Genomic DNA, 57,671 nt, shown 5'->3' with positions numbered 1-57,671 from the left:
AAATTGAAATAATGATCGATATTCAAAGATAATTCCCTTATGGTTTCCTGTGACTGTTCTATCGTCTGGTCCAATATCATGTTCGCAGCAACGGAATAAAGCAATATGGCAATCACCAATAAAAACGTGATTGTTATTCCCACAAAACAATATAGAAATTTGCTTCTAATATTCAAATTGACAAACCATTTTTTCATTAACACTCTCTCACTTTCCCATCTTCGAATCCAATATGATATAAAATGAGCAGATAATCATCCTGTGATATATCTGCTCCCCTTCTTATGGCAAATCTATGGCTGTTTTCCTAATCGTTATACTCCGAAAACTGCCTCCGCAGTTTTCATATTCTCTATTACCGGAACCGAAAACGGACATTTCCCTTCGCAGCTCCCGCATTCGATACAATCGGAAGCGTGTGAGGACAGCTCTCTGTAATGCTGCCCGATTCCTTTATCTGCCGCACTCTTATCCATGACGGCAATATCCAGATATTTGGTGACCGCCGCAATATCTATTCCTGCTAGGCAGGGCTGACAGTGATTGCAATAAACGCAGCTTCCCTTGAAATCGCTGTTCATTCCCCGAATCACCTCGGTGTAATCCAACCCGGCCGGATCTGCATCCAAATAAGAAACCGCCTCTTCTATTTGTTTTCTGCTCTGACAGCCCACCATAACGCTGGCCACCGCAGGTCTTGTAAGCGCATAATGAATGCACTGGTTTACTGTAAGGGGTTTAGAAAAAGGGGTCTGCTCCCTGGAAAGCAGCTTTCCGCCGCCCAGTGTCTTCATTACCGTGATAGGAATATCCAGCTTTTCACATGTCTTATAAAGCTCCAGCCGCTTTTTATCGATTTCCAGCATCCTGCTTGTGTCAAAACCCTCGCTCAGAGTATTCAGTGCGTCCACATCTGCCGGAATCATATCGAACGCAGGATTAATGCTGAACATCAGCAAATCAACAATTCCCGTTTCCACCACTTTTTTAGCAATAACAGGATTATGGGAACTGGCGCCTATTCCTCTTATTATTCCCTTTTGTTTCAAGCCTTTCGCATAACGTACGATATCAGAATGAAATACTTCGTCGAAATGCTGTTCACTATCGATAAAAAAGAGCATTCCAAAATCAATATAGTCGGTACCCAAATCAGTCAGCAGCCCTTCGAAATACTTCTTGCAGGTCGCAAGATCTCTTGAAATATCATACTGATAATTTATATCCGTCGAGCCGATATGACCCTGAAGCATGAACTTATCCCGATTACCCTTTATGGCTTTGCCGATTTTCTGGCGAATATCGCTGCCCGGCATGAACACGTCCATCATATTTATGCCATTTTCCAAAGCTGCATCGAGGGTTTCCTTCACGACCTCATATTCCTTCCCATCCAGATGCTCTGTTCCCAGACCAATAATACCGGCCTCCATCCCCGTTTTCCCCAATTTCCTATACTTCATACTTCCCCTTCTCCTTCCACTCCTTTTCTATTGGACATGGCAATATCAAATGCCAGCCGCGAATATGTATCTCTTTTTTCTTTCTCGAATTTCTTACCGCACCTTTGAATTCATCGCTTTTAAAACTAACTTAATTATATGATAATCCAGGCATGGAATCAATCCAGAGTTAACGTTTTTTGAGCACTTAAGTAATTGGAGGTACTGCTGATTCGGGAAGAAGACGTTCAGGTTCTTCATGACTTCGACAGCATGAAGAATACCCTGACTTACTTATCCAGCTCCATGCTTCAGGACAATGTATTCCTCAGATTAAAGCCTCTCTGGAACGGGGAACCTGATGTGAAGATTTATAACGTGGCATAATAAAAACGGAGAGGTACCCAAATATTTAAAGTAACTCTCCATTTTTTTAACTATACATCTATCGAACGAATAGTCTGTGAGCGAGCGTAACCTCGATCAATTCTTTCGAAAGATACATCGGCCCTATCATATTTTTATAACGTATATACTGCGAAGTGCCTTCCTCAAATTTTCCCTGCGCCTTTTCACATTTGTTGATAATCGAAGTCACCGGAGGAAGTGCATTTTTCAAATCCTCTTCCGTATAGTTATTCGCAAGGCACTCGCCCTCCGGCTCAGATTCTTGCGTCAGTACATCCTTTATCAGCGCCTGCGAAATATACAGCGCCTTTATACGGTTTCCAAGAAGTGTATGCTGAGAGGTACCTTCCTCGAACTTTCCTTGCATTTTTTCACATCTGCCAATAAAGGAAGACACTACCTTAAGTGCCTCTGTAAATTTCCTTTTTGTGTTATTATCCATAATATTCCCTGGTTTCTTCATGATTCCGCAAGTCCTTTTTAGTGACATTTAAACTTCCTGCCTTCTCAAACACCCAGAAATCTTCTTATAAAATAGCGCATAGGCTTATATGTTATGCCCTCCAGCTCCTTTTTTACCTGCTCGAGCTTTTCAGGAATGGGTATGCTTTGCGGGCAATGAGTCTGACACTTGCCGCATTTTACACATTGGGAAGCACTGTTGCCTCCGGTAGTCATAATATACATGGCTTTGGACATTATTCTCCCGCGGCTTGCCGCATCGTTCAGTGCCGAGAAGCTGCTAGGAATGTCTACGCCCTTCGGGCAGGGCATACAATAGCCGCAGCCGGTGCAGGGCACCTTCATGGAACGCTGGATTTCGGTTTTCACCTTTTCGTACACTTCCAGCTCCGCTTCCGTGAGAGAACCGGCTGTCGCATCGGAAAAGGTCCTCACATTCTCCTCCAGCTGCTCCATTTCATTCATTCCCGACAACACTGCCAACACCTGAGCATGATCGAGCACCCAGCGAAATCCCCATTCCGCAGGAGAACGCTTCACATCAGCCTGCTGCCATATATCTCGGATAGATGCTTTCGGATTGGCGAGAGTGCCTCCTCGCAAGGGCTCCATAATCATAACAGGAATCCCCTTCTCTCCGGCACGCTTAAGGCCAGCCTTTCCTGCCTGATTGTTTTCATCGCAGTAGTTATATTGAATCATGCAGAAATCCCAGTCATATTCGTCTAACAGTGCCAAAAACTCATTTTGCGGTCCATGGAAGGAAAAACCGAGATTACGGATGGCCCCGGAAGCTTTCTTTTCATCTATCCACTTTTCGATTCCAATATCTCTAAGCCTCTTCCACGACCTCACGTTCCCCAGCATATGTATCAGGTAATAATCGACATGATCCGTTTGCAGCCGCTCCAGCTGCGTACCGAAAATACGGTCTAAATCGCTATATTTTCTTGCATTGTTATGAGGAAGCTTAGTCGCAATATTAACCTTCTGCCGCATCCCGTCCTTGGCGAGTATTCTTCCAAGAGTAGCCTCGCTGTTGGGATAAATATACGCAGTATCGAAATAATTCACGCCTTGTTCAATGGCATAGCGGATCTGCCTCTCTACTTCCTTCTCATCCTTGTTAAACCGCATACAACCGAAAGCTAAGGCGGAAATCTTTTCGCCGTTCTTAGGATTTGTTCTATACTGCATGATAAGCCCTCCTTTATATTTTAAAGCGGTTCTAATGCGACAAAAGCACCTCCGCCGGCAGTAGTAGAAAGCCATAGGTTCACATCGATGATCTGCTTTCTCCCCTGATCGTACATCTGTGCTTTCAAGTCCCTATCCGTGGATACTAGTGTTACCCAGTGCCAATTATCGAGGTTTCTCACCGCTCCATTCGATAAATTTAAAAAAGCCACCGGCAAATTGTCTAAAAAAGCCAAGGTCAGAAACTCCAATACCGTTTCCATACCGGGACGCTCCTTTTCTCCTTGAGGAACCTCTAAAAGTCTGGCCTTCAAAGCTATTTCATGCTTTAGTCCAAAACCGATTGCTCCATCAATAAAAATAGAAGGTCTGTCTACACCCCGTACGCCCGGCTTTACATAGTTCCATACCTCCTCCATCAGACGCAGCATTCCCGCATAGCTCGTTCCGTCTCCGTCATAAAGTCCGCCGCAGTCCTCCGGTCTGGTGGCTGCCAGATACCATAATAAATTGGATGCTGCCGTCGGACCGCATCCGCTCATCCGCTGAATCCACCCCGGATACCATATTTGATGAGCTCCATAGGAAACCGCACTTCCTTTATGAATATGAAGCCGTTCGGGATAACGTATCGATGTATCCCTTAAGGCCTGTGTCGTTACATCCATCGCACTACCACCTTTTCTGACTGTAGTCCCTGCGGCATACTTACTTTCCCAACCTGTAAACTATGTCATGCAGTTCTTCTTTTTCTGTATATCTAACCATAACACTTCCTCTTTGTAAAAACAATTTTTTTATAGAAAAATAATAAGAAATTTAAAATTCATTATACGCAATTCTCAAATATCGGTTCGATATATTCTTTAATAAATTCTATCCTATCCTTAACATTCGGCCTAAAAAGAGCTGCAATTGAAATCACCATGCTTTTCTTTGTATTGACATAGATGACATTTCCTCCATCTCCCATCGCTGCATAGCCATCCTCATGGATCCACCATAAATATCCATATGCCAGATCGAGTTTTTCCCATCTGCTGTGTTCCTTTGTACTCTCTTCTATCCACTTCTTTGATACAATCCGTTTATCTTCCCATATTCCGCCGGATAAGTACAACTGGCCTATTTTCGCCATATCCATAGGAGTCAAAGTAAGCCCCCATCCTGCTGTATTTACTCCCGACGGGTCGACAACCCAACCGCTGATATCTTTTGCTTTATTAAATGCCAGTTGTTCCTCTTTACTATGAAAAATCACATTGTTCTCAACAGTAATTCCCAGTGGCGAGAATAAATTTTCTGTTGCGAAATCAAACACAGACTTCCCGGTCGCTTTTACAAGAATACCTGACAAGATATCCGGCCCTATGAGGGGAGCGTATCTAAATTTTCCTATCTGCTCCCTGCCGCCTAATAGATCGAGCGAAAATCTTACATAGTCATCACTTGTGAAATACTTTATATAGGGTGCGAACTTATATTTATACGGAGCTGTCATTGTCAGCAAATTTTCAAATGTGACACCTTGTATTGTCTTTTCTCTTTTTTTAACTATGTAATCCGGAAAAAAATCCAATACTTTCTCGTTGCTGCTTTTGATATATCCTTTGTCCATGGCAATTCCAATCAATATGGAAACAATACTTTTGGTTACGGAATAAACGTGTATTCGGCTAGCAGCAGTACATTCGTTAAAATAATTCTCATATAGTGTCTTACCGCCTTTCAGTACAACTATACCTGCAATATTGCTATAGTTATTGTTTATTTTATTTTCTAACTCTGTCACTTTTTCTCGATTCATATAAATTTCTCCTTTTGCGCGCATTGCCTTTCTTGCTTCTTTTTAACGGGGTAATAAACTTCCGTTATAAGTTCACTTTCTTTTGAAACCTCAGAAGGATCGGTTACATATACTTCATAGAGAGCATTGCTGCATTCATAACCTTCTTTTTCCGCCCATTCACGTTGTTTTGTGTATACGGAGGATAGGGCGGAATAAGAACCATACACAACCGTTTTCAAGCATAGTCCCGGATAAAAATCTCTCGTCCCAGTAACATACTCTTTTACCGGAACAGCAAATTCAGTATCTAAACCAGACGGAGTAAATTCTGTGCTATGGAAAAGTACCATTGGCGGGGAAAGCATAGTTAACTTGTCGTCTGCAATCCTCCTGAATAATTTACTAAAACAATTACCATATTCTTCCGGATAATCGTATTCATGAACCATTTTTCGGATAAACAAAAGATACATCATTGGTACTTCTACAAGCTGAACATCAATGTTTTCCAGATATGACATAATCGATTTTCCTACTTTTAAATTGGATATATCATCATTTATCTGGTCTAAAGTTTTTTCAAATTCCTGTACCTGTTTCTCAATTTCTCTTTTCTTCCCGGTAAGTGCCGCAAAAAGTTTATCATCCATTAATTCTTCCGATTTCAGTATTGCTTTGATTTCTTCTAAAGAGAAATTGTATGACTTTAAACGATTGATAAATAACATCTTTTCCAATTGTTCGATGGAATAATATCTATAACCGTTTTCTGGGTTGATTTCATCCGGTATGATAAGCCCTATTTCAGCGTAATAACGAAGTGTCTTTGCAGACACCTTACATATATTTGAAAACTCACCAATTGATAACATAGACTGTCTTCCTTTCATCGTATCTTATATGTCTGCCTTTACCTTACACCTTCCCCTTAGGGCAAAGTCAATGATATAACGTCTGCATGATATACAATAAAGGTAACATAATAAGATATATCTGCATAGTTATAGAATATTTTGTACAAAAACCTCTGTTTCTTCAAGCGTATTAAAGCTTCCAAACAATTTCAAGAATTTTTATACTGTTCCATGCCTATTTAAAAGATATTCTACCAGTTCATGAGTAAGTTGTCCTTCACGCTGATTTACAAGCTGATACCCCCGGACTGTCCTGAAATCAAAATTTTTAATTGCCACTCATAGAATCATCCCCTAAAAATTTTATTTAATTTATTATAGTCGTAACAGTTTTAGTTTAAGAGCCATATATTAGTGTAGGGAAACTTTCTTCCCCAACGCTAATTAATATCGGGAGGATGTCTTAATGAATAACAATCAAATTTCTCTTAATCAGTTGCCGATAGGCAAAAAAGCAAATGTTGTAACATTGACTTCTGATGGCACGGTAAGACGGCGTATGCTTGACCTTGGCATCATCGACGGTACCGAAATTGAACCTCTCTATAGAAGTCCTTCCGGTAATCCGGTAGCCTATTTCATAAGAGGAGCTGTAATCGCACTACGGACCGACGTATCGGAAAAAATCATGGTATCAACGCGGTAAGATTAAGTGGAGCGATAGCAGACAGAATTTCAACCTACATATAATTGCCAAAATGGATAACATGTAAGCATGTAATTCTTGTGCTTCTTTCGTTCCTCCACTTTATAATTAAAGGAGGATTTTATGGGTCTAACAAGCGCATCTACCGGAGCGAAAGTATTAAAACACTGTGGACTGAATATTGAAAAAGAAACTCAGCGGGATAAAATCGTTGCGCTCGCGGGCAATCCAAACGTCGGGAAAAGTACCGTTTTTAACAGTTTGACGGGACTCAATCAGCATACGGGCAACTGGCCCGGAAAAACTGTCGTAAATGCGCAGGGCAAGTATCGGCACAAGGGTAATAATTTTATCATGGTCGATATTCCAGGTACTTATTCACTGATGGCTAACTCTACTGAGGAGGAAATTGCCCGGGATTTTATCTGTTTCGGAGAACCAGATGCCGTGGTGGTCGTTGCCGACGCTACATGTCTGGAACGAAATCTTAATCTGGTTCTTCAGACTATGGAGATAACGGATAAAGTCATACTATGCGTAAACCTAATGGACGAGGCAAAAAAGAAAAAAATCAATATAAATTTGAATTTGCTTGCTTCCCGATTAGGCATTCCGGTAGTCGGAACAAACGCAAGATCAGGAGAGGGGCTCGACCAACTGATGGATTTGGTAACTTCTCTTACAAACGGTTCTTTTGTAACAAAACCGTTGCGCATCACTTACACTGATGAAATCGAAAATGCCGCTTCCTTAATAGAACCCGAAGTATCAGAAGCTTTGCAGGAATGCGTCAGCAGTCGATGGGTGGCATACAAGCTGCTCGACGGGGATGAAAGTATACTTCAGTCATTGAAGACCTATCTTGGCTACGATCTGATGCAAAACGAAAAAATATTGCAAAAAGTAGCTAAGGCCAGAGACTTATTGGATGCCTCAGGAATCCCACTTGATCAGTTTAGGGATCTGATCGTAACAGAAATTATTAAAACATGCGAAAATATCAGCAATGAAACAATTACTTTTGAAGAAAAGAAATATGCCGAACGGGACCGTAAAATCGATAAAATCCTAACTTCAAAACTGACCGGTATTCCTATTATGATCGTACTGCTTTTTTGTGTGTTCTGGATTACTATTTCAGGCGCAAATGTTCCATCGAGCCTCCTCGCCACGGGCCTATTCTCACTAGAAAAACCTATTTCTAATTTTTTCCTGTGGGTATCAGCGCCTGAATGGCTTCGTAGTATTTTTGTCGATGGTATTTACCGGACACTTGCTTGGGTTATATCCGTTATGTTACCTCCTATGGCAATCTTTTTTCCATTGTTTACTTTATTGGAAGATTTGGGATATCTACCCCGCATAGCCTTTAATCTTGACAATTTTTTTCGGAAAGCTTGCGCTCATGGCAAGCAGGCACTCACCATGTGCATGGGATTCGGCTGCAACGCCGCAGGTATTATTGGCTGCCGCATCATTGATTCACCCCGTGAGAGGTTGATCGCAATTATCACCAACAACTTTGTACCCTGCAATGGAAGGTTTCCTACTTTGATTGCAATTATCACAACGTTTTTGGCAGGAACCATGGGAGGGTTATTTCAGTCCATTACATCCACACTTATTCTAACAGGAGTGATTGTCCTAGGCGTAACAATGACAGTACTCATTTCAAAGCTTTTGTCAAAAACGATACTGAAAGGAGTTCCTTCCTCCTTCAATCTGGAGCTTCCACCTTACAGGCGCCCTCAGATTGGAAGGGTCATCGTTCGATCCATTTTTGACAGGACACTTTTCGTGTTAGGCAGGGCAGTTATTGTCGCAGCGCCCGCTGGACTTATCATATGGATCCTTGCGAATATTCATGTCGGAGACCTGAGCTTGCTCGCTCACTGTGCCGGATTTCTTGACCCTTTCGCAAGACTTCTCGGACTAGATGGCTATATCTTGATGGCATTTATTCTGGGCTTCCCAGCAAATGAAATTGTTATACCGATCATCATCATGAGTTACATGGCAACGGGAACACTTACTGATCTGGAAAATCTATCCGACTTACATGCCTTATTTGTAAGCCATGGATGGACTTGGCTCACAGCAGTTTGCACAATGCTTTTCTCACTGATGCACTGGCCCTGTGGGACCACTTGTCTTACCATTAAAAAAGAAACTCAGAGCCTCAAATGGACACTGATATCTTTTGCTATCCCGACTATGACAGGGATCGTCGTTTGCTTGATTGTGGCAAACATCGCCCGTCTGTTTAGGCTTGTGTAAAAGGCAGCGGGAAATTACATAATGCTTGTAGAACAAAAAGAAACATAATTTATGTAATAATTATCAGTAAGATGTAATAGCCAGATTGGAATTTACCTTTCCTCTCTGGCTATTATTTACACTATATTCTGTTCTTATAATTCTGTATCTTTTACTTAAAAGTCTCTTAAGTTATCCCTTACCGACATTCCCAATGTACAAAATTAGGTTCAAACTGCCCTTGCATTTTGACCTCATATATTTCGATATTAAATGGCTCAAAACGATGTAAAACGACTATTCTTTTTATTTAAAATAAAAAGAAATGCCGAAAACATCGTGTTTTCTAGCATCTCCATGAGTAGCGAGAGGGGGATTTGAACCCTCGACACTACGGGTATGAACCGTATGCTCTAGCCAACTGAGCTATCTCGCCATATAATATGGGACCTATAGGGCTCGAACCTATGACCCTCTGCTTGTAAGGCAGATGCTCTCCCAGCTGAGCTAAGATCCCACATTTGTCAGGTCACTTTCCGCAACCCGCTTTGCTAGTATACAATTTTATCCCCCAGCTTGTCAAGAGATTTTCTGAAACTTTTTAGCAAAATTTTTGATTATTTTTAATAATCTGATTCTTCCTGACAATTCCTGTACCGGAAGATTTTATCACATTCTTTCCGGCGCCTGGAAACCTAACACATCGATACATGTCTCCAGCACATCCCGTGTTAATACAAGAAGTGCTATAAAGCCTTCTTTCCTGACAGTATCCTCTTCAGTCAGGATCTTCGTCTCATGATAAAAGTGGTTAAGCGCATTCGCTAGGTCATAAATATAAGCACACACTCTATGAGGCGCAATCTCTTCATAAGCGCTTTCCATCATAGCATTGAAGCTTACGAGCTGAAGCATCAGACTCTTTTCCGCTTCTCCCAATGGCTCCTGAAGCGCTGCTTCCACCAGCGAACCTCCCATTTCCTTGTACTTCGTTAAAATGGACTTAATGCGCACGATAGTATACAAAATATATGGACCCGTATCCCCTTCAAAGGAGGTAAACCTGTCCATATCGAAAATATAGTCCTTTGACGCCTGGTTGGACAAATCTCCGTATTTTATCGCAGACAGAGCCACCACGCGGGCGGTCTCCTTCGCCTCTTTTTCCGGCACCAAACGGTTCTCCGTGATTTTTCCATACATTTCTTCATTGATTTCCGAAAGCAGGGATTCTAATCGCATCACGCCGCCTTCTCTCGTCTTAAAAGGCTTGCCATCCTTACCGTTCATCGTACCGAATCCCAGAAAATACAGCTTCGTCTCCGGCTGTACCAGCTTTGTTTTCCTTGCACAGCGGAATACCTGCTCAAAATATAAATCCTGACGCTTATCCACCACATAAATAATCTCATCAGGATGTATCCGATTCATACGCTCCATAATGGTTGCCAGATCCGTAGTATTATAAAGGGAAGCCCCGTCGGATTTCAAGATCATGCAGGGAGGAATCTCTTTCGTATCCGATTCTTCCTTAACATCCACCACCAGCGCGCCATCGCTGATGTATGCATATCCCATTTCCTTCATATCCTCTACCATGTGGGGAATCAGATCATGAACGTCGGATTCACCCTTCCATAGGTCGAATTCTACGTTAAGATTGCGGTAATTTTTCTTTAAATCCATTACTGAGACATTAACGATATGCTGCCAAAGAGCGCGATATCCTCTGACTCCGCTCTGAAGCCTGAATGTCGCATCCATAGCCTTCGCCTTATAAGAAGCGTCCTCCTTAGACTTGCTGCTGGCCGTAGGATAGATTTCTTCCAGCTGCGAAATAGTAAAAGGTGCCTCCTTAGGGTATTCTCCTTTGAAAGCTTCATCGAAATATACCAGCTCCGGGTAACGTTCCTGGAGCTCCGTAATAATCAATCCCATTTGCAGACCCCAGTCGCCCAGATGAATATCCCCGATTACCTCGTGTCCCGCATACCGCGCGATACGCTTTATGCTCTCGCCGATAATGGCAGAACGGAGATGACCCACATGCAAAGGCTTCGCTATATTCGGTCCGCCATAATCAATCACTATTTTCCTGGGAGACTTTGGCATATCCAATCCGAATTTAGGAGAATGCGCCATCTGGTTCAAATAATCCTTCAAAAATTCCGGTTTCAGCTTTAAATTTAAGAAGCCGGGATTTACTGCACTCACTTCTTCGAATATATTACTGTTATTTAACTTCTGCGCCACTTCTTGCGCTATGATAATCGGCGCCTTTTTATACTGCTTCGCGCCTGCCATCGCTCCATTGCATTGATACTCACACAAATCGGGGCGATTCGACAATGTGACTTTCCCCAGTTCTTCCGCATATCCTGCCGATAAAAAAGCACGCTTCATCTCATCTGATATTACATCAAGAATTTTATTCATTACATTTCTTCCTTCCTTCACCGGGTGAAGTCACCCCTCATCTCACATCTATATATACTATCATCTCGTTCTTATTTTCGCAATGCCAATTTGTTCTTAGGGTCGAATCTCCCGTAGCAAACTGCAGAATATTTGACCCTCGCTGCATTCGCCAAATGCAAGCAAGCCTGCGCTTGGCTCATTGCTTGCGGGAATAAACACAGCCGCAATAATCTTGTCTATACAGCCCGAACAGCCCGGACAGTTCAACCGACCTCTTATACCCATTTTTCTTCTTAAAATCCGAGGGCAAAAAAGAAACCCCGTATTCTCTTCCCATAAGTTCACCGATTTCATTTAATTTTTCTGCATTTTTCATCGGACTTATCGTAAGCGTCGTAGTGAAATAATCAAACCCCTTCCTCGCAGCGAACTGCGCGGTTTTTCGAAGCCGCAGCTCATAGCACAATAAACACCTCTCTCCGCCCTCCGGGCAGCGCTCCAAGCCTTTGACGATACGATAGAAGCTTTCCGGCTCATAATCGCCCTCTATCACTTCGATTTTATGTGCACGGAGTGTGGAATACATATTTTTAAATACTCCTTCCTCCACCTGCCTGTTATATTCTGCTATTAATCGCTTCTGTTCCTCAACCCTCTTCCGATATTCCGCATCCTCCGTAATGTTGGGATTATAGTAAAAAACCGTAACATCGAAATATTCGCGCAAATACTCCATTACGTAGCTGCTGCATGGCGCACAACAGCTATGAAGAAGAATCGTTTTTCTCTTACCATCTCCATCTTTGATCCGTTCTTCTATTATTTTATCCAATTCTTTTGCGTAATTTACCATAATAATTTCGTTCTCCTTCCAAAATCTATTGAAGGAATAAAACCAGCTCAAAAAAGGGCTGCCGCAAAAGAGCGGTATCAGTTCCCGCCATTTTGCAACAGTCCCCCTTATTTACAGCGATGCAATGTCGACTAATGTCAGCTTTTCTTCCTTATTTACATGCTCTAAGCTCGTCACCAGCGCTCTTGCCGTATCTAACGAGGTCAGGCAGTTTACGCCCGTCTCGATAGCCGTTCTTCTTATAAGGAAACCGTCTCTGGACTTATCCCTTCCCTGCGTAGGCGTATCGATGACAAGGTCGATCTTATGACCCAAGATAAGGTCCATGACCGTAGGCGATTCCTGCTGTATCTTATTTACTTTGCGGGCGTTTACCCCTGCCTCCTTAAGTGCATTTGCCGTGCTTCTTGTCGCATAAATAGTATAACCAAGCTTTTCAAAGCGTTTTCCTATCTCGATCGCTTCTCCCTTATCCGCATCCTTAACCGTGATAATCATCTGTTTGTATTTGGGCAGATTGATGCCGGCACCGAGGAACGCCTTATAAAGCGCCTCATTGAATGTTTTGGAAATGCCTAAGCATTCTCCCGTAGATTTCATCTCCGGCCCTAAGCTGATCTCCGCGCCTCGTATTTTCTCGAAGGAGAATACCGGCATCTTGATCGCCACATAATCCGCTTCCTTTTGAAGTCCCGGGTCGTAACCAAGCTCACGGATCGTCTTGCCGATAATAACCTCCGTCGCAAGATCAACTATCGGAATGCCCGTCACCTTGCTGATATATGGAACCGTTCGTGAGGAACGGGGATTTACCTCGATGACATATACCTCCTCACCCACTGCGATGAACTGAATGTTGATCAGTCCTATAACATGCAGGGCCTTGGCAAGCTTCCTCGTATATTCCGCAATCGTTTCCTTTACCTTCTCGCTGATGCTCTGGGCCGGATATACGGAGATGCTGTCGCCGGAATGGACTCCAGCTCTCTCGATATGTTCCATAATGCCGGGAATCAGAATATCGGTACCGTCACAGACCGCATCTACTTCGATTTCCTTGCCCTGCAAATATTTATCTACCAGAATTGGATGGTCCTGAGCGATGCGGTTGATGATTTCCATGAACTCTTCCACTTCCTCATCGGAAATGGCAATCTGCATCCCTTGTCCGCCCAGTACGTAGGAGGGGCGCACCAATACCGGATAGCCCAATTTATTCGCCACCTTTTTAGCTTCCTCAGCGGTATACACCGTTCCGCCTGAAGGTCTGGGAATATCACACTTTTCCAAAATTGCATCGAACAGTTCTCTGTCCTCTGCCGCATCTACATTCTCTGCGCTCGTTCCTAAAATAGGAACGCCCATCTTCATGAGGCTTTCTGTCAGCTTGATCGCTGTCTGTCCGCCGAACTGAACTACCGCTCCGTCCGGTTTTTCTATATTCACCACGTTCTCCACGTCTTCAGGCGTCAGCGGCTCGAAATAAAGCTTATCCGCAATGTCGAAGTCCGTGCTCACCGTCTCAGGATTGTTATTGATAATAATCGTCTCATATCCGGCCTTCGAAAATGCCCACGTAGCATGTACAGAGCAATAGTCGAACTCTATGCCCTGCCCGATACGAATGGGACCGGACCCCAGAACCAGCACCTTCTTAGGCGGATTAGTTTCCACTATCTCACTTTCACTTCCAAAGCAGGAATAATAATATGGGGTGCTTGCAGCGAATTCCGCCGCACAGGTATCTACCATCTTAAAGGCCGCGGTGATTCCGTTGTCATAACGCATTTTCTTAATATCCGCCTCCGGTATGCCTGCCAGTCTGCTGATAACATTATCGGGGTACTCGATACGCTTCGCTTCTTTTAACAACTCCAAAGTAAGAGGTCCCTCTTTCAGCGCCGCTTCCATCTCGACTAAGATTGCAATTTTATCAATAAACCAATGATCTACCATGGTTATCTCGTGAATCGTATCGTAATCGATATCCTTTCTGACCGCCTCGGCTATTACGAAAATTCTCCGGTCATCCACGATTTTCAGCCTATCCAGAAGCTCCTCCTTGGAAAGCGCCGAAAAATCATAGCTCATAAGACAATCCACATGCTGCTCCAGCGAACGAATCGCCTTCATCAGCGCACCTTCAAAATTCGTGCAGATACTCATAACCTCGCCGGTAGCCTTCATCTGCGTGGTCAGCGTCCTCTTCGCCGTGATAAACTTGTCGAAAGGAAGGCGCGGAATCTTCACTACACAGTAATCCAGCGTCGGTTCAAAGCTGGCATAGGTCTTTCCCGTAATGGTATTCTTTATTTCATCCAGTGTATAGCCAAGTGCAATCTTCGCCGCCACCTTTGCGATCGGATAGCCGGTGGCCTTCGACGCAAGCGCAGAAGAACGGCTTACACGGGGATTAACTTCAATAACACAATATTCGAAGCTGGTAGGATGAAGGGCGAACTGCACATTGCAGCCTCCGGTAATTTCCAGCTCATTGATAATGTTGAGAGCTGAACTGCGAAGCATCTGATATTCTTTGTCCATCAATGTCTGTGAAGGAGCCACAACGATGCTGTCTCCGGTATGTACGCCTACCGGGTCAATATTTTCCATGTTACAAACGGTAATACAGTTACCCGCACTATCGCGCATCACTTCGTATTCTATTTCCTTCCAGCCGGAAATACAACGCTCTACCAAAACCTGACCTACACGGGAGAGGCGCAGACCGTTAGCCAGAATATCTTCCAGCTCCATCTGATTGTCGGCGATTCCTCCTCCCGATCCGCCAAGCGTATATGCCGGACGAAGAACAACAGGATAGCCTATTTTCTTCGCAAATTCCACACCATCTTTTACATTTTCCACCACGAGAGATGCCGCGCAGGGTTCTCCGATTTTTTCCATCGTCTCCTTGAATTCCAAACGATCCTCCGCCTTTTTAATCGTCTTAGCGGTGGTACCCAGAAGCTTTACATTATTTCTCGCAAGAAAGCCGGATTCATCCAGCTCCATACCGAGATTTAAGCCGGCCTGACCTCCCAGCGTAGGCAGAACGCTGTCTGGCTTTTCCTTTTCAATGATCTGCTCCAAAACCTTGACAGTCAAAGGCTCAATATATATTTTATCCGCAATATCCCTGTCCGTCATAATAGTTGCGGGGTTGGAGTTTACCAGTACGACCTCGATTCCCTCTTCCTTTAAAGAGCGGCAGGCCTGCGTTCCCGCATAATCAAATTCCGCTGCCTGTCCGATAACGATAGGGCCGGAACCGATAACCAACACTTTTTTTACATTAGGATTCTTAGGCATCTTCTTTCCTCGCTTTCATCATATCAATAAACCTGTCAAACAAATACCCGGAATCCTGAGGTCCCGGACATGCTTCCGGATGAAACTGTACGGTGAAAATATTCTTGCCGGTATAGGAAAGACCTTCGTTCGTTCCATCATTCACATTGATAAATGCTGGTATGGCAATGCCAGGGTCGAGCTTGTCCATATCCACCACATATCCATGGTTCTGTGAGGAAATATAGACTCTGCCGGTCTGCAAGTCTTTTACCGGATGATTTCCGCCCCGGTGGCCATATTTCATTTTAAAAGTATCAGCTCCCGTCGCAAGCGCCATGAGCTGATGTCCTAAACATATTGCAAAAATGGGAATGTTCGTTTGATATAGCTTATTAATTTCTTCTATAATAGAGGTGCATTCCTTCGGGTCGCCCGGTCCGTTGCTTAACATGATGCCGTCCGGTGCATCCGCGATGATTTCTTCCGCCTTTGTAAGTGCGGGATATACGGTAACAGCACAGCCCCTTTTCGCGAGCGCGTCAGCGATATTATCCTTCGCTCCGAAGTCTAACAGCGCAACCTTCTTGCCGGCGCCGTTTAAGGCTTTTACCATACTCGGTTTCTTCTCATGAGTTCCTTTTTCATACGATTCCTTATCAAATCTGGCACTTCCGGAAACTGCTCCGTTTTCCTCCAGGGATACAGAACCCTTTACTTCATATTTATGTTCACAGGTTACCTTTTCCACCACTTTTCCCGTAGTGTACTCTTTTAATCTGGGTATGATTTCATTCAAATCATAATCTTCCCTCGTTGTGATCATTCCGTTCATCGTGCCCTTTTCCCGCAAAATCTTCGTAAGGGCTCTCGTATCGATTCCTGCGATTCCCGGCACTCCATATTCCTCCAGAAATTCCTGAATCGTCATATCCGAGCGGAAATTGCTGGAAACTCTCGACAATTCCCGTACAATAAATCCATCGGGCCACGGTTTCTTAGATTCCATATCGTCTCTGCATACTCCGTAGTTACCGATAAGCGGATAGGTCATGCACACGGCTTGTCCCGCATAGGAAGGATCCGTAAGTACTTCCGGATAGCCCGCCATGGACGTATTGAAAACTATTTCACTGATGATTTCTTTTTTGGCACCGATATGAATCCCCTCAAAAACTGTGCCGTCCTCCAAAATTAAAAATGACTTCATTGGAAATACGTTCATTTTTTTCACCCGTCGTCCTCTCTCTAAATTTTATCCAAATTATCTTATTTTAGCACAGCATCTTGTATGTTTCAACACATATTTAAAATTATTCTACTATATAATAAAACCATGGAAATCCGCAAACATCTTCCCATGGTTTTATAATTATCTTGTGAAGTAATATACGCCCGATTCGAATATCTTCATATCCTGCTCTCCGTAAATGTTGATTGCAACGGAGCAGTCACGGCGTTCCGCATGTGCCATCTTGCCAAAACATCTTCCGTCCGGTGAAGTGATTCCTTCGATAGCGGCATAGGAACCATTCACGTTCCATTCCTCATCCATGGAAACATTGCCGTCGATATCCGCATACTGCGTAGCCACCTGACCGTTTGCAAACAATTTATCCACCCATTCCTTCGGGGCAACGAAACGTCCCTCTCCATGGGAGGCCGGATTCGCGTAGGTCTTGCCCACTTCCGCTTCCTGAAGCCAAGGGGATTTATTGGATACTACTTTCGTATATACCATCTTGGAAATATGACGATTAATTGTATTAAAGGTAAGAGTCGGAGAATCCTCCTTCTGTCCTACGATTTCTCCAAAAGGAACAAGGCCGAGCTTAATCAATGCCTGGAATCCGTTGCAGACACCAAGGGCAAGACCATCCCTTTCGTTTAACAGCTTCATGACCGATTCTTTTATTTTTGCGTTCTGGAATGCGGTAGCAAAGAATTTCGCGCTTCCGTCCGGCTCATCACCTGCGGAAAATCCTCCCGGAAACATAATAATCTGTGCATCGTTTATCGCCTTTTCAAACACCTCTACGGAATCTCTGATGTCCTCTGCCGTCAGGTTTCTAAATATCTTCGTCACTGCCTTCGCTCCGGCACGCTCAAACGCCTTCGCGCTGTCATACTCACAGTTCGTCCCCGGAAATACCGGAATGAATACCGTAGGCTTCGCCACCTTGTTTCTGCATATATAAACTCTGTCTGCCGTATAAAGCGGAGACTCTACAGGCGTCGTTTCTTTCACCGCCTTCGTCGGAAATACCTTTTCTAACTTGGAAGTCCATGCCGACAGAGCCTCTTCCATGGAGATATGAACATCCTTATAGGTAAATTCCGGTTCCTCTGTTACCTCACCTACCACACGGCAGTTCGGAAGCTCACTCAATTTCTCCAGATTATCCGCTGTCACCTCCGCCACAATATCACCTAAACCATTTTCAAACAATTCCTTTGCAGACAGCTCCCCTGACATATTCACGCCCAATTTATTGCCGAATGCCATCTTGCTGATGGAAGAAACGAGGCCCTTAGCATCCTGTGCATAGGCGGACACAATAACTCCTTCTTCAATAAGCAGAGTAATCTGCTGATACAAATTCATAACATTTTCATAAATCGGAATATCGTATTCATCCTTATCGATCCAGAACTGAACCAACTTATTTCCTGCACTCTTAAGCTCCGGTGTTACGATATTGCCCTCTTTCGCTACATCCACAGCAAAAGATACAAGAGTAGGAGGTACGTCAATATCCTGAAAGGTTCCCGACATGCTGTCCTTACCACCGATGGACGCAAGGCCGTATCCGATCTGCGCGTCATATGCACCTAAAAGAGCTGCAAAAGGCTGACTCCAACGTTCCGGTTCCGAAGTCATGCGCCTGAAATATTCCTGGAAGGTAAAGCGGATATTTCTAAAATCACCGCCTGCCGCAACAATCTTCGCCATGGATTCCGTCACCGCATAAATCGCTCCATGATATGGGCTCCATGAGGAAAGATAGGGATCGAAACCGTAGCTCATAAGAGTAACCGCATCGGTTTTTCCTTTTAATACCGGAAGCTTCGCCGCCATTACCTGCGTCTCTGTCAACTGATATTTACCGCCGTAAGGCATGAGCACGGAAGCTGCACCGATAGATGAGTCGAACATTTCCACCAATCCTTTTTGGGAGCATACATTCAAATCATTGAGTCCCGCAAGCCATGCCGCTTTCACGTCCTCTTCTTCCAATTTCTCCTTTACCGAAGGAATCGCTATATAATCGAAATAATTTTCTTCTTTTTTGGGAATATCCACATTTACATTCGTTTCCTGATGAGCGCCGTTGGTATCGAGAAATGTTCTCTTAATGTTAACGATTTCCTTACCGCGCCATTTTAAAACGAGCCTCGGCTCCTTCGTCACAACGGCAACGGGAACCGCTTCCAGATTCTCCTGCGCTGCAAAGTCCAAGAAGCTGTCTGCATCGGAAGGACCTACTACTACAGCCATTCTTTCCTGAGATTCTGAAATAGCTAACTCCGTGCCGTCCAGGCCCGCATACTTCTTCGGCACCTTATCCAAGTCTACGATCAACCCGTCCGCAAGCTCGCCGATCGCCACAGAAACGCCGCCTGCACCGAAATCGTTGCATTTTTTTATGATCCTGCTCACTTCTTCTCTTCTGAAAAGTCTCTGAATCTTGCGTTCTGTAGGCGCGTTTCCTTTCTGCACCTCCGCACCGCAGGTCTCGATAGAATTCTCCGTATGCACCTTGGAGGACCCTGTAGCTCCTCCGCAGCCGTCCCTGCCTGTCCTTCCTCCAAGAAGGATGATAATATCATCAGGATCGGACTTCTCACGAATAACGTTGCGTCTGGGCGCTGCTCCCATTACCGCGCCGATTTCCATTCTCTTCGCCACATAATCGGGATGATAAATCTCCTTTACATAACCGGTCGCCAGTCCTATCTGGTTGCCATAAGAAGAATAGCCGCTGGCTGCACCGCGCACAAGCTTCTTCTGGGACAGTTTTCCTTTTAACGTCTCCGCCACCGGTACCGTCGGGTCCGCCGCACCGGTCACGCGCATCGCCTGATATACATAGCCCCGTCCTGAAAGAGGATCGCGGATCGCACCGCCAAGGCAGGTTGCTGCACCACCGAAAGGCTCTATTTCCGTAGGATGGTTATGGGTCTCATTCTTAAAGAACACGAGCCACTCCTCGTTTACCATTCCCTCGCCGTAATCTATTTCCACAGGAACGATGACAGAGCACGCATTGATTTCATCGGACTCCTCCATATCGTTTAGCTTTCCGTCCTTTTTCAGCTTACGCATCGCCATGAGTGCCAGATCCATCAAACAGATGAACTTGTCCTTTCTGCCTCTGAAAATTTCTTCTCTCGTATCGAGATAACTCTGATACGTTGTTTCGATAGGGGTCCTGTAGTAGCCTTCGCCGAACTCCACGTTCTTAAGCTCCGTAGAGAAGGTAGTATGGCGGCAGTGGTCTGACCAATATGTATCGAGCACTCTGATTTCCGTCATGGTAGGATTTCTGCGCTCATCATTTTTGAAATAATTCTGAATGTGCTTAAAGTCCCTGAACGTCATGGCAAGCCCCAAAGACTCGTATAATTCCTCTAACTCCCTTTCCGGCATATCCTTAAATCCATCCAGAACGGAAACGTCTTCCGGTTCCTCGAACTGTGTAACAAGAGTATCCGGCTTCATCATATCCGTCTCTCTGGAATCCACCGGATTGATGCAATACGCTTTTATTTTCTCAAATTCATCCTCGGAAACGTCTCCTATTACGAGATAAGTGACTGCCGTCCTAATAATGGGCTGCTCATTTTCCCGTAAAAATTTCACACACTGAACTGCGGAATCCGCACGCTGATCGAACTGTCCTGGCAGATATTCCACGCTGAACACTTTTCCGTTCGCAGGTATCTCGAAGTTCTCCTTATAAAGGATATCCACCGGCGGCTCTGAAAAAACAATCCTGCAGGCAGCCTCAAAAGTATCTTCTGATAGGTTCTCAACATCGTAACGTATGAACATTCTCACGTCTTTTACGCCCGATATGCCTAAGTAACTTCGGATTTCCTCCTTCAGCTCTTTCGCCTTTACGGCAAAGGGTTCCTTCTTTTCTACATAAATGCGTTTCACATTTCCCATGATGAATTTACTTTCCTCCATTTTTTTAACATCAGAAAAGATTGCCTAACAATCCTCCAATTGATGACTATTCTTAATTATAACGAATCCTGACTAATTTTCAATGGTATATCCAAATATTTTGCGAAAAAGGGAAATAGCAGCATAAAAAATGCCCCAAAGTATCCTCTTTGAAGCATTTGCCATTCCACTAATTCTATTCTTCCATAACGAGGCCCTGCATAATATACATAACTTCTCTGTCCACAATGTCCTCTGTAATCCCTCTCGTCTGAGAAACTATTTTCAGCCCTTCCAGTACGTACATGATATTTCTCGCCGCTCCCAACGGGTCTTCGCAGTAGAATTCTCCCGCGGCCACTCCGGCCTCGATCAACTTCTCTATAATTTTCACCGCAGCATCGAATTGCTGCTTTAACAAATGGCCCTTCTTAGGAAATTTGTTTGCAAAAAAGAATTCGTATACCGCCATAGTAAGATTATTCTTCTTACTCAGCAGCTCTTTTTTCTGCTCCTTCAAAAACAGCGCAAGAATATCAGAGGGCGCCGCATCTTCTCCGATGCTTCCCGAGAAAACATCATCTGTTTCTTCCGTCTCCAGCTTCAACACTTCCATAAAAATCTCTTCCGTACTGGCAAAATACAAGTACAGACCTCCGCGGCTTATCTCACAGGCTTCTACGATGTCCTTCATCGTAACGTTCTTAAAGCCCTTCTCCATAAATACCTTTCTTGCCGTCTCCAATATATACATTCGCTTCTGCGCCGATTTTTCACTCATCTATACGAACCCCTTACTCAATCCCTGCCCCGCTTAGTTCTATCGGTTTATCCCAATACTCAAGAATTTCCTTCATCTTGAGCAATACCTTTAGAATGGAGCCGTTAGAAACTCCCTCTGTCCACAGTCTTCCTTTTGTCATGCCGCCCAGAATATACTTGGACAATATACCCTTCAGCATATCCATTTCGCGTATGGTAGCGACCGCTATCAGCCTCTGTTCGTCCGATGCGCTTCTTATACGGTTTCTGGAATAAACATAGGCATAGTTCCTGTCCAGCAGATTGGTTCTTCGCGCATCCTGCACAAGGCTCATCAAGGTACTCTCATACACCGGAAAAGATATAGAGTGCTCCGCAATCCCTTCCCCTTTGTACATATTGGACACATTAATCCCTGTTTTCGATTCCAGCCACGGAATATACCTGACCAGCCTCTCAACGTCCGGTCTATATCCGTTCACAATTTCCTGTATGTAAAGTGTGTCTTTATCCATTGAGCTGTCCCCCTCGGTTTATCCTTAGTTCTTTTAAGTATAACATAAAATGAAAAAAAGTACAGCGACTCTTGTCAAAAAAGGGAATCTTCTGTTGTATTTCATAACCAAAGTTAGTATAATATAAACAATTATTATAAGGAAAAATGTCAGCAGGAGGGGCAACATGGCAAAAGAAATTAAAATGGGCACTACAATTTGCGAGAGCGGGCAGCCGTTTAACGCTCTGCATACGATTTTGACAGGAACGGTACGCGCCGTATATTCGGACGGCGAATTTTTTTTGGACAAGGGAGACATTATAGGTCTCTGCGAGTTATATTTCAATACTTATATCTTTACCTACATAGCGTCGGACGATGTTACAATAGCATCCATTCCATACAGTGTGGGCGGGCTTCCCGTTATGTTTGGTAAAAATCCAAATTTCGCGCAGCTCGTTACTTCTTCCTGCTATAAGCAGATGAAAAATGTTCTGGAGGTCTACGAATTCTCCAAATACGACTGCAATAATCTGTATCAGTACTTAACGGACAGTTACAATGAATACGTGAAGCTCAGCGAACGGTACCGCATATCTCCCCGTGCACTGCCCGATTTGGAGACTATAGAGCCTCTGGCATTGGAGGAAGATATTCCTCAATGGCTCACCGACTTTTACGAAAACATGTCCACAGTTGTAACGCAGACGCTTCCTATGTCTCCGGTTCCCTACTTCGACTATTTAAATGGTCTGCTCATGAAGACCAGTCAGGACATCGCTGAAATTATGTCCGTATGCCTTATTATGTACGATTATAAATCAGACATTGCCAGACTGCTCATGAACGAGAATAGACTGGATCTTTTCGATTTATATACTACACTGTTTTTCAGAATCGGTCAGCGCGAAGAGGATTCCACTGCCATAAGTGCCGCTATAAGCCGTATGATGATCAATATGGAAGGCTTTGGCTCTATCGATCACGAGCTATACAAAGAAAGGATCAACGCTTACAAAGAAACTCTCGCCTTCATGGAGGAGAAAGGTTCGGACGTTCCCGTGGAGGATCCTGAGCTTGCCAAAAATGCCGCCGCCGTGGAGCATTCCCTGGATATTATTCTGGAATATGCGGACTGTGACCCTGATATTGCCGCAGATTTTCGCAAATATATTGAGGAATATAAGAAGCAGATTGATAAAAATGCGGTGGATGACGACAGCCGCAGACTGCGTATGAATATTACCAAACTTTTCTACACCATATATATGTCCGCTTTTCAAGCCAGCCTTCACGATGATTCCGTCCCGACTATTCTGAAGATGTTCTTCCAATTCGGGTATGTGGACGAAGAGTTGGCGGGAATGGAGAATGTTTCCTATCTGTACTCCATCGCGGAGAATTTCCCTTCTTCTCCCGAGAATCATGTATACACCGCCTATGAATGGTTAAAAGCCGTTTATAACGGGGAAAAGGAGCCCAGCCGTAATGAATTCGATATCGATTATACGGCTCACATTCATGAGCTGAAGGTGACGGGTAAAATCACTGCTGCTCAGGAATCTCTGCTTTCCAAGAACAATGCAAAAAAGGTTATATTCGAGTTGGAAAATATGTTCCCTCTTGTCAATAAGATTACATTTGGCCGTATTTCCACATTCTGTCCGGTATTTTCCGACCACAACGTGCTGAAGGGTCTATCTCAGACACTCGTTACTGCCGACCGAATCACCGAGTCTATCACCCGGATCCGTTCTATTGATTTCGGCGCATACGGGCGAGAGACTATTTATTCCAATCCCGACGGCGGCGTAGCGAAGGAAATGATTAACGTTGAGGTTCTTCCCGACATTATCCTATTTCCTAATGTCGGTATCCGTGGAGTTATGTGGCAGGAAATCGAAGGCAAGCGCCGTACTACCCCTGCACGCTTTATGTCTTCCGTCTTCCAGATGGAAGACCTGCTTACCATCATGACGAGGCTTACCGGAGAATTCCGCTGGGAAATGTGCAAACGCGTTCAGGGTGCCAGGTGGAACGATATTTCCGAGCGTTCTCTCACCAGCGAATACTTCGACTACATACAGTTTTATAAGAAGAATCTCGAACTCAGCTCCGATGCCAGAGATAAGATTAAATCCGCAATGCAAAAAGCGAAAAACAGTTACAAGGAAATGTTCATACGGGATTACATCATCTGGATTATGTTTGAGGCTAAAGGTGCTCCCCGTCTTAATAAGGTGGCAAGAGACATTCTCTTTACTCACTGCCCGTTCTCCAAGGATATACGTGAACGGCTGAAGATGAATCCTTTGTACAAAGACATTCTGGACCGGTACCGGATCCGCAGCGCTCAGAAGCTTCATCACATGGACAACCTATATCAAAAGCTGCAAAAGAGCCGCCTGCCCGTTCCGCCTGAGATTGCGGCTCAGCGTGAATATCTGGATATGTAGCATCAATTACAGGTTGATTTATAAATTTATAAAGAAAATTTAATTTTACATACAAAAGCAAAAAGCGTATACTGCATGGTATACGCTTTTTGTTTCCGGCGCCAGCCGTCACCCCTTGAAAGGTAGATGTTTATGAAATACATTTTGTTATTTATAAAGAAAACGTTACGCCTCGTGCTAAAGCCGCTTTCGTTTGTTCCCGCCCTTTTTGTCATGTACATGATATTCCAGCTTTCCGAACAGAATGGCATTACCAGCAGCCAGCTCAGCTATAAAGTCAGCGTCAAAATAGTCACTGTCACCGACAAAGTGTTGGATAAGGATTTTTCCGAGGAGCAAATCGAGCATTATGCAGACCGCATTCACCATTATGTACGCAAGCTGGGGCATGTTACGGAATATTTTATCCTGGCAGTGACAGTGGCCTTCCCTCTCTATGTATACGGAGTCAGAGGCTTCGCCCTCATGGTCGTGGCAGGAATATTCTGCGTGGGCTTTGCTGCTTTTGATGAGTACCACCAATCCTTTGTTGCAGGCAGGGGGCCATCCTCCCGTGATGTGGCAATCGACAGCATCGGAATCTTCATAGGCATCGTTCTTGTCCGTATCGTCGGATGGGCCGGGCGAAAGACTATTTTCCGTCCTCTTTCCAATCATAAATAAAACGGATATGCTCAAAATCGCCTTCCGCCGCAACATATGTTGCGGCGGTTCCTTTTTCCGATGTCTCCTGCACATTCCCCTGCAAAAACAGGCTATCCATCCCACAAGCATTAGCTATCTCAATGTCACTCCCGAGTTCATTCCCGATCATAACGCAATCTTTTGTCTTCAGATGCTGTTTTTTAAGCAACAACTCCATATAAGCCCGTTCCGGTTTCTTCACTCCATAATCCGATGAAATAAATATATCATCAAAAAACTTTTCAATCCCCAACGTTTCAATTTCCGGCATCGTAAACAATCGCTGTGCATTAGACAGCAGAAATACTCTCCGGCCAATCCGCTTCAGTTCCGCAAGCATTTCCGCCGCCCCTTCATAGACTCTTATATATTCCCTGGACCATTGCCTGAACCTCCTGGCCGCATATACTGCCGTTTCCTCTCCCACTCTCACATTTTTCCTCATGTACAGCTTCCGAAACACCTCTCCAATCTCTATCTCCGGATATTCGCATTCTTTTTCCCGGCGAATCCTCTCCTCCTCTTCTCTGCATAACAAAAAGTAATCCCGCTTCAGTTCCTCCGCCTCATACACAGCCCCCACATTCCTGTAAAGCTCTGCCATTCCCTTCCACAAGTTCTCCTTATTCTCATTCGTCCGAATATCAACCAACGTTCCATACAAGTCAAAAATATAATTCTTATACATCCTTCTGCTCCTTTTCGTGTTCTTCAAAGATTTACAGAATCCGCACACTCCCCTCAGCGAAATACTCCAATAGAATATGGAGGCATAATAACCTCTGCATTCTCCACTCCAATCTTTTCCTCTCCCGTAAGCAGCGCCCCACCCAGTGACTCTATATCATTTATTTCTTCTTCATTCACAGTGATTCCGCTCAAATCCACGGCCTGCTCTTCTCCTGAAATATTCATAATAAGAAGTATTTCCGAATCTTCATACGCCTTCTTTATCACACACACATTATTGCCAGAAGCACTCTCCACATAGCTTACCTCTCCTCTGGCGATCTCCGGATAAACATTTCGAAGCCTTATCGCTTCCTTATAATAATTGTAAATGGAATCTGCTGTCTCGACCTGTTCGCTTAGGCTGCCATATTTCATCTTCACTGCATCCATATCCGGCGGTCCGGCGCACATGCCTGCTTCTTCACTGTTTTCACTCCAATACATGGGTGCTCTCTTATTCTCGTCTTTGCCCGATCCTTTCATTCCCAGTTCTTCACCATAATATAGGAAGCAACTGCCATTCATCATAAGATTCAAACCACCGGCCATTTTTGTCTGGCTCTCTGCGTTCTCTCCTGAATAATAGCCCGCACTTCTTCCTAAATCGTGATTGGTATAAAAGGGCGCGTCAATATAATCGGCATTATACTGAGAGAACTTTTCATCCAAGGACTGCAGCGCTTTCCCGAATCCGCTGGCTGACTGGCTTCCTTTTACTGTATTCGCTATGATTCCCCCGCTGTCCGCAAAAGCGAAGTCAAAGACGCTGTCTATGCCGCTTTCATAATATTTCGCATAGGTATCCATATCAGACCATACCTCCGCTACAATATAGGCATCCTCCTTTTTCTCCTTTACCATTTCACTAAACCAGGAAAGGACTTCGATATTAGCATCTACCGTACCGGAATAATATTCCTTTGCCGCGTCCAGTCTGAATCCGTCTACTCCCTTTGCCAGCCAGAAATCGACAATATCCTCGATTTCTCCTCGCACCGCTTCATTGCCAAGATTAAGATCAGGCATTTCACTCCAAAACCGCGCTTCATAATACCATATTTCATCAAGCCCGCTATACCCGGCACCTCCCTCCCTGGAGAAGTTGTAATAATCGATGTAAGGGCAATCCTCCGGAGACGGCTCTGTATCTCCTATGCTTTTCAAATAACTGCAGGCTTTTATGAACCATGGGTGAGAAGAGGATGTGTGGTTCAATACCAAATCCAGAATCACATCGATTCCCCTCTCATCACACGCCGCCATAAATTCCTCAAAATCCCCCATTGTTCCATACTGTTCATCGATTCCGCGGTAATCCGTCACATCGTATTTATGATAAGTGGTGGAAGGCATGATCGGCATCAGCCAAATCCCATTGCACCCCAGATCGGTATCCGTAGTGTCGTCTCCGTCATTGATGTAATCGAGCTTCTTCGTCAAACCCTGCAAATCGCCTATTCCATCCCCATTTCCATCATAGAAAGAATATACGAATACCTCATAAAAAGTACGGTATTTATCATCTAACACGTTCAATGAAGGCTTTTCGGCCACAGTCCCTCCTAATGCATCTGCACTGTCTCCACCCTCCTGCTCTTCACCCGCGCTGCCTGAAATAACGCCGGTCTTCTTTGCATCTTCTCCTCCGCCATTTCCACAGCCTGCAAACGAGCCAATACTCACACAAGCCGCCAGCAATATACTAAATATCCTTGTTTTCATAGAATATCTCCTCCCAATCTCTTTTCTAAGCCTATGACATTATTCCATATCCATGACGGCATAAAATATGCAGGCAAAGCGCATTCACGATTTCTTTTTCGATCACTGCCCTGCCTGCAATTTAAGTTTCATATGATTGTCATCCCTTTACCGCGCCGGACATGCCGCTGGAGTAGAACCTCTGGGTTACCACGAACAAAATTGCAATCGGGATGGAAATACATACGCTTCCCGCCGCAAACGCGGTGTACCAATTGTCTATATACTCTCTTTCGAGCATCCTCCAGAGTCCCAATGCTACCGTATAATAATCGGCATTGGCCCTGCATATAACCCTCGCAAAGATGAAATCCACCCAGGGAGCAATAAATGTAGTGATGACCGTGTATACGATAATCGGCTTGCTGAGCGGAACCGTAATCTTCGCAAACACCTGAAATTTAGTTGCGCCGTCCAAATATGCCGCTTCGTCCAATGCCTTAGGAATCGTATCGAAGAATCCCTTGGCTATGTAGAATTCGATACCGGCCCCTCCCGAATAAACGAGAATGAGCGCCACACGGATCATCGCTCCCTCCGACAAGCCCATGGCTTTTAAAATGTAGTAAACGGCTATCATGGACATAAATGCCGGAAACAGCTTTAGCACGAGAGCTACATTCATTAAAGGCTTACGTGCCATGAATTTTAATCTGGACATGCTGTAGGAAACCGCCAGCACAAAAAATGTGGAAATAGCACAGGAAAAAATTGCAATAATCAACGTGTTTGCAAACATTTTAGGGAAATTTAATACATTTGTCTCGGTAAAAAGCTTTATATAATTGTTAAACGTGTATGTTTTCGGGAAGAATGTCGACATATAGGAGCCTTTTTCTCCTCGAAAGCTCGTTAATACTACCCAAAATATAGGGAACAGCCATATCGTCGACAATACCGCCAGAAAAATGTGGACAATTACGTTCGTGATAGTTTTTCTCGTTCTTGCACCAGCCATTTCTTTCTTCTTCATCCTTGGAATCCCTCCTCATCTTTATAAGAACCTGTATTCCTGTACGTGACGATGGCGACAACAGCCAGCACCACGAAGGTCATAATTCCGATGACCGCTCCGAGGTTAAAGTATTGCTGGTCGATTGTGAGCTTATACAGCCACGTAATCAGAAGATCTGTTCTTCCCGCAGTGGAACCCACCGGCGTGGGATGCCCCAGAGAAAGGAGGTAAATAACGTTGAAGTTATTCACGTTACCGGTAAACTGAGTGATCAGATAAGGCGTCGTCACAAACAGCATATAAGGCAAGGTTATCCTGAAGAAAATAGTAAATATATTGGCTCCGTCCACTCTTGCCGATTCATAGAGTTCTCCCGGTATGTTCTGAAGAATTCCCGTAACCTGAAGCAGCGTATAAGGAATGCCTATCCATAGGTTGATTACGATAACGGTCACTCTCGCCCACATCGTATTGGTAAAAAAAGGAAGGGAAGTTTCGATAAGCCCTACGTTCCTTAGCAAGGTATTTACCGCGCCTTCGGGCTGCAGCATCGTCCGCATGATGAGAAGGGAGACGAACTGCGGAACTGCAATGGAAAGCACGAAGCAGAATCTCCAGAAGCTTTTTATCTTCGTATCCTTCCTGTTGATGATGATGGCCAGTATCATACCGAATATGTAGTTTAGGCCGGTAGCAAGTATGGCCCATGTGAGCGTCCATGCCAGTACGGACCAGAAGGTCTGCCCCATGGAATCCTGAAAGCTGAGCACTTTAATGAAGTTTGCCAAACCAACCCAGTCGAACAAAACCAAATGGTCCTCATACTTGGAGTAATTGGTAAAGGCCATGGTAATCATGAAAATAAGCGGCAATATGGTAAAAAGCAATATTCCCATGATCGGTGGCGTCATTAATAATATATGTAAATTTTGATTGAACAAATCCTTGATGTCGTCTTTAAAAGAATTGATATGTTTACCGTTTTTGCTCAAGACCTCCGCCTTGTAAGCGCTGCGCAGCGAAGCCGTCCAAAGCAGAATAAAACCTGCTGTAATAGATAAGGTAACTACACCGTACAACAAAATAAGCAGCGAGTTATCCCCGGCAACATACTCATAAATACCCTTTTTTTCATTCCATATTTCCTGCTGGGCCTGTGTGCCCAGGGAGGGCATCATCGCCAAGTTATGTATACCATTCTGAATCATGAATAAAATATAGCTTATTTCAATCGCGAGAAATAAAAGTCCTTTAACTATCTGTCCGCGCGCAATGTTTCCCGCTCCCATAAACAGCATGGACAGCTTTGTTGCCAAATCGCCTTTCTTTACCGCATTACCTAACGTATAAGGCGTTGCGAACTCTTTTACTTTCATTTTTCCTTCTCCCATGCTGTAACCTCCTGAAGCGAAAGATACCCCAAGGTGCCCGCAAAAGTTACGGACACCCCGGAAGCTATCACTTTTTTACCGTCTATTATTCCACTACCGATGTATTCAATGAATCGTTGAGGGCCTCTGTTTTTTCCGCTGCGTTTGCATGCGTTACTTCTTTGTTAACAAATGCTCTACCCATGTTCTCAGCAGGAGTCCAGTAATTGCCCATGGCTGCTACGAACGGCTGGATAATAGCTGTGTTGTCGAAAGCCGCATTCTGCGCTGCTACGAGAGCGTCGCTCTGAAGTGCAGGTTCTGCCAAAAGCTCCGTATTACATGGAATGATGTTTCTCATTTCATAATGTGCCTTCTGTGCGTCCGCACTTCCCAAATAACTTGCAAGAGCAACTGCAACCTGCATATTATCGCTGTTAGGATTAACACCGATCGCCTTGGAACCCGCAAACGCCATCATCTGCTTTTCTTCGCCGTTAATTGTAATCGTAGGAAGTTCTCTTGCCCCGAAGTTATCACCGAGAGCCTCTTTTACTGCCGCATAGTCCCAGGAACCTGAGAATTTTGCGGAGATGCTTCCGTCGCGTAAGCCTGCAAGTCCTGCACCGTCAGCGTCGTTTACAAAGTTCGGGTCAGCCGCCAAATCTACGAGATATTCCGTTACTGCAGTCGCTTTGTCGCCGCTAAAATCGATTCCCTGCGCTTCGTCGTTGCTATTTCCAAACAGAGTGCATCCGTTCGCCACATAGAAAGAAGCAATATACCATGAGTCGGTAAGAGGGAATGCAACCTTCGCTTTTGCGATCATCGTATCCAGGTTAGAGGCCTCTTCCTCAGAAAATACGCTCTTGTCATAGTACATAAACCATGTATTCGTTGTAAAAGGAACGCCGTAAACCGCTCCATCAAGGGATACAGAATCTACTATCGCCTGGGAATTTGTACTCTTAACATAGTTTTCCGTCTCGCCGCCCAATCTTGCAATAGCGTTCGAAGCGACTAATTCTGAAAGGTTATCGTTTGCAAACATATATACATCCGCCGCTGCTTCAACATCCTGCGTTACGGTAGCCTTCGCCTCGCCTTCCGCGCATACGCCATAGGTAAATGTGATATCCCAGTTCGGATGAAGTGCTGCGAACTGCTCACACATAGTAGGAAGCCAGTTACCGTTTTCTGCTGACTGATCCTCGGAAGGCCCCCATACGAGAATTTCAGCAGTAAGCGCTTCTTCCTCTTCTATTTCCGCTTCTTCTGCCGGGGCAGCCTCCTCCGCAGGTGCTTCTTCTGTCGTCTCGGCCGGAGCCTCTGTCGTTGTAGCCGCCGTACTTCCGCAGCCTGCCAAAGATGCCACCATAGCAGCTGTCATGAACAATGCTAACATTTTCTTTTTCATTAATTTTCCTCTCCTTTTCTCTTTGACCTTGTCTCAATATTGTCTCAGGGCTCTCACCCTTATATATAAAATGTGCTTTGCACATCTTATACCAGATGTTATTACGTCGCTATTTCGCCTGCGGTTTCATCGCAAGTTGATGGCCGGATAGTAACATTCTAACGCCTATATATGGTAGATATGGTCCTTATCCACGTCCGCCGCTCTTCGCTTAAACAGTCGTGCCATACCCGCCAGCGCCAATTGCTCCCTACCGTAGAAGGGTGGTTCATCCTCGCTTCGTTTCCCAGCTTCAGAATATCCTGCATCTGTAAAATCACCACATCCGCAATGCTGGAATAAGCGAGCCTTATGAAGGCATCCGGAATCGCATCCTTGGAATCTATGTTTAGATATTCATATAAAAAAGCAAGCTCATATTCTGTCTTATCCCGATAGCTGCCTACAATTGTCTCATTATCGTGTGTCCCCGCATAAACGGCGGTATTTCTGTCTATGTAATTATGAGGAAGATATTCTGAAGAAATGTCTCCGCCGAAAGCGAACTGCAGTACCTTCATTCCGGGCCATTCCATCTTCTCCCGCATCTTTTTGACTGCTGGTACACAGGGTCCCAGGTCCTCTACCATAATCTTGCATTCGCCCGATTCTTCTTCCATAATGTCTAAGAATTTCTTTCCCGGACCTTTTTCCCACTTTCCATCCTTCACACCGCCTTTTTCAAAGGGAATGCTATAATATTTCAAAAGACCGCTGAAATTATCGATCCGCATTGCATCGTACAGTCTGGCATTCTCCTTCATCCGCATACGCCACCAGCAAAAGCTTTCTTTCTCTATCCGCTTCCAGTCATACAGCGGGTTTCCCCATTTCTGACCGTCTGCGGAATATGCGTCCGGCGGACAGCCTGCCACCCTGTCCGGCATTCCATCCGGGCCTAGTTGAAACATTTCTCTATGCCCCCATACATCTGCACTGTCCAAAGCCACATAAAGAGGGACATCTCCGATTATCTCGATCCCTCTGCTGTTGGCATAAGACTTAAACCGGCTCCACTGGATAAAAAATTTGTATTGACAGAATTTCCAGAAGCCTGTTTTTTCTTCGTTCTTACGCTTATAAGCTGAAACCGCCTTGGCCTCATGCTCTCGAAGTTCCTTGTGGAAACTTAGCCACTCCTTGCCCTCAGACTCCGACTTTATCGCCATAAAGAGGCTGTAATCCTCCAACCATTCCTTTTTCTCCTCACAAAAGGAAAGAAAATCCGTATTCTTTCTGTCAAAGCGGCCATAGGCCTGCTCCAGCACCCTGAATCTGTTGTTATATAAAACGGCATAATTGATATCATGCTCGTCACTTCCCCAGTTGTAACTTCTGATTTCTTCTCTTTTCAAAAGACCGTCTTTTACCAAATCATCCAAATCTATCATATATGGATTGCCCGCAAAGGCGGAAAAGGATTGATAAGGACTGTCACCGAAGCTTGTAGGACCAATCGGCAATACCTGCCAATACCGCTGTTTCAAATCCACCAGCAAATCCACAAACCGGAAAGCTTCCTCCCCCAATGTCCCTATTCCATATGCTGAAGGCAAACTTGTAATCGATAACAGGATTCCAGCTCCTCTTGTAAATCTTTTTTTACCCATTGCCTTTGCCTCCATCCCTATAGGTATGTTTTTAATTTTTCGTAAAGTTTCGTATCTGACATGAATTTATCACTTTTATAACAGCTTTGTCAATGATTATAATAGTTTTATTATAATTTTTGACAATTTTACTGATTTCAACTTATGTTTTTTGTTAATTATTTTTTTGTTCTATAGAAAATATTCGAAAAAATAATATGACTTGAAATCATTTTGTTTTACTTATATACTGTTTATAGGAATCTAAGACAATAAAAAGAATAAAAAACGATGCAAAAAAGATTAGCTTGAAAATTATAAAGTGACAGACAACAGAAAAGGAAACCTTATGGCAACGATTAAAGATATTGCAAATAAACTGGGGATATCCGTCAGTACCGTATCGAAGGGCTTGAACGGAGCCAGCGACATCAGCGAGGCTTTGCGGCAGACCGTCCTTGATACGGCAGTGGAAATCGGATATACTACGAAGAAAATGAAAAAAGAAGAACACAAAAAACTTTGTGTTTTTATTGAGAATATGGATTATGAGACGAACAACCAGTTCGGTTATGAAATTATCTTAGGCTTTAAGCAGGCGGCATACCGGGACAAATGGGACATTACCGTACTTCCCATCAATCCCACTTTTCAGATGCAGGAAAAATATGACACCTACATGCTGAAAAACGGCTATCGCGGCGGCTTTCTTCTTGGTTTTTCTCTTCAGGATAATTGGATGGGCCAGCTTAACTCCACCACGATTCCCACCGTACTCTTCGATAACTATATAAGAAAGAATCCCAACGTGGCTTATGTGGGAACGGACAGCTTTGAAGGCATCGATATCGCCATGGAACATTTAATTTCCTTAGGTCATAAGAACATCGCCTTTTTGAATGGCTCTCCCAACTCCATGGTCTCTGAGCAACGTATGCAGGCATACTTGGACAGTCTTGCTTCTCATAACCTTCCCTTCAACGAGAAGCTGACCGCATATGGCTATTACGTTGCCGAGAGTGCAAAATATCATATCCCGTCCTTCCTTGCGCAAGGTGCTACCGCCATCCTCTGCGGAAACGATTTAATCGCTTCCGGTGTCATCATGGAATGCAGTATGCATGGCTTTCGTGTTCCTGAGGACATCAGCGTTATCGGCTTCGATGATTTGCCGATTTCAGCCCACTTGGACCCTCCCCTTACTACTATAAGGCAGAACAGGGCAGAACTTGGAAAATGCGGCTATTTCGCGCTGAACGGGTTGATCAACCACGTTTCCATCAGCCGCACAATGCTCCACGCCCAATACATCGAAAGAGCCTCTACGGCTCCCGCGAAAGAGTATAAAAAAACGGTCTGATTTTTGCAAAATATGTCTTGCTATCAAATAATCCTTATGCTATAATATGATTCGGCGGTCTAAAAAGGCCGGACATAGGGGCATAGTTCAAGGGTAGAACAGTGGTCTCCAAAACCATCGATGTGGGTTCGATTCCTACTGCCCCTGCTCTTTAAAAAAGTCCTGGATTATCGTATTTATACGGTATTCCAGGACTTTTTATATTCATGATATTTAACATATGGAACTTCGAATCATTAGTCAACCAAAGGGCACATTTACAAAGAATGAGTTGAAAATGTGGAAAGTAATAAAATGCGCACGGGAAACGCTTTCCTTTCTTGACAAACTCAAATAATAGAGTTATTCTATGTTTAATTAAGGAAATCCTTAATTAAACTTATGCAGATGGAAGAAGGAGGATGTTCTATGGATTTTATCCAGACATTGCATATAATCACAGACCCCACCAGATATCAGATCCTTCGTCTGTTAATGGAACGTCATTACTGCGTCCGGGCGATTTCCAAAAAACTTGCAATCAGCGAACCTGCTGTCTCTCAGCAAATGAACATTCTAAAAAAAACCGGTATTATAACAGGATCAAAAATGGGATATCATATGCATTATCTTGTAAATATTGATTTCATGAAACAAATACTCGAACAATTTAATAAAGAGATTAATTCTGTCAAAACAGAAGAAACCCTTACGACGAAATGTATATGTGAATACGAATGTGACAGAAAGTATTAAATACAATCAATAATAGGAAATCTAAAATGGACAAAGAATATCTAATCAACAATAAACCTGCCAGGGCACTGGCTCTGTTTACCTTGCCTATGATCATAGGTAATTTATTTCAGCAATTTTATACTATGGCCGATTCAATCATTGTCGGCCGTTTTGTAAGCGAGGATGCTCTTGCAGCAATTGGCGCTTCCTATTCTTTCACCAACGTATTTATTTGTATTGCCATAGGAGGCGGCGTGGGAGCTACTGTTATCACAAGTCATTATTTAGGAGCGGGGAATTATAAAAAAATGATACAGTCTGCTTCCACGGCACTGATATCATTTTTATTATTAAGCGTTGTCTTAGCTGCATTGGGACTAATCTTTGGCCGTACCTTTATGATTTATTTAAACACCCCTGAAAACATACTCGATATGGCTTCTGACTATCTTGCAATTTATTTCTGGGGACTTCCATTTTTATTTATGTATAATATAATTTCCGCTATATTTAACGCCATTGGTAAATCTCGGATTCCTTTGTACCTTTTGATTTTCTCCTCTCTATTTAATATTGGACTGTCAGTTTTTATGGTATATTATATGGAGCTTGGCGTAAAAGGTGCTGCATGGGCGACCTTTATAGCGCAAGGTGTATCTGTTGTACTTTCCTTTATTCTGCTGATTCAGGAATTCAAAAAATACTCTTCCTATCTCGAAACTGCTTTTGACACATCCGCCCTTACTGAAATGTCAAAGGTAGCGTTACCATCCATTCTGCAGCAATCGACTGTAGCTATCGGTATGCTTTTGGTTCAATCGGTGGTAAACAGTTTCGGCAGTGAAGTACTGGCTGGATTTTCCTCCGCTATGAGGGTGGAAAGTATTTGCATTGTTCCTATGGCAGCCATAGGAAATGCCATGTCGTCCTACACTGCACAGAATCTGGGCGCCGGAAAACAGGATCGTGTTAGAAAAGGATATCATGTGGTAAACGGATATATCCTATTATTTGCTGTTGTTATCTGCATCATACTGGAAAACTTCCATACGCCCATTGTCGGATTATTTCTGGGAAGCGGCGGAACCCATCTGGCATTTCAGACCGGAACCGGCTATTTGCGCTTTATGGGTTTCTTTTACATCTTATTGGGATTAAAGATGAGTACCGATGGACTGCTTCGAGGAGCTGCCGACATGAAAATGTTTACCATTGCAAATTTGGCAAACTTATCACTCCGGGTCATTATTGCACTTACTATGTCTCCACATTTTGGTATTTCAATGGTGTGGTATGCTGTTCCCATTGGTTGGATGACCAACTTAGCAATCTCTTACTCGCAGTACCGCACCGGAAAATGGAAAACATTTTAGTTATCAACTATATTTATTTCTATCGTGTCACCTTCCTGGATGTCTTCCGCGAACCATCTGCGTGCGATATCAATGAAAGAACATGGTTCTTTATCAATTGAGCATGTTACTATTCTATTTTCGATTCTGACTATTGTTATTTTCATATACTACCCTCATCATAAGTTTATTTTCCCCTCTAGTAAAAATAATAGCAAATACTATTATTTTTTTCTATGTTTATTTATACTAGAAAAACTGTTATTCTTATTAAAAAATTTATGACAATGTCTTTCCAACCTTGTCCAGGCTGCTCAGCAGACGAATTACTCAATCCTGTTTTGTATCCGATAATCGGTCTTTGGGATTGCCACAGGGTATCATCACTTTTTCGTACTTATAATGGCCTGCGTCTACAATCATGCGGCACATGGTGAGCTCCAGATTAAAACGTCGTTTACCGCAGCTTCCCGGATTAAGAAGCAGCACTTCGTCAGTAACTTCTGCGGAATATTTATGGGAATGTCCATAGATTACCACGTCCACATTTGCCAAATATTGGGGAATATCCTTCTTGTTATGAACAATAAAGAATCTCACTCCTTCAATAGTGACAGTAATGCTCTTAGGCAGAGCTTCCGCCCAGTCCCCGTCGTTGTTACCGCGCACCGCATAGGTCTTTCCGAGCTGTCTTATAGACTCGATAACATATGGCGTGTTGATATCTCCGGCGTGGATGACACAATCAGCTGCAGCCAGCTCAGCCATGACATGTTCGAGTAGCAGGCCATGAGTATCGGCCAGAATTGCAATATGTTTCATATGCTCCTCTTTCTTTATTTTATTACCATCGATTGCAAGGTCATACTTATTTTTCACAATGTCATAACATATCATTCGTGGTCATCTATAATCCTCTGTTTTTTTTAATTAATTTTGATATATTATAATTTTTTTCTTGCTTTCTATTTTTTTCTGTGCTATAATACAAAAATATTCTAATGAGGTTTTGATTTCACATATTTTTTGTAAGTCATTATTGTGATGATTTATGAAAGGTATGTGATTTTTTTGATTTTATAAAATATGATTAATTTTTAAGGAGGTATCTTTCATGAATAATAGTACGGCAAAATGGCTTGACTCGCAAAAAGGTGCTGGTTTCATCTCGGACGTTCAGGATGATAATGACTTCGTACAATATAAAACAATAGACGAAGGTCAATCTGTAATATTTGATTTGATGTTGCAAAAAGTACTCATGGACTACAAGCAATCGATGTTAGCCTTGCATAAGTAGTATTTGAAAAGATCACTTTATAAGTGGTCTTTTTTAGTGTAATAGGAAAGTTCTCCTATTACATAAAAATGGATGCGCAGCTATGAGCGCGGAACAAAAGTTGTACTGTTAAGGTATTTGACTGCGGGAGTGCGCGAAGCACACTTTTGTTCTTGCTTCTATATGAAAAACAATGATTAAGAATTTGACAAGGATTTGTTTAATTGCCGGAAAAGATTATTCCTATTTTATTTGTTATATTGATACTAGAAGAAATATGAAAGGAACAATATATGAATAGATTACTTTTACAAACCAAACAATTATGTAAGACGTTTTCATCGGATGGGCAACAGCAGCATGTCCTCTGTAATTTAGATATCGATATTTATGAAGGTGATTTTACCATTATAATGGGAAGCTCAGGCTCAGGTAAGACTACTCTTTTATACGCATTATCCGGGATGGACACTCCTACCCTTGGCAAGATTATTTTTCAAGGTACTGAAATCCAGAAGTTTAGCAGCGATGAGCTAGCTAACTTCAGAAAAAAACATTGCGGATTTGTATTTCAAAACATCTATCTTCTGGAAAATATGAGCATTTTGGATAATGTTCTCACTGCCGGATATCTTGTAAACAATAACAAGCCCGCAATTATCAAACGTGCGAAGGAGCTTTTTCTTCAGGTTGGATTAACAGAAGAAATATGGAGTAAATTTCCTACCCAATTATCCGGCGGCGAAAGGCAGCGTGCCGCTCTTATCCGCTCTTTAATCAATGAGCCCGACATCCTATTTGCGGATGAACCTACCGGAGCACTCAATTCTTCCTCGGGCAAAGATGTCCTGGATATTCTGACAAAAGTAAATCAAAACGGCCAGAGTATTGTAATGGTAACACACGATATAAAAGCTGCCATCAGGGCTGACCGTATCATTTACCTGATGGATGGTAAGGTATGCGGAGAACTTCATCTGAATAAATATTCGGAGGCGGATATGGAAGATCGCTTTAAGAAAGCCCGGGATTTCCTTCAGGAGAACAATTGGTAAAGGAGAAGCTTTAATGATTTCATTACATTTAGCACTTACAAATTTGAAACGAAGGCATAGTGGTGTCATTTCATTCGCCATTATCGTGATGATCGCATCCTGCTTTTTTAACATGGTACTATCAACCGGAGAAGTTAACTCCTCTTTTGAGTCTCAAAGCGAGAAGTTAAATGGAACTGATTGCTATATTCTTTTTTCAGCCAATATGTATTATGAAGATTTTGCAATCTTTCTGGAAGCAAAAGAACATGTTACCGGCGTAAATGCCGAAGATATCATCTCATTTTCCGGTAAATACTACTCACCTAATACCAGCAGCCCCAGTCCCGCATCCTTGTTCATTCAAAATATAAATACAGAACGTTCTATTTCCCGGATCGATATTTGGGATCCCCAGGAAAATAAAAGCGGGCTATACTTACCTATCGCTTTTCAGGCTCTTGGTTATAAAATCGGTTCCTCCTTCATATTAAGAGATTCATCTGAACACGAATATACATATGAAATACTAGGCTTTTGTAATGTATCGGAGTTTGGCGCTGCTACCAATCTTTTGCAAACAAGAATTGTTGCTACGGCTGATGTTTTCCATGAGTTATCTTTTAATTTTGGAACTAAAACATTGCTGAACTTCACAGTGGATGATAATAATGCTCTGCGTTACGAATCTCAACTGGTTGACTATGCTTCAGCATATACCAGAAATACCCAATGTATAGAAATGGCGGCCTCCCGCACTGATTTTTCAGCCGCATTTACCTTATTCGCTTCTATTATTTCGACCATTATTATTACATTTTCAGGAGTGATTTTTATGGTTGCTCTTATTATGGCAATTTATAGAATCAAATCCGGTATTAATGAGAACCTTACCATAATCGGCACTTTGAAAGCATTAGGCTACACAAGCAGGCAAATTGCCTTAGGCCATGTCTTCGAATACATGATCATCTGTTTTATCAGCAGCATCATAGGAACCTTGTTTTCCTATGCCTGTGCGCCGTTATATCATAGAATACTTATATTAATCACTGGTGTATCTATTAAAAATACTAGTCACATAAGTTTGGACATGATGATAATCCTGATTATCACGCTATTGATTGGCCTAGTCGTTTATCTTTCCACCACGGGAGTAAAAAAAATGCCTGTTGCCGTTATACTCCGAGGTGGGCTTCTATCTCACAATATTAAAACAAATGCTGTAGAGCTAGAACACGCAAAAGGTTCCATTCATCGGATACTCTGTTTGAAACATTTGATTATGTTTAAAAAACAGAATATATCTATCTGTATAATCATTGCTATCGTAAGCTTTACATTATGCTTTGGCTTCATACTGTTTGAAGGCTTCGGAATCAATGATACTTTTATAAAAAATATACTTGACAGCGAATTAACAGAAGCCAATATTACACTCGATAATCATGCGGACATAGAAGAAATTTCCCGGATTATAAACAGTAATGAAAATATTAAAAAAATTATAAGAATAGGTTTTGAAGGCGTAACAATTAACAATACATCCTACAACGCACGTGTCTTTGATAATTTTGAAAATCTGGAATCCATTAAAATTGCTGACGGAAGTTTTCCTGTTAATGATAATGAAATTGCCCTTTCCATTTACGTCGCAAATTTGTTAAACAAAAGCATTGGAGATGTCATAACGTTAAATTCCATCGGCATTAAAGCAGACTATATCATCTCAGGTATTACCTCCTCAACCATGTCTTATAATACTTTTTTAACCGAGGATGGCTTTAAGCGGCTATATGCCGCCTATGCTCCCAGCACAATATGTGCTTATCTCGATAAAGGCTATACCTATGAACAGTTCGCCGATTTTATATTTAACAAATTCGGATACACCCAGAGTCAGCTTTTATCCGGAAACATGCTTAATGACACCAATAATAAATATTCTTCAATAAAAAATACGATCGATTCAAAAATGATCCGACTAAAACAAAATTATAATATTAACAGCATGGAATACGCATTGAATATAGACGGCAATACGGTCTTAAGCAGCGGTACCGCTGCTTATCCCATTAAGGACGTGTACTCAAATGCCACTTTGCTGGCAGGTTATCTTAATATTTTTAAACTGGCATTTGGACTCCTGGCAACTTTCATCCTGGTAATTACATTGATCATTATCTTTGTTGTACTTTCTATTATGGTAAAACAGACTGTGAATATCAAAAAGCTCGAGTTTGGTATATTGAAATCTTTAGGTTTTACCACCGGCGAATTAAGAAAGCAGCTTACCTTTTGCCTGCTGCCTTCTGCTATTGTTGGTGCTTCCCTGGGCTCCTCTATTGCTTATGGAACAACATTGCCTTTTGTAACAAAACTATTTTCTCTTATAGGCTGGCGCGGCTTCCAATATGAATCTCCCTCAATCATCACATTACTATCCGCTGCCATAATCATAATCGTATTTACATATATGATGTCCTATTTACTTACCTCAAGAATTAAACGGATCTCTGCTTATGAGCTGATTGAAAATTAGAAGGAGAAACTATTTATGAAAAAACTATATTTACAAGCCTTTATAAGCCTTTTTTCTCTTCTTATTGGTTTTATGCTGCTGTCTATTCCATCATCCGCCCAGAACAGCAAGGATAACGCTCCCGCAACGGAACCTACGGCTCCTGAAGCTCTTCTTACTGCGGAAAATAAAATATACGGTATAGGTTCTATCAGCAAAACAGTTACTGCAACCGCAATTTTAAAGCTGGCGGACCAGGGACTTATTGAATTAGACTCTCCCGTATCGGGATACCTTCCGCAATTTACGATGCCGGATGAACGCTATAAAAAAATCACCGTCCGCATGCTGCTTAATCATTCTTCCGGTCTTCTTGGGTCTTTATATTCGAATTCCGATTTATACGGCTGCATTGACAATTCCAATCACGATCGTATTCTCGAACATCTAAGCACTCAGCGCTTAAAGGCCGATCCCGGCGAGTACTCAGTATACAGTAATGACTCTTTTCAATTGGCAGAGCTTATTATCGAGGCAGTAAGCGGTCTTTCGTATACGGATTACATTACCAGGCATATAATGGACCCTTTGGGTGCCAATGATACCATAACCATGCATTCTGATCTTGACAAGTCCGATATAGCCGATACCTACAAAAATAATCGGCTTATGCCGACTGTAATGACAACAACTCTCGGTGACGGAGGAATCCTCTCAACTGCAGCAGACTTATGTACTTTCTCGACTATATTTATGAAAGATCACCATTCCATACTAAGCGGTGCCAGTGTAGCGGAATCAATAAAGGAACAGGCCGCCGGTCCTCACATTTATGATGGCAATTATGGTCTTGGATGGGATGAGGTAAATGCATATCCATTTAACACATACGATATTAAAGCAGTAAAAAAAGGCGGCGATACGGATAATTACCACGCAATGCTTACCGTCCTTCCTGATTACAACATGTCCGCTGCTGTTGTATCCTCAGGGGGAAGCAGCGCTTATGCTTCACTTTTATCGAATGAATTACTGTTAAGTGCATTAAACTCAACCATTGACCTCCAAGAATCCGCACAGGAAACCTCATTCTCAGGAGAAGCCGCTGCCATCCCTGATGAATATCTTGAATTTACAGGTTTATACAATGGTACCGCTTCCTTTGCCCTTGACTATAAAAATAACAAGATGTATTTAACCTTATATTCCACTCCAGCCTTATCTAACAATAAAATAAAAAAGAGTTTTGAATTAACTTACCTGGATTCCGGTTATTTTGTCTGCAAGGATGATAACATATTAAATACTATTATGCCCGCCTCCCAGCGTTACATAACGGAAGGGTTCCGCCTTATCAAAAACGGTGATACGTATGCAGTACAAGCAGAATATTACGCAAAGTATTTCGGTGTATCCACAGACTTTTCCAGTTTGACGCTCGCTACTAAGCTTGATGACTTTCAGGCTGCCGGTCAAGCCAAAACAGCCTGGAAAAGCAGAAGTAACAAAAAATATTTTCTTCTTGACGAGCATTACGCCAGTGCAAGTTATATATCACAGCCATATATTGAGGGGGAAATTTTAGATAACAACGAGAATTATTTTGTGATAAACGGATCACTTTACGCTATAACCGGTAAAGATTCCCTCTCAAACGTTGGAAAGAAACGCGATATCGTAGATATAAATATTACTCCAAAGGATAAGATAGAGTATCTATCAGCTACCAGCGGATTTCAATATGTAGGAGAAGAATATCTATCTGATCTTAAATTAAATCAAACTTACACAATTCAAACAGGTGGCTTTACCCAATGGTATCGCATTGCCGGATCGATTGCCGGGACATACACCTCCATTGAGATATCGGGAGAAGGCAGCTATTTTATATATAATCAATACGGCGCGCTTATAGATTCCTCACTATTCATGAACGATACTATGACTTCGTATCTGATAGAAGACGGCTATATCGCTTTTGCCGGAAAACAAGAAACTGAATTCAAAATAAAATAAGAACGACTTTTCTATTACAAAAAGGGGCTGTCTGTCTCGACATCCCCTTTGTACCGTTTATACTAATTTCAATTCCAGCTCAGCAACAAATCCATCTTCTTCATTCCGAAAGGATACGCTGCCATCCATTTTCTTCATAAGCTCATTGACTATATATAGACCAAGTCCGCTGCCGTGCTTATTTTCCGTACCCTTAGCACGATAAAATTTCTCTTTTATCTTATGTATCTCTTCTTCTGCAACTCCATTTCCCCTATCTTTTATACTGATAAATAAGCTGTTGTCCAAGAGTTTACTTCCGATCCATATCTCGGTATCCGCATATTTATATGAATTATCAATAATATTATTAATAATCTGCTGCATTCGGACTTTGTCAGCCTTAACAATGCAGTCTTCAATCCTGCATTCGACGATTTTTTCCCTGCCGTCTGCAAGTTTGAACGTGTTAACGATATCACTGCTAAGAACCGAATCCATTGTTACTTTTAATTCTCCCAATTCCTCAAGCTGGCTGTTTAACAAATCTGCCGTCATCAGATTAATCTGCTCTGCCTTGGCGGATATGGATAAAATCTTAGCAAGCTGAGCTTCATCCTTAATAATTACGCTTAAGAATTCACATATGACCATAATAGACGTAATAGGTGTCTTAATATCATGACTGATAGACGCAATTAGTTCCATTTTGCTCTTTTCTATCTTTTCTGCTTTTTCTCTGGCATGTTTTAACTCCATACGCATGATATCGAAACTTTCAGTAAATATACCGAAAATATTTCTCCTATCCATCTTTAGATTTATTTCCAGGTTTCCTATCGCTATTTCTTTTGCAAACTCCTTCATTTCTTCAAATGGTCTTATTATTGAACGTTCGATATAGAAAGCTGATACTATACTGATTCCCCACATTGCAATCAAAACATAAGTCAGGATAAGGATTATCTGTATCTGGTAATTATACATGATGTCCTTATATGTTGGTGCAAGAACTACCGTACCAAGAACCTCATCATCTAAGATAATATTCTGCATGGCATTTGCTTCTTTCACTGCCTCAATCATCGTTTCCGCTTTATAACCATGACTGTAAACCAGTTCACCGTTCAAATTAAAAATTGCAAATTCTCCTGTATCCGGTTGCAGATCCAAATCTTCCAAATGTTCAAAGTTCTTACTTGCCTCGATAGTTATCCGATTAAGCGCCACGATATCATTACTGTATTCCAACTGTCTCCCGTTTATGATTATAATCCCCGCAACAGCGATTAATGTCACTATTATCATATTTACAAAGATATATTTTAGCTTCTTCATTTCAATATCATACCTTTACCTCGAATACATATCCTACACCCCAGATCGTCTTAATGTACTCCGGATTCTTCGGGTCCGGCTCAATTTTTTCACGAATACGCCTGATATGGACATTCAAAGTAACATCACTTACATAAGCATCCTCCCATACCTTCTCAAACAATTCCTCTTTTGAAATGACACGGTTGCAATTCCTGATCAGATATGTGAGCAATCGGAATTCCTGATTCTTAAATTTCACAGCCTCTCCATTTACACTGACCTGCCTGTAATTATAATCTATCTTAATATGCGGGGGAATCGGTGACTCTGTCTTTTCTTCCTTGCTCCTGTAAGTTTGGTAACGTTTTAGCATGGCCTTAGCCTTAGCCAGTAAAATATTTAAGGTAAATGGTTTTACAATATAGTCATCTCCTCCAATATTAAGCCCTGTTAATACGTCTCCTTCACTGTCTCTCGCGCTAATAAACAATATGGGAATATCTGATCTACTGCGTATTGTCTTACAAAACTCAAATCCGGAACGCTCATTCAAATTAATATCTAAAATAAGCAATGACACTTCATTTGTATCAAAAAAACGCAGTCCTTCCTCATATTCTGTGACATATGAAGTCTTAATACCAAACATTTCAAAATATTCCGCCGAGGTTTTGGCAATATCCAATTCATCATCTATAATTAAGCAATCATATTTCATGTTTACGTATCCTCAAAGATATGTGTTCTTAACTTTTTAACAGTTATAATACTTTTATATCCTATTATAGATAGTACCAAGAAATAAATGAAAAAGCAATTAATACCTGATTTCTACTGCCGCAGTCCGGTATACCAGAACCGCCTCCGGTAGATCACCGTTCTGATTAACCACTCAAGAGGCATTGTTACCCATAATCCTATGATTCCCATTCCTATTGGAACCGTAAGTATATATCCAGCAAATACCCTCACTACCCACATGATAATCAATGAACTTAAAGAGCAGAACATGGAGTCCCCGCCTGCTCGTAATATGCACGGCATAATTCCCGATACCGGCCAAAACAAAATAAGAGGAATAACCATCAAGTATATCAATTGCTGAATTAATATGACGGTATTCTCAGGTGCCTGGTATAGTTTGAGAATAACAGGCATCAGCGGAATAAATATCGCCAGCGATATGATAATAACAAACTGTCCCAATGCGCAGAAACTCTTTCCATACTTTCTGGCATCATCACCTTTTCCTGCCCCGAGACATTGTCCTACCACTGTCATGGAAAGTGTTCCGACAGCCATTCCTGCGGCATAAACAATACTGAGAAAAGAATTTGCCACCGCATACGCGGATATATATACCGTGCCCATCGACACAAGAAAGATCTGGACAATCATACTGCTGCCGTTAAAAAAGATTTGTTCCAATGCATATGGAGCTCCTATTCCAAATGTATTTTTTATTGTTGATTCTTCCATCTTGAAAAAGTAGCGGAGAGGAATTCTCAACGTTCCCCTTTTTCTTACTAACAAATAGATTCCGGCCGCACCGCCGGCCGCTCTTGCAATAATAAGAGACAACGCTGTCCCTACAATATCCATATGCAAGATATTGAGAAACAGGAAACTGAGGAAAAGATGCAGCAGATTTACCATTACAGTCAGCTTAAGACATGTTTTCGTCTCTCCAATTCCTCTGAAGACAGAAAATGCTCCAAGATAAGCAGCCAGAAAAACCATAGATAACGAAACTCCTGCGAGATATTTCGCAGCTTTGCTGACAATAACCGGATCAGCGCCAATAAACAATATTTGTACAATATGTTTTGTACTGAGCAGAATCAAAAGGCTTATAAAAAAAGAGGCTACCACAACTATCCCCACCACCTGTCCGGCTGTTCTCTGTATTTTTTCCTTTTCCCCCAGTCCGGCATACCGGGCTGTAAGAATTGTTCCGCCTGTGGCCAGTGCGCTAATTACCGCATAGATTATTATTGCTATGGGATTCACCAGACTTACTGCCGCTACCGACTCCTGACTGGAAGTACTGATCATCGCAGTTGTCAGAATACCGATAGCATTGATAAAAAAGGCATCTAAAATAATTGGAAGCAGCATATTAAGCACCTCTCGATACGTAAACAAACTACTTCCAAATTGTTTCTCCAGAAAATTACTAATTATCATTTTCCAACGATTCATTATTCTTCTTTCACCTATGTCTGACTCGACTCCTTTAGGAATTCCATTACCATAAATTATTATCTAAAATAAACCTGGTTAATTTCCATGCCATTTTTTCATGGGTGCGAACAGATGGGTGCATAGCTGTTCCATATCCATCCTCCCTGCACTGCATTTCCTGCATAAAGAAAACTACTTTTTCATCACCGGTTCTTTCCTTATAATAATTCACTGATTTTTTCACCGCATCGTTCAGCCTGTTTTCCATAACACCAATAGTACATATAATCTCTGCATTTCTATAATTCTGTCTTACCATATGTATGAATTCTGCATACTTAATAATAAACCGGCGCTTTTTGCCCGGATCATCCCGTATGTAACTCGCATCATTTGTTCCCAGATTAATCACTACAATTTCAGGCTGAAATCTGCCAAAGTTCCATTTTTCAGCCGGTTCCCAGTTCTTTCTGCGAGCCAGATACCAATCGCAATAATGGTATATCTCCGGCATCAATATATCTGTCAGCGGTTCCATGACCTCCGGTTCCACATAGCGGGAAATGATTCCGATTCCGCTGAAAGAAATCAATGTAAAGTCTGCCTGAAGGCTCCCGGCTGTCAATACCGCATACGACTTGGAAACATTTTCATCCGCAGTAGAAAACACACCGTCTTCTGTTCCTTCATTCCCATATCCGCAGGTAATGGAATCTCCGATAAATTCTATTCTTCTGTCCGAATAATCGGTAGGCTGAATGCATGCCGTGTCATCTGTAATCAAAACATTTATCGCTGAGGATGCATATTGGGCCTCCGTTATTTTCATTAATCTAACAATGACGGTTCTGGTTTCATGAAAATTGAAAATTTGATAGTCATGTATCCCATCTTTTAATGGAAAGACCAACTGACTGGAACCATTTATAAAAACAGCCATCATGCAGTTCTCTCTTTCTTTCACAAATTCTGAGAACATCCTGACGAGGAGCCTGGTACCAGTGAAAACAAACTCTATATATGCACCCGAATAGCACAAATACAGCATATCTTCTTTCCATTCATGACGTCCCATTATTTTTATTTTGTCATCGGATAGATTTATATTCATGCCTACTGTTCCTTATGTATAGCGTTGATGAAATGCCTGGTTATCTCTCTTGGCCGCGTGATTGCCGTTCCAACTACCGCCGCAAGTATTTTTTCCTCAAATACTCTTTGAAGCTGCTCCGTATTCCATATTCCGCCTTCAGCAATAACCGGTATCTTAAGCTCCCTTGTCATGCGGCGCAGCATATCGTAATTAGGGATCATACTATTACTGGTTTCCTTCGTATAACCGCACAGCGTCGTCCCTGCAATATCAAATCCAAGCCGTTGTGCCTGTGCGGCATCCTCAAAACAAGAACAATCTGCCATAAATAACATATCGGGATATTTCTCCATAACTTCGGCAAAAAAATGCTCCAGCGTTTCATTATGCGGCCTCAGCCTATTGGTTGCGTCCATGGCAATAATATCAGGAGCCGCTTCCATTAAGGAATCAATTTCTCTCATAGTTGGTGTAATATATACCTCTGAATCAGGATAATTTACCTTATACAATCCGATAACCGGTAACGATACTGCCTTTTTAATCGCCTTAACGTCCTGCGGTGAATTCGAGCGTATTGCCACCGCTCCTCCGTCCCTTGCTGCAACGGCCATTCTTGCCATCATATCAGCTCCATACAGAGGTTCCGTTTCCAATGCCTGACAGGAAACAATCAAACCTCCTTTGATTTTATGAAGTACTTCCATATTCTTCATATCCTCATCTCCTTATTTTATATAGATTGGATTGGTCCAAGCTTTTCTGCCCTTCCTATCCATACATTCTATTCTTACGTAGTGTTCTTTTCCTGTAAGCAGGTACTCACAATCTGTAAGGCTTTCACCGGCCTCTGCAATGAATGTGATACCGGAACCGACAAATCCGTCTGCTATAATATTAATTCTTTCTACGGGTTCACAAGAGAAAGAGATCTTACTGTCCCTGATTCCCCAGTCCTTAATAAGCGGTCCTGAAGAGGAATAATAATTTCCCTCCAGAATGGCCGAAACAATATCATCCTGATGCAGGCGTTTTGCATTTACCATGATGAAACCGCCAAAGGCATCATCGAAGATTCCTCCGTTATGGTTATCATCCGTTGCATTTGCTTTCTGTTTTATGCCCGCCCTTAGCATCTGGTCCCAACAACTGGTGATAAATCCCGTTCCGCTTTCATTTTCCGTATTGTAATTAAATATTTCCAGCAAATCGACGTCTTTCAGCCAATGTAATGTATTAATATCTATGCGCGACCATACCGGATGATTATAAGTAACAAAGCAGCCCTTGTTATGAAGCTCATCGATAATCATCTGAGCTGCCGCCGCCTCATCCCAGCTGCCATAAAATAAATACGGGCCATATTTTTCCATATGACCAAACAATGGCAGCGTTGCCCTCTCCTGCATTTGCGTTGTGCCAAGGATTCCATTTATATGGTGGACCTTGACGCAATCCATGTTTTCATCAAATAAAACTGCGGCTGCTTCCAATCCCGGTAATATGATAAAATCACCTGAATTCAGACTTTCGCGGTAATCCGTATAAAGATTATGGTCGCTCAGACATAAAAAGGAATATCCGTGTTTCATGAACTCTTCTTTTGCCGTCTGCGGACTGTAAATACCATCTGAATTGATCGTATGGCTGTGCAGATTTCCCTTATACCAGTTTCCCCTATCCGTAAATCCCTTTTGATCAATCATTTGAGATTTCCTCTATTCCAGCACTGAGACCAATTTCAAACATTCTTCTCCATGGCATATACACAAAATCTATCCATGTTTTCGATGCGATAGAAGAACAATAATCTTTCAGAAATTTTCTTAGCTCTTGCTCTACTATTTTCGAAACGGCCCCGTCTTTTTCTTTTACGTCAAAATAATCCATTCCAAGACCACTTAATTTTTCCGTTACGTTTTTTCGCACTACCGAGCAATAGCCTGCATCTTCAATATAGCGTTTCACAAGGAAATTGCGATGGTTATTGCTATTGCCAAAGTACAAGGCATCAACACCCTCCGCCAGTGCTGTGCCGATAGTGTTTGCCGATGTATTCCAGCCTGCATATCCCGCCACTTTCATCAGGAGCTGGTTGTTATCCATCATTTTGATGAATTCCAGATCCCCTCCATTCGCATATGCATTGTCCGCTATCGTTACGATCCTGTTTTCTGCCGTCCTGTCCTTGATAAAATCAATTAATTCCGCAAGATTTCTCTCCGTACGATATTCAGGCAGATTACATGGCTGAGCAGCCGCTTCTTTCATTGTTCCCGCCGGGGCAGTAAGAACCATTATTATATCTGCGGTTTCATAACAATCAGCCAGCTGGCACCCGGCCGATAGAATGTGATACTTTACGGTTCCTGAAAGTGTACTTCCTTCATAAAGAGGAATCACATTCTTTGCCATCTCACATGCATATTTTACGTACACCTTCGGTTTCTTCATTTCCGATTTATTGATCATGCGTGTCATTAATGTGAGTGCCACTTCATCCGCTCCAGGATACACAAGAATTCTATCCGACAAATTTCTTTTCTCAATTTCCGCACATATCTGATCCCTGTCCATTGCCGCATATCCATAGGTCGCCGAATCATCCTGCGGGATTACCAGAAAGTCAATGTATCCTTCTTTCAAGTATTTCAATATATGAAGATTCATCGCACGGTTAATCTCTCGTCTCCCAATATAATCATTCAAATATATCTGATTAATGTCAGGCATAATGCCCTGCATCCCATTTTCACCGCATAAGCCCAGCCTGCTTTTATGAACGATTTCACCGGTCAAATGAATCGTCTCTCCGCACTTATCATAATATTCCGGTTCTTCGTCGTCGCTTGAATAAGCAGGACATCTCATAATTACCTGAAAAGCAAATACAGTAAGACCGGGGTTTTTGTCCTTTATATGTTTGATCGTTTCCGCAGTCTGCTTTAATTTTTCAATTGTTTCATAATGGAGCCTGGACGGAATCAAACCTCCATACAACAGCATGTCGACAGAAAGAATCAGTCCGTCTGCATCCTTGCATTCTTCCTTTAAATATTCGGCAATTTCATCCACATTAGCCGGTTCTTTTTTATTTCCAAGCTTTGATGGGCGAACCAGGTTCAAATCATCATGGCGGAATAAATCAACCGGAAAATCATAATTACATGGTCTCTCATCCAAAGGAAGTAATACAATCTTTTTTTTCATCTCTACCACCATTCCTGCGTTTTACGCATATCATCTTCTTCATAATTCTTTATAACCACTACGGAAGGTTCGTACCGGTAAAAAATCAAATTGTCCATAAAAGTCTTTTAAAATTGTCCAGTCAATACAGACTCTTTCCGCTCCAAGTCTTCGGAGCTGCACCAAAGACTGTCTTAAAATATATTCTCCTGCGTGTCTGCCCCTGATACTGCGTGCGATTCCGACAGGACCTAATCCTCCCGTACCTCCCTCATGCACGGCAGTCATACAGTACCCCAAAATTGCGTCATCCGCTGCGCTTTTCATAATAATGATATTTTCAAGCTTTCCCGCATTCCCAAGATATGCTTTCGCTTCATATTCCCAGCGCCCGGGGAATTCCTCCTTCAGAAAATCCAATAATCCGGAAGAATCCTCCTTTTTCAAAATACCCGTAATAAATTCTTTTTCAAATTCCATAGTATCGAAATCATCTATTTTATTATTGTTTACTATATCTGCTTCCAGATCATAATGCTCATCCTTATTCAAAATAAAACCACATGAACGGAAAAACTCTTCATTTTCCCGTTTCGGAGACGGTATTCCCGAAAAAAGATTGGCGAAGTCCTGACCGATGTATATCTTACGTATCCCTTTTTCCCGCAGAATTTTCTCCGACATTTCATACAGGCATCTGCCCATTCCTCTTCTCCTGTATCCCGACCTTACCATCAGAAGGGTAATCCATGCCGTATCCGGATACAGTTTCTGGTCGTTCGAAGTCTTTACCGCTATGCAGCCTGCAGGTTCACCTGCAGCTTCATCCCTTATGAGCAGACTCGCCTCCTCGCAGAAATCAGGAGCATCAAAAACAGACTCATTCAGTTTACCCTCCTGAATCCAGAAGGCATGATCGAAACACTCCCGATAGAGTTTCATTATAATTTCCGTATCCTTCTTTTGAAGCAAGCTGATATTACCCATTTTCTGTCTCCTGTCTAATTTTCTATTTGTATATACTCCCACCAATCATTTTCTACCAGATAGGATAAATCAAAAAGCATGCATCCGTCAGACTTTATAAAGCACATATCAACCGCTTCTTTCATTCGCTTCAGATTATCCGCATATTGCTGCAGGAAGAGACTTCCTATTATGGGTCTTTCACCAAGCGTCACCTTATAGGCCATTTCCGCCGAACCCTCTACACTGTACCAATCTGCCGGCTTTTCATTTTCAGCCGCCTGCTCTTTGGTAACATCTTCATAATAAAATCCCGAAAGCAATTTATCCGCCTGTTCGATGTATCCTGTCCGGCTGTACTTTACCGGATCTGCCAACGGATATTCCATAGGAATGTATTTTTTTGATGCCCAGTTTGCGCCTACCTGATAATACAACGGATACCATGAGCCGGTATAATCCAGCAATTCCACTTTATTGCTGCATTCCTTTATCATTCTACTTACTTTTTCCATAAATGAATTAATAGTAAATGCCCGAAATTCTAAAAAGCTTCCGAAATATCTGCCATATTGAATCTGGATATCTTCTTTTGTCCTTTTCATAGTGTAAATATCCTCAGGCCATTGTATATCCGTAATCTTGCTGTACTCCAAAAATCTCTGTTTGGTAAACAGGCTGAAGTCGGAGCTTAAGCCCACATATCTCACACGATCCAGAACAACTCCGTCAATAGGATATTTTTCAGCGACTTCCTTTATCAGAGCGCATTCATAGGTACAGGTTTCCTGATTAGTCGGATTCACAAATATCTCTCCAAAATCATCAATACTGCCAATCGTATGAAGTGCAGAGGAATCTGTGACTTTCTGAATCACAGGCCTGTCCTCATCACTCAATCCATATACCTCCGTCATCCAGCCCTCATTTCTTAATCCAGGCATCTGCGAATGCGGATTTTTCCGGTTCCCTTCCGCAAATACATCAAATGCCGCATAACCTTTCATTCCAAGACTGTGAATAATATTGAGACAGTCTTCCAAATAATCCCTCTTGCCGAAAACGGAATCATAGAGGCTGTAATGGGGGGCATATACACTCTCAAATATGGCAAATCCTGTGGTATCTTTTACACTCAGGATCACCGATCCGATTCCTGAATTCACACAGTTTTCCATAGTACTTCTAAATTGGTTCCGGTCACTTATTATATTTTTGTTTGCCTGGATTTCTATCCAGACATAATAATTATCTTTCATATCCAATCACCCTTTTACAGCACCGCTTACTGCTTCTACATAGTTTTTCTGGCATATTATAAATACAATGATAACTGGTACGATAGAAATAATCGTTCCGGCAGCTATATATCCAAATTTATAATTAAAGGAACCGTTCAGATATTGCAATGCAGTTGCCAGAGGGTACTTTTGCGGATCCTGCAATACGATGATCGGCCAGAGGAACTCATTCCATTTACTGATAAAATCAAAAATCACAACGGTAGAGACCGAAGGCAGGATTCCAGGCATCATGATCTTCCACCAGATACGTATTTCTCCGGCACCGTCAATGCGCGCCGCTTCTATCAATTCTTTTGGAATAGCCATATATGACTGCCGCAAAAGAATAATGCTGAATACCTTAACGGCTCCCGGCAGAATCGCTCCGGCGTAGGTATTCAAAAGATGTACCTTAGCGATTATCAGATAATTGATAATCATTCCTGCAGCTGCCGGTATGATCATGGAAATCAATAAAGCCCCCATAATAATCTTTTTGCCCTTAAAGTCCATACAGGCCAGTGCATAAGCACATAGCGCCGAAAAAACAACATCCAATGCAATTGACGAGCAAGTAATGATCAGTGTATTCAGAATATATCTGGGAATATTCATGAACTCCACTACCCCTGCATAATTTGCGATGGTTGGATTCTCCGGAATAAAACTTAGGTCATATATGTTTTGTCCCGTTTTAAAAGAGGTGGACAGCATCCATAAAAAAGGGCCTGCACAAACAATAGCAAGCAAAATCAAGCCAAGGTAAATAAATACTTTTTTGGTGATCTTGTTTTTCTTTTTTGTAACAACGAGTTTACTCATCACTGTCATACCCCCTCTCCCTTTTTCCCATATATAAATACAACAATGCTTAAGATTGTAGTAATCACTGCCTGTACTGCACCGATTGCAGCCGCATACCCGAATTCAAAATCCTTAAATGCCTTTACATAAGAATAATAGTTAATGACATTGGTCGCATCATTGGGCCCTCCTTGCGTCAGCACATAGACCACATCAAATACGCCCACCGCAGAAATAACCGAATTCAAAGAACAGAACCAGATATAAGGTTTCAGCATAGGTATCTTAATCTTGATCAATGCCTGCAAGCTGTTAGCCCCGTCTACCCAGGATGCCTCTTCCAATTCTTTCGGCACAGACTGCAGCCCTCCCAGATAAAGCATCATGTAGTAGCCAAGCCCCTGCCAGATTGTAATAAACATAATGCAGAGCATAGCAGTTTTTGTACTTGCCAAAAATCCTAACGGCTTAGCAATGGCACCCATTTTCATCAGAAGCGTATTTATGGCTCCATTGGAGTTGAACAAAAACCCCCACATGATGGAAACGGCTACCATAGAAGTAACAACGGGAATATAGAGCAGCGTACGGAATAATGCAATACCGAACAGTTTCCTGTTCACCAGCAATGCCAGCAGGATAGATAGAATCTGAATCACCGGTACAATCACTACAAACAGTATGGAATTAAATAAGGCTTTACGGAATTCCTGATCTCCAAACAGCTTTATAAAATTGTCCAATCCCGTGAATTCTGTTTTTCCTAACACCGAGTAGTCAAAAAACATTAATGGAAGACTTCCGATAATAGGGACAAATACAAAAAAGATCAATAAGAACAACGCCGGTGCCATAAATAAATAGGCCTTTATAGTCTGTCTGTTCTTTTTTTTCATTTTAAACCTCCTTAGGTCAGAGACTGCTCCGGCATATAACCGAAGCAGTCTTTAACTTTTATTTCAATTCAGAGTTTACTAACTGCTCTGCATTGTCAAGAGCTCCCTGTATATCATTTCCCCCAATGATTGCAGCTTCATACGCTTTATTGACATCTGCCTGAATATCTCCCTGGCCCTCAACTCCCAGCGAATAATCCTTTGACGTATCGCTAAGCTGTGCAGACATCGCTCTTGCCTGTCCTTCCAGAGTCTCCGTATCAGATGTAAAATAGGAATCTGCTGCTGCGGCCGTTGTAGAAGGGAATATGGCAACCTCTTTACAAAATGCCAGCTGATTTGCATCGTTGGTAATCCATGCAGCAAATTTGATTGCTTCCTCATGATTCTTGCTCGCTTGTGGCACAACTATGTTCATTAAAGCGTTTCTGCTAAGCTTTTCTGATCCAGTAAGAGGTGATGCGATTGCAATTTTCTCATAGACATCGGGTGCCTCGTCCTTGATTCTGGAAAGAGAAGATCCTGAGGAGCTGATAATAGCAAGCTTCCCTGTTTCAAACAGCTTCAGCTCTTCATCCCATTTACCCCAGTTGTTATTGGCAAGAACACCTTCTTTGGTATATTCCTGGAACGCTGCAAGCAAATCAGCAGTCTGCTGGGTATTAAATGCTGCGGCAGTATTGTCTTCATTCAATATCGGAATTCCTTCTTCAAACAACATGTTGAATAATTCCGGAGGATTATATAAATAAGCACCCGTGGCATCCTTCATCTGTTTTGCAAGTTGATTTGCCTCTTCATAGGTGGTCGGTATCTCTGTAATTCCGGCCTGTTCGAACAATTCTGTGTTGTAGAACATTATATTAGGTGATGCATACCAGGGAAATGCATATGCCGACTCCCCAAGCTGTGTGGACTCATAAAGGCTTGGGATATAAATGCTCCTTTGTTCCTCTGTCGCTTCTGCATTTAAATCTACCAGTGCACCTTTTCCAGCTAAAGTCAGCGCCATCTGCGTATTCAGGTTTACAACATCCGGGGAGCTTCCGCCGGCTGCCGAAGTAACAAGCTTTTCTTGAATGGATTCATAGGGAAGATCTACCCATTTTACTGTTACACCTGGGTTTTCTTCTTGATACTGGGCTATCAGTCCGTTAAAGAAATCCGTAAAAGTCGGTTGCAGTGATATCGTCCAGAATTCAATTTCCACGGGATCGACTGCCGCTACCTCTGTACCTGCAGATTCGTCCGTTACACCCTGCTCATCTGCTGCAACCTGCGTATCCCCTTCCCCTTGTGTGTCGGCTGCAGTGCTGCTATTGCCGCATCCGGTAAGCATAACGCTTGCTGCAAACACAGCAGTGAGTAATACATTAACTAGTTTCCTTTTCATATTCGTTCCTCCTTTTTTATTTTTACAAACGGACTAATGTCCGTATTGTTAACCAATAACTGCCGGGCTGACTATATCACTCCATAGATTATAATTCAGAGTTGCCAGTTGATTATCTTCAAAATAATGGAAAGGAAGATTTTCTTCCTCCAATTCTTCCACTATTTTTAAATCACCGTTTACATAAAATGAAATTCTTTCAGACGATTCCCTCAGACGCTGTTTTAATCCCCCGATTCGCTGTGACTGAATTTCAAATCCAAAAGTCTTATTCTCAAGATACCATTGTTCCCTAAATGCGTTATAAAAAATATCCAGCTTTTCGGTAATCTGAGGAATTTCAGCTTCCGCTATTTCCTTTAAAGCCGTTATATCCTTTTCGCAGTATGCTCTCCTCAGCCGAATGCCTAAATCCACTTTTTGCTGCAATACGTCGCATAATACCTTCTGTGTTTCAAAAAGATAAATGAAATCACTATCTTGCCGTAAATCAATGCAAGTCTCCAGCTTCTTTGCTATTTTATCAAAATAGTCCTTTTCCAACTGTTCTGCCACGGAGTCAAACGTACCTATCAAAGGATCGTTGTACAAAAAGTACTTGCTGGCATTATTATGTTTTCCGGATGTATCAGAAAGCGGATTTGTACAGTCTATTAACATAAATTCTTCCCATTTCATTCCTGTCAGCATCCAAAATGCCGTATTTGTTATTTTCGATTCGTACGCCAGATTAGCGTCGGCAAATAACGCCGGCAGATTGGAAAACTGGCTTGCTTCCGCCCCGTTATCGCCCCAGCCGGTAATCACCACCGAATCCACACGGTTCTTCTTGCAGGCATTCAGTGCTGCTTTGCCGCTTTCCATACTGTACCTGTTATGAGGCGCAAAACCAGTCCATTTCCACGCTCCCGCAGCAAATCCGATGTTATCCGTTAACTGAAGATGCTGTCTGAGCATTTCATCATACCGATTTTCATCACAGGAATAATAATCCCAATAAACAATCTCCAATCCTTCCGGAATGATGACTTTTTCAGCGAGCTTTTGATCTGCCTTATAATATTCCCCGCCAAACACCAGCCTGAAAAACATATCACTCCAGATCTGAGGCCGCAAGCCATACTTTTCACAAATTGCAGTAACTTTTTTCAAATGATCATACATGATTTCAAATC

Annotated in this window: 46 protein-coding genes and 3 tRNA genes (2 of these 49 cut by a window edge); 13 read left to right on the top strand and 36 right to left on the bottom strand. The window is 42.5% G+C overall.

Annotated features, from left to right (window positions below):
• A protein-coding gene (locus V6984_RS08410) for a sensor histidine kinase (protein ID WP_342759331.1) crosses the window boundary here: on the bottom strand, positions 1-197 show its 5' portion. 1,573 nt of this gene lie to the left of the window's left edge; only the first 197 of its 1,770 coding nucleotides appear in the window; the start codon lies at positions 195-197; the stop codon falls past the left edge of the window.
• 117 nt (positions 198-314) lie between these two features.
• Positions 315-1,463, bottom strand: coding sequence for an aldo/keto reductase (locus tag V6984_RS08405; RefSeq protein ID WP_342759330.1), 1,149 nt, complete (start codon positions 1,461-1,463; stop codon positions 315-317).
• Between the two features lie 195 nt (positions 1,464-1,658).
• On the opposite strand from V6984_RS08405, the gene V6984_RS08400 reads away from it, so the two are divergent.
• Positions 1,659-1,829 (top strand): hypothetical protein, encoded by a 171-nt coding sequence (locus V6984_RS08400; RefSeq protein ID WP_342759329.1) that lies wholly within the window; start codon positions 1,659-1,661, stop codon positions 1,827-1,829.
• A gap of 58 nt (positions 1,830-1,887) precedes the next feature.
• Here the strand turns inward: V6984_RS08400 and V6984_RS08395 are convergent, their stop codons facing one another.
• The 5 genes from V6984_RS08395 to V6984_RS08375 all read right to left on the bottom strand — a co-directional run bounded on the left by V6984_RS08395 (position 1,888) and on the right by V6984_RS08375 (position 6,188).
• Complete coding sequence (locus V6984_RS08395; protein ID WP_342759328.1) at positions 1,888-2,292, bottom strand: hypothetical protein; 405 nt, start codon at positions 2,290-2,292, stop codon at positions 1,888-1,890.
• Between the two features lie 65 nt (positions 2,293-2,357).
• Positions 2,358-3,509, bottom strand: coding sequence for an aldo/keto reductase (locus V6984_RS08390; RefSeq protein WP_342759327.1), 1,152 nt, complete (start codon positions 3,507-3,509; stop codon positions 2,358-2,360).
• A 20-nt stretch (positions 3,510-3,529) separates the two neighbouring features.
• A complete protein-coding gene (locus tag V6984_RS08385) occupies positions 3,530-4,177 on the bottom strand; it encodes a hypothetical protein (protein ID WP_342759326.1) in 648 nt (215 codons plus the stop codon).
• Positions 4,178-4,338: 161 nt separating this feature from the next.
• Positions 4,339-5,316, bottom strand: a complete 978-nt coding sequence (locus V6984_RS08380; RefSeq protein WP_342759325.1) for a serine hydrolase domain-containing protein — start codon at positions 5,314-5,316, stop codon at positions 4,339-4,341.
• The gene (locus V6984_RS08375; protein WP_342759324.1) at positions 5,313-6,188 is read right to left on the bottom strand and encodes a MerR family transcriptional regulator; all 876 of its coding nucleotides are present in this window, start codon (positions 6,186-6,188) and stop codon (positions 5,313-5,315) included. The genes V6984_RS08380 and V6984_RS08375 overlap by 4 nt, the downstream gene beginning before the upstream one ends.
• 430 nt (positions 6,189-6,618) lie before the next feature.
• Here V6984_RS08375 and V6984_RS08370 point away from each other — a divergent pair, with 430 nt between their 5' ends.
• A complete protein-coding gene (locus V6984_RS08370) occupies positions 6,619-6,858 on the top strand; it encodes a FeoA family protein (protein ID WP_342759323.1) in 240 nt (79 codons plus the stop codon).
• A 123-nt stretch (positions 6,859-6,981) separates the two neighbouring features.
• Positions 6,982-9,135 (top strand): ferrous iron transport protein B, encoded by a 2,154-nt coding sequence (feoB, locus tag V6984_RS08365; protein WP_342759322.1) that lies wholly within the window; start codon positions 6,982-6,984, stop codon positions 9,133-9,135.
• Positions 9,136-9,476: 341 nt separating this feature from the next.
• Here the strand turns inward: feoB and V6984_RS08360 are convergent.
• The 9 genes from V6984_RS08360 to V6984_RS08320 all read right to left on the bottom strand — a co-directional run bounded on the left by V6984_RS08360 (position 9,477) and on the right by V6984_RS08320 (position 22,126).
• Positions 9,477-9,550 (bottom strand) — tRNA-Met (locus tag V6984_RS08360).
• 8 nt (positions 9,551-9,558) lie between these two features.
• Positions 9,559-9,631, bottom strand: a tRNA-Val gene (locus tag V6984_RS08355).
• 152 nt (positions 9,632-9,783) lie between these two features.
• Positions 9,784-11,550 carry an arginine--tRNA ligase gene (gene argS, locus V6984_RS08350; RefSeq protein WP_342759321.1) on the bottom strand — a complete coding sequence of 589 codons (1,767 nt, stop codon included), beginning with the start codon at positions 11,548-11,550 and terminating at the stop codon, positions 9,784-9,786.
• Between the two features lie 178 nt (positions 11,551-11,728).
• Positions 11,729-12,385 (bottom strand): epoxyqueuosine reductase QueH, encoded by a 657-nt coding sequence (locus V6984_RS08345; RefSeq protein ID WP_342759320.1) that lies wholly within the window; start codon positions 12,383-12,385, stop codon positions 11,729-11,731.
• Positions 12,386-12,496: 111 nt separating this feature from the next.
• Positions 12,497-15,697, bottom strand: a complete 3,201-nt coding sequence (gene carB / locus V6984_RS08340; protein ID WP_342759319.1) for a carbamoyl-phosphate synthase large subunit — start codon at positions 15,695-15,697, stop codon at positions 12,497-12,499.
• Positions 15,690-16,886: a carbamoyl phosphate synthase small subunit gene (locus V6984_RS08335; protein WP_342759971.1), complete on the bottom strand. Its 1,197-nt coding sequence runs from the start codon at positions 16,884-16,886 to the stop codon at positions 15,690-15,692. Before V6984_RS08335 ends, carB begins: the two co-directional genes overlap by 8 nt.
• A 162-nt stretch (positions 16,887-17,048) precedes the next feature.
• The gene (locus V6984_RS08330) at positions 17,049-20,849 is read right to left on the bottom strand and encodes a phosphoribosylformylglycinamidine synthase (protein WP_342759970.1); all 3,801 of its coding nucleotides are present in this window, start codon (positions 20,847-20,849) and stop codon (positions 17,049-17,051) included.
• A gap of 196 nt (positions 20,850-21,045) precedes the next feature.
• Positions 21,046-21,630 carry a TetR/AcrR family transcriptional regulator gene (locus tag V6984_RS08325; RefSeq protein ID WP_342759318.1) on the bottom strand — a complete coding sequence of 195 codons (585 nt, stop codon included), beginning with the start codon at positions 21,628-21,630 and terminating at the stop codon, positions 21,046-21,048.
• A gap of 13 nt (positions 21,631-21,643) precedes the next feature.
• A complete protein-coding gene (locus V6984_RS08320; protein ID WP_342759317.1) occupies positions 21,644-22,126 on the bottom strand; it encodes a hypothetical protein in 483 nt (160 codons plus the stop codon).
• Between the two features lie 166 nt (positions 22,127-22,292).
• Between V6984_RS08320 and V6984_RS08315 the strand changes: the two genes are divergently transcribed.
• Positions 22,293-24,563 (top strand): cyclic nucleotide-binding domain-containing protein, encoded by a 2,271-nt coding sequence (locus V6984_RS08315; RefSeq protein WP_342759316.1) that lies wholly within the window; start codon positions 22,293-22,295, stop codon positions 24,561-24,563.
• Positions 24,564-24,695: 132 nt separating this feature from the next.
• Complete coding sequence (locus tag V6984_RS08310) at positions 24,696-25,226, top strand: VanZ family protein (protein ID WP_342759315.1); 531 nt, start codon at positions 24,696-24,698, stop codon at positions 25,224-25,226.
• Here V6984_RS08310 and V6984_RS08305 read toward each other — a convergent pair.
• From V6984_RS08305 to malQ, 6 genes are all read right to left on the bottom strand, one after another.
• The gene (locus tag V6984_RS08305) at positions 25,195-25,935 is read right to left on the bottom strand and encodes an HAD family hydrolase (protein ID WP_342759314.1); all 741 of its coding nucleotides are present in this window, start codon (positions 25,933-25,935) and stop codon (positions 25,195-25,197) included. The genes V6984_RS08310 and V6984_RS08305 overlap by 32 nt on opposite strands.
• 53 nt (positions 25,936-25,988) lie before the next feature.
• On the bottom strand, positions 25,989-27,701 hold the full coding sequence (locus tag V6984_RS08300; RefSeq protein ID WP_342759313.1) for an alpha-amylase family glycosyl hydrolase: 1,713 nt from the start codon (positions 27,699-27,701) through the stop codon (positions 25,989-25,991).
• A 139-nt stretch (positions 27,702-27,840) separates the two neighbouring features.
• The gene (locus tag V6984_RS08295) at positions 27,841-28,713 is read right to left on the bottom strand and encodes a sugar ABC transporter permease (protein ID WP_342759312.1); all 873 of its coding nucleotides are present in this window, start codon (positions 28,711-28,713) and stop codon (positions 27,841-27,843) included.
• A complete protein-coding gene (locus tag V6984_RS08290) occupies positions 28,710-30,086 on the bottom strand; it encodes a carbohydrate ABC transporter permease (RefSeq protein WP_342759311.1) in 1,377 nt (458 codons plus the stop codon). The genes V6984_RS08295 and V6984_RS08290 overlap by 4 nt, the downstream gene beginning before the upstream one ends.
• 85 nt (positions 30,087-30,171) lie before the next feature.
• Positions 30,172-31,482 carry an extracellular solute-binding protein gene (locus V6984_RS08285; RefSeq protein WP_342759310.1) on the bottom strand — a complete coding sequence of 437 codons (1,311 nt, stop codon included), beginning with the start codon at positions 31,480-31,482 and terminating at the stop codon, positions 30,172-30,174.
• A 158-nt stretch (positions 31,483-31,640) separates the two neighbouring features.
• On the bottom strand, positions 31,641-33,131 hold the full coding sequence (gene malQ / locus V6984_RS08280; protein ID WP_342759309.1) for a 4-alpha-glucanotransferase: 1,491 nt from the start codon (positions 33,129-33,131) through the stop codon (positions 31,641-31,643).
• A 328-nt stretch (positions 33,132-33,459) separates the two neighbouring features.
• Between malQ and V6984_RS08275 the strand changes: the two genes are divergently transcribed.
• From V6984_RS08275 to V6984_RS08260, 4 genes are all read left to right on the top strand, one after another.
• Positions 33,460-34,470: a LacI family DNA-binding transcriptional regulator gene (locus V6984_RS08275; protein WP_342759308.1), complete on the top strand. Its 1,011-nt coding sequence runs from the start codon at positions 33,460-33,462 to the stop codon at positions 34,468-34,470.
• Positions 34,471-34,546: 76 nt separating this feature from the next.
• Positions 34,547-34,617, top strand: a tRNA-Trp gene (locus V6984_RS08270).
• A gap of 261 nt (positions 34,618-34,878) precedes the next feature.
• Positions 34,879-35,205: a metalloregulator ArsR/SmtB family transcription factor gene (locus V6984_RS08265; RefSeq protein ID WP_342759307.1), complete on the top strand. Its 327-nt coding sequence runs from the start codon at positions 34,879-34,881 to the stop codon at positions 35,203-35,205.
• 26 nt (positions 35,206-35,231) lie between these two features.
• Positions 35,232-36,560, top strand: coding sequence for an MATE family efflux transporter (locus V6984_RS08260; RefSeq protein ID WP_342759305.1), 1,329 nt, complete (start codon positions 35,232-35,234; stop codon positions 36,558-36,560).
• A gap of 309 nt (positions 36,561-36,869) precedes the next feature.
• On the opposite strand, the gene V6984_RS08255 is transcribed toward V6984_RS08260, so the two are convergent.
• Positions 36,870-37,436: a metallophosphoesterase family protein gene (locus tag V6984_RS08255; protein ID WP_342759304.1), complete on the bottom strand. Its 567-nt coding sequence runs from the start codon at positions 37,434-37,436 to the stop codon at positions 36,870-36,872.
• A 217-nt stretch (positions 37,437-37,653) separates the two neighbouring features.
• Here V6984_RS08255 and V6984_RS08250 point away from each other — a divergent pair, with 217 nt between their 5' ends.
• From V6984_RS08250 to V6984_RS08235, 4 genes are all read left to right on the top strand, one after another.
• Positions 37,654-37,839 (top strand): cold-shock protein, encoded by a 186-nt coding sequence (locus V6984_RS08250; protein WP_342759303.1) that lies wholly within the window; start codon positions 37,654-37,656, stop codon positions 37,837-37,839.
• 272 nt (positions 37,840-38,111) lie between these two features.
• A complete protein-coding gene (locus tag V6984_RS08245) occupies positions 38,112-38,873 on the top strand; it encodes an ABC transporter ATP-binding protein (protein WP_342759302.1) in 762 nt (253 codons plus the stop codon).
• A gap of 13 nt (positions 38,874-38,886) precedes the next feature.
• On the top strand, positions 38,887-41,394 hold the full coding sequence (locus tag V6984_RS08240; RefSeq protein ID WP_342759301.1) for an ABC transporter permease: 2,508 nt from the start codon (positions 38,887-38,889) through the stop codon (positions 41,392-41,394).
• A gap of 15 nt (positions 41,395-41,409) precedes the next feature.
• Positions 41,410-43,389, top strand: coding sequence for a serine hydrolase domain-containing protein (locus V6984_RS08235; protein ID WP_342759300.1), 1,980 nt, complete (start codon positions 41,410-41,412; stop codon positions 43,387-43,389).
• Between the two features lie 57 nt (positions 43,390-43,446).
• Here the strand turns inward: V6984_RS08235 and V6984_RS08230 are convergent, their stop codons facing one another.
• From V6984_RS08230 to V6984_RS08170, 13 genes are all read right to left on the bottom strand, one after another.
• On the bottom strand, positions 43,447-44,706 hold the full coding sequence (locus tag V6984_RS08230) for a HAMP domain-containing sensor histidine kinase (protein WP_342759299.1): 1,260 nt from the start codon (positions 44,704-44,706) through the stop codon (positions 43,447-43,449).
• A 7-nt stretch (positions 44,707-44,713) separates the two neighbouring features.
• Positions 44,714-45,406: a response regulator transcription factor gene (locus V6984_RS08225; protein WP_342759298.1), complete on the bottom strand. Its 693-nt coding sequence runs from the start codon at positions 45,404-45,406 to the stop codon at positions 44,714-44,716.
• A gap of 113 nt (positions 45,407-45,519) precedes the next feature.
• Positions 45,520-46,890 (bottom strand): MATE family efflux transporter, encoded by a 1,371-nt coding sequence (locus tag V6984_RS08220; RefSeq protein ID WP_342759297.1) that lies wholly within the window; start codon positions 46,888-46,890, stop codon positions 45,520-45,522.
• A gap of 46 nt (positions 46,891-46,936) precedes the next feature.
• The gene (locus tag V6984_RS08215) at positions 46,937-47,983 is read right to left on the bottom strand and encodes an SGNH/GDSL hydrolase family protein (protein WP_342759296.1); all 1,047 of its coding nucleotides are present in this window, start codon (positions 47,981-47,983) and stop codon (positions 46,937-46,939) included.
• A gap of 2 nt (positions 47,984-47,985) precedes the next feature.
• Entirely contained in the window at positions 47,986-48,681 is a 696-nt protein-coding gene (locus V6984_RS08210) for an N-acetylmannosamine-6-phosphate 2-epimerase (protein ID WP_342759295.1), read from the bottom strand.
• Between the two features lie 12 nt (positions 48,682-48,693).
• The gene (locus V6984_RS08205; protein WP_342759294.1) at positions 48,694-49,671 is read right to left on the bottom strand and encodes a CehA/McbA family metallohydrolase; all 978 of its coding nucleotides are present in this window, start codon (positions 49,669-49,671) and stop codon (positions 48,694-48,696) included.
• Complete coding sequence (locus V6984_RS08200) at positions 49,664-51,175, bottom strand: DUF4127 family protein (RefSeq protein ID WP_342759293.1); 1,512 nt, start codon at positions 51,173-51,175, stop codon at positions 49,664-49,666. Before V6984_RS08200 ends, V6984_RS08205 begins: the two co-directional genes overlap by 8 nt.
• Positions 51,176-51,214: 39 nt before the next feature.
• Positions 51,215-52,141 (bottom strand): GNAT family N-acetyltransferase, encoded by a 927-nt coding sequence (locus V6984_RS08195; RefSeq protein WP_342759292.1) that lies wholly within the window; start codon positions 52,139-52,141, stop codon positions 51,215-51,217.
• Positions 52,142-52,155: 14 nt separating this feature from the next.
• Positions 52,156-53,379 carry an alpha amylase family protein gene (locus V6984_RS08190; protein ID WP_342759291.1) on the bottom strand — a complete coding sequence of 408 codons (1,224 nt, stop codon included), beginning with the start codon at positions 53,377-53,379 and terminating at the stop codon, positions 52,156-52,158.
• Between the two features lie 6 nt (positions 53,380-53,385).
• Entirely contained in the window at positions 53,386-54,234 is an 849-nt protein-coding gene (locus V6984_RS08185) for a carbohydrate ABC transporter permease (RefSeq protein WP_342759290.1), read from the bottom strand.
• Positions 54,231-55,103: a sugar ABC transporter permease gene (locus V6984_RS08180; RefSeq protein WP_342759289.1), complete on the bottom strand. Its 873-nt coding sequence runs from the start codon at positions 55,101-55,103 to the stop codon at positions 54,231-54,233. Before V6984_RS08180 ends, V6984_RS08185 begins: the two co-directional genes overlap by 4 nt.
• Positions 55,104-55,161: 58 nt before the next feature.
• Complete coding sequence (locus tag V6984_RS08175) at positions 55,162-56,496, bottom strand: sugar ABC transporter substrate-binding protein (RefSeq protein ID WP_342759288.1); 1,335 nt, start codon at positions 56,494-56,496, stop codon at positions 55,162-55,164.
• A gap of 48 nt (positions 56,497-56,544) precedes the next feature.
• On the bottom strand, positions 56,545-57,671 hold the 3' portion of the coding sequence (locus V6984_RS08170; protein WP_342759286.1) for a beta-N-acetylhexosaminidase. 724 nt of this gene lie beyond the right edge of the window; the window shows 1,127 of its 1,851 coding nt (coding positions 725-1,851); the start codon falls outside the window, past its right edge — the gene reads right to left on this strand; the stop codon is at positions 56,545-56,547.

This window comes from Kineothrix sp. IPX-CK (assembly GCF_039134705.1).
Taxonomy (GTDB): Bacteria; Bacillota; Clostridia; order Lachnospirales; family Lachnospiraceae; genus Kineothrix; species Kineothrix sedimenti.
This window is presented reverse-complemented; position numbering and strand designations above follow the sequence as displayed.

Excerpts from the sequence above, each read along its gene's own strand:
- V6984_RS08375 (WP_342759324.1), bottom strand. The coding sequence starts at position 6,188 with ATGAAAGGAAGACAGTCTATGTTATCAATTGGTGAGTTTTCAAATATA.
- V6984_RS08185 (WP_342759290.1), bottom strand. The coding sequence starts at position 54,234 with ATGACAGTGATGAGTAAACTCGTTGTTACAAAAAAGAAAAACAAGATC.
- V6984_RS08315 (WP_342759316.1), top strand. The coding sequence starts at position 22,293 with ATGGCAAAAGAAATTAAAATGGGCACTACAATTTGCGAGAGCGGGCAG.
- V6984_RS08205 (WP_342759294.1), bottom strand. The coding sequence starts at position 49,671 with ATGATTGATCAAAAGGGATTTACGGATAGGGGAAACTGGTATAAGGGA.
- V6984_RS08235 (WP_342759300.1), top strand. The coding sequence starts at position 41,410 with ATGAAAAAACTATATTTACAAGCCTTTATAAGCCTTTTTTCTCTTCTT.
- V6984_RS08295 (WP_342759312.1), bottom strand. The coding sequence starts at position 28,713 with ATGAAGAAGAAAGAAATGGCTGGTGCAAGAACGAGAAAAACTATCACG.
- V6984_RS08190 (WP_342759291.1), bottom strand. The coding sequence starts at position 53,379 with ATGAAAGATAATTATTATGTCTGGATAGAAATCCAGGCAAACAAAAAT.
- V6984_RS08240 (WP_342759301.1), top strand. The coding sequence starts at position 38,887 with ATGATTTCATTACATTTAGCACTTACAAATTTGAAACGAAGGCATAGT.
- V6984_RS08305 (WP_342759314.1), bottom strand. The coding sequence starts at position 25,935 with ATGTATAAGAATTATATTTTTGACTTGTATGGAACGTTGGTTGATATT.
- V6984_RS08320 (WP_342759317.1), bottom strand. The coding sequence starts at position 22,126 with ATGGATAAAGACACACTTTACATACAGGAAATTGTGAACGGATATAGA.
- V6984_RS08335 (WP_342759971.1), bottom strand. The coding sequence starts at position 16,886 with ATGAAGTCATTTTTAATTTTGGAGGACGGCACAGTTTTTGAGGGGATT.
- malQ (WP_342759309.1), bottom strand. The coding sequence starts at position 33,131 with ATGGGTAAAAAAAGATTTACAAGAGGAGCTGGAATCCTGTTATCGATT.
- V6984_RS08220 (WP_342759297.1), bottom strand. The coding sequence starts at position 46,890 with ATGAATCGTTGGAAAATGATAATTAGTAATTTTCTGGAGAAACAATTT.
- V6984_RS08310 (WP_342759315.1), top strand. The coding sequence starts at position 24,696 with ATGAAATACATTTTGTTATTTATAAAGAAAACGTTACGCCTCGTGCTA.
- V6984_RS08330 (WP_342759970.1), bottom strand. The coding sequence starts at position 20,849 with ATGGGAAATGTGAAACGCATTTATGTAGAAAAGAAGGAACCCTTTGCC.
- V6984_RS08225 (WP_342759298.1), bottom strand. The coding sequence starts at position 45,406 with ATGAAATATGATTGCTTAATTATAGATGATGAATTGGATATTGCCAAA.
- V6984_RS08195 (WP_342759292.1), bottom strand. The coding sequence starts at position 52,141 with ATGGGTAATATCAGCTTGCTTCAAAAGAAGGATACGGAAATTATAATG.
- V6984_RS08175 (WP_342759288.1), bottom strand. The coding sequence starts at position 56,496 with ATGAAAAGGAAACTAGTTAATGTATTACTCACTGCTGTGTTTGCAGCA.
- V6984_RS08245 (WP_342759302.1), top strand. The coding sequence starts at position 38,112 with ATGAATAGATTACTTTTACAAACCAAACAATTATGTAAGACGTTTTCA.
- V6984_RS08265 (WP_342759307.1), top strand. The coding sequence starts at position 34,879 with ATGGATTTTATCCAGACATTGCATATAATCACAGACCCCACCAGATAT.
- feoB (WP_342759322.1), top strand. The coding sequence starts at position 6,982 with ATGGGTCTAACAAGCGCATCTACCGGAGCGAAAGTATTAAAACACTGT.
- V6984_RS08380 (WP_342759325.1), bottom strand. The coding sequence starts at position 5,316 with ATGAATCGAGAAAAAGTGACAGAGTTAGAAAATAAAATAAACAATAAC.
- V6984_RS08260 (WP_342759305.1), top strand. The coding sequence starts at position 35,232 with ATGGACAAAGAATATCTAATCAACAATAAACCTGCCAGGGCACTGGCT.
- V6984_RS08210 (WP_342759295.1), bottom strand. The coding sequence starts at position 48,681 with ATGAAGAATATGGAAGTACTTCATAAAATCAAAGGAGGTTTGATTGTT.
- carB (WP_342759319.1), bottom strand. The coding sequence starts at position 15,697 with ATGCCTAAGAATCCTAATGTAAAAAAAGTGTTGGTTATCGGTTCCGGC.
- V6984_RS08385 (WP_342759326.1), bottom strand. The coding sequence starts at position 4,177 with ATGGATGTAACGACACAGGCCTTAAGGGATACATCGATACGTTATCCC.
- V6984_RS08285 (WP_342759310.1), bottom strand. The coding sequence starts at position 31,482 with ATGAAAAAGAAAATGTTAGCATTGTTCATGACAGCTGCTATGGTGGCA.
- V6984_RS08230 (WP_342759299.1), bottom strand. The coding sequence starts at position 44,706 with ATGAAGAAGCTAAAATATATCTTTGTAAATATGATAATAGTGACATTA.
- V6984_RS08395 (WP_342759328.1), bottom strand. The coding sequence starts at position 2,292 with ATGGATAATAACACAAAAAGGAAATTTACAGAGGCACTTAAGGTAGTG.
- V6984_RS08275 (WP_342759308.1), top strand. The coding sequence starts at position 33,460 with ATGGCAACGATTAAAGATATTGCAAATAAACTGGGGATATCCGTCAGT.
- V6984_RS08370 (WP_342759323.1), top strand. The coding sequence starts at position 6,619 with ATGAATAACAATCAAATTTCTCTTAATCAGTTGCCGATAGGCAAAAAA.
- V6984_RS08200 (WP_342759293.1), bottom strand. The coding sequence starts at position 51,175 with ATGAAAAAAAAGATTGTATTACTTCCTTTGGATGAGAGACCATGTAAT.
- V6984_RS08345 (WP_342759320.1), bottom strand. The coding sequence starts at position 12,385 with ATGGTAAATTACGCAAAAGAATTGGATAAAATAATAGAAGAACGGATC.
- V6984_RS08180 (WP_342759289.1), bottom strand. The coding sequence starts at position 55,103 with ATGAAAAAAAAGAACAGACAGACTATAAAGGCCTATTTATTTATGGCA.
- V6984_RS08215 (WP_342759296.1), bottom strand. The coding sequence starts at position 47,983 with ATGAATATAAATCTATCCGATGACAAAATAAAAATAATGGGACGTCAT.
- V6984_RS08255 (WP_342759304.1), bottom strand. The coding sequence starts at position 37,436 with ATGATATGTTATGACATTGTGAAAAATAAGTATGACCTTGCAATCGAT.
- V6984_RS08290 (WP_342759311.1), bottom strand. The coding sequence starts at position 30,086 with ATGGGAGAAGGAAAAATGAAAGTAAAAGAGTTCGCAACGCCTTATACG.
- V6984_RS08325 (WP_342759318.1), bottom strand. The coding sequence starts at position 21,630 with ATGAGTGAAAAATCGGCGCAGAAGCGAATGTATATATTGGAGACGGCA.
- argS (WP_342759321.1), bottom strand. The coding sequence starts at position 11,550 with ATGAATAAAATTCTTGATGTAATATCAGATGAGATGAAGCGTGCTTTT.
- V6984_RS08390 (WP_342759327.1), bottom strand. The coding sequence starts at position 3,509 with ATGCAGTATAGAACAAATCCTAAGAACGGCGAAAAGATTTCCGCCTTA.
- V6984_RS08405 (WP_342759330.1), bottom strand. The coding sequence starts at position 1,463 with ATGAAGTATAGGAAATTGGGGAAAACGGGGATGGAGGCCGGTATTATT.
- V6984_RS08300 (WP_342759313.1), bottom strand. The coding sequence starts at position 27,701 with ATGAAAACAAGGATATTTAGTATATTGCTGGCGGCTTGTGTGAGTATT.
- V6984_RS08250 (WP_342759303.1), top strand. The coding sequence starts at position 37,654 with ATGAATAATAGTACGGCAAAATGGCTTGACTCGCAAAAAGGTGCTGGT.